We start from the raw sequence: 56,103 nt of genomic DNA on the forward strand, positions 1-56,103 counted from the left end.
GAGAGCCTCCATCAGACCCGGGGCGATTCAGTGCTGCTCGACGCCGTAGCACAGGCAGCTTCTCTGGTTCAATACCGTGACACGGCGGTCAGCCACGCCTTCGTCACCGGTTACCAATGCGCCCTCGCGGCACGATTGGAGGAAAGGGGCTTCGCCTCCGATGTTGGCCTCATGAAGCTTGTCGACCGTCTTCCATCGCCCGACCTGCTCGTGTTCTTGCGAATCCCAACCGAGGTTGCGCTGTCCCGGATCCACCAGCGGACCAAGGGTGACGGCCTGCTGGCGACGGCCGATCCGCTGGCGGCGGTGACGTTGCGGCAGTGTGCCCTCCAACTGTCGAGCGAACGTTTCGGCGCGGTGGAGCTCGACGCAACGGCGCCCGCTGCGGTCCTCGTGGACCATGTCGTTGGTCTCATCGAACAACAGCCGTCGGAGGGCCGTCCGCCCGGGTGACGCCACCGGAATCGAGGCTTTCCGTGCCTGGGGGGCCTCCCGAGTATCCCCGTGCGCGGAGGCCGGCCTCGGGCGGAGGCCGCTCGTTCCTCAACACGAGGGACGAGCCTCAGTCCCCCGGGTCCAGATGCACGCGAGCACGGTGGTCCTCGGCGCGACCGTGCAGCGGACAGGGTTGCCGGGGATCGCGGGGCACAGGACCCATACGTCCGTCGCTCGGGCCCGGTAGAAGCGCCAAGGCGAGGGGTCGATAGCGTCGTCGGCGGTGACGGAGCTGCCGACGCGGGTGGTCGGGCCGGGGTAGACCTCAAGCGCGCGCCGGAGATCGGCGCCTCAGCGGCGTACAGCGCACGACCGTGGCACCGCGGGACGGTGCTGTCGAAGACGACGATGCTGAGCGCCGGGTTGTCGGCGAGATGCGTCGAGTGCAGGCTTCCGGTGCTGGACATCCGGTAGAAGTCCGTGAGCCCGTCGGCGGCGAAGTAGACGGGCGTGGTCCAGGGGCGGCCGTCGGCGCCGACGGTGCCGAGGGTCAGGTAGGCGTTGCCCTCAAGCAGCGATCGGGCGTGCTCGACGAGTGTCTGTTCCAGACCCCAGTCCTACCGGGGGATCGAGCCGTTGCCCAGGTGGGTCGCTCTACACGCGGTGGTCGCCGGCCAGTTGATCAGCGTCGTCGAGAAGCTCGCCGAGCGCGCTGATAGGCAGGGTCGGCGTTGCACCCGCGAAGGCCGTGAGCAGCGCCCGTGCGACCGCTCCCGGTTCGAGCGCGGGATTCTCCGCCGACAGCGAGCCGACCGACGCCGCGTCGAAGTCTTGGCCGAGGTGGCCGTAGACCTCGGTCAGAACCGGCCGGAGCTCCTCTTCGTCACCCACCACCACGAGGGACGCGAACAGCCACGCCTGGCGCAGGACGCGCTGCGCGGTGCCGATGAGCTTGGTCTCTCCGCGGGCATTGACGCTGTGTGCTCCGGGGCAGTACTCACCCGGCACCGCCCCGAGCCTTGCCTCCACGCCGAGGGTGCGCATCACGTCCACCAGCCGATGCCCGATCTCGACGAAGCGGGCGTCGTGCCCGCCGATCGGCTCCTCGTCGTGCCGCACGTGGTGCACGACGACGGTCTGCTCGGTGTAGGCCACGGCGCGACCGCCGGTGGCCCGGACCAACGGCTCGAAGCCCGCGGCAGTGGCCGCCCGGACCGCGGCACCGAAGCCCGGCGCCCGGGTCTCGCGTCGACCGAAGACGACGGAGCGACCCGACGGTCGATAGACGTGCAGCGCCTCGAACGAGTCCTCCCGCTCGGCTCGGCGCGCCAACAAGTGGCCGAGCGCGAGATTGGTCGCCTCGCCACCGGGTGCCGGATCGACGTAGACCTGCATGGTCGAGCATCCTTGCAGTGCTTCACCTCGCAGCCGCCCATCGGGAGATCTCTTGACTGACGCAGACGCATTCGCCGTACGCCGCGCAACGCCGGCCGACGCAGCGGCGCTCGGCAGGCTGCTGTGGGAGTTCAACACGGAGTTCGACTCGCCGACCGACAGCGCCGAGGTCCTGACCGAGCGGTTCGGCCGGATCCTCGGATACGACAACGTGGTCGCGCTTGTCGTCGGCGACGCCAAGGGGTTCGCGCTGATCACGCTGCGCCCGGCGATCTGGTTCGACGGCCCGGTCGCCCAGCTCGAGGAGCTCTACGTCGTGCCGTCCCTGCGCAACTGGGGCATCGGGACGCGGCTGATCGCCGAGGCCCGGCGGATCATCGGCGAGCTCGGCGCACCGGAGATGCACATCAACGTCGACGAGGTCGACGAGGACACCCGGCGGTTCTACGAGCGGCACGGGTTCGTAAACATCGAGGCCGGCGCGGACTACCGGATGCTCTGCTACATCGGCCAGACCGAGGTCTGACCGGGTCAGCCGGCAGCCAGCGGCTCCAGCATCACGTCCGGGTTGTCGCGGGCCGTCGCGCCGGCCCGCCACTGGTCGGTGAAGATCGCCAGGTAGGTGCCGTCGGAGCGCTGCAGCACCTCGACGCCACGGCCACCGCGCAGCGCGAGCGCGCCCTCGGCGTCGGTGCGGCGCGCGACCTTGTAGTCCAGCGAGGACAGCCGGATCGGCGAGTTGAACTCGTTGGACATCCGCTCCTGCACGACCTCGAACTGCATCGGTCCGACGGCCGCGAGCACCGGGCTCTGGTCGCCGCGCAGGTCGGAGCGCAGCACCTGGACCACGCCCTCCTGGTCGAGCTGCTCGATGCCGCGGCGGAACTGCTTGTAGCGCCCGATGTCGGCCGCGGTCGCGGTCATGAAGTGCTCGGGCGCGAAGGTCGGCACGGGCGGGAACTCGATCGGCTCGCCGGTGTAGACGGTGTCGCCGACGCGCAGCGCCTGGGCGTTGACGAAGCCGACGATGTCGCCGGGATAGGCGTGCTCGATCGAGGTGACCTCGCGGCCGAAGACGGCCTGGGCATACTTCGTCGCGAACGGCTTCCCGGTCGCCGCGTGGGTGACGACCATGCCGCGCTCGAAGTCGCCGGACACGATGCGCGCATAGGCCAGTCGGTCACGGTGCGCGGCGTTCATGCCCGACTGCACCTTGAAGACGAAGGCGCTGAAGTCGTCGTCCGTACGCCGCTGCGTGCCGTCGACGCCGGCGATGGTGCCGGGCGCCGGGGCGAGGTCGAGCAGCAGGTCGAGCAGCTGCGCGACGCCGAAGTTCTGCAACGCACTGGCGAACATGACCGGCGTCGTGACGCCGGCCAGGAAGCGCTCCTGGTCGTGGTCGGCGTCGTCGAGGGTGAGCAGCTCGTGCTCCTCCACCGCGGCCGCCCACACGTCGGCGTCCGTGGCCTCGACGTCGTCGGCCGACATCCGCAGCTCGGGGGCGCGGGTCGCGCCGCCGGCGGTGCGGGTGTACTTCACGAACTCGCCCGTACGGCGGTCGAGGACCCCACGGAAGTCACCGGCCTCACCGACGGGCCAGGTGAGAGGCGTCGGGCGCAGCTTGATCTGCTGCTCGATGAGGTCCATCAGCTCGAGGGCCGCGAGACCGGGACGGTCCCACTTGTTGATCACCGTGATGACGGGGATGCCGCGCAGCGCGCACACCTTGAAGAGCTTGAGCGTCTGCGGCTCGAGCCCCTTGCCCGCGTCGACGAGCATCACGGCGGAGTCGACGGCCGAGAGCACGCGGTAGGTGTCCTCGGAGAAGTCGGAGTGGCCGGGGGTGTCGACGAGGTTGATGACGTGGTCGCGGTAGACGAACTGGAGCGCGGCCGACGTGATCGAGATCCCGCGCGCCTTCTCCATGTCCATCCAGTCGGAGACGGTCGCGCGGCGACCACCCTTGCCGTGCACGGCACCGGCCTCGGTGATCACCCGCGCGTGCAGCGCCAGCGCTTCGGTGAGCGTGGACTTTCCGGCGTCAGGGTGGCTGATGACGGCGAAGGTACGGCGGGGGCGCTTGTCGGACACGTCCGGAAGTTACCCCGCCGCCAGCGACGCGCGGAATTTCGGAGCCACTGATCAGTGGCTGTGGCCCTCGTCGTGATGCCCGTCACCAGCGCCGGTGGGCGCCTGCTCGGTGGGTGCCTGGTCGGTGGGCGCCTGGTCCGCGGGCGCCTGGTCGGTCGAGGTCTCGGAGGTGCCGTGGTCGTGCTCGGCCGGCTCCATCGTGGAGGCGAGGGCGTCCATGCCGAACCAGGTCAGGGCCGCGACGACGAGCAGGCCGGCACCGAACGGGCTCACCAGGTCGCGCCAGCGGCCTTCCTGGTCCTTGGCCACGAACGCGGCGTACGACATGAGCAGGCCGATGGGCGTCATCGCTGCCGAGCGCCCCGGGAACTGCTCGAAGTGCTGGATGCCACCGCCCAGGAGACCGACGCCGAACGACAGGAGCAAGGAGAAGGCGACCAGCGAGATCGCGCGCGTGAGCGTCGGGCGCTCGGCGGCGAAGACGAACTCGTTGACCACGGTGCCGAGCAGGAACACGAGGGCGCCGACGGCGCAGATGACGGTGTAGACCGGCGGGTCGATCGGGTAGTGCACCACGGCTCCGGCGATGAGCGCGGCGCCCACGAAGTAGAGCATCGCGCCGACGTAGCGGGCGTGCACCGAGGGAGTGCCACCGGCCGTCGGGCCTGAGGGCGGCTCCGGCGTGGTGCTCTCGTGGGACGGGGCGGTGATCGTGGACATGCGGTTCCTTTCGGTGCCTGGGTGCCTGCTGACCCGGCGAGGGTCATGGTCGCGGGCGACGTCGGCTGGGCGGCGCGACGCTAGACGGGCGACGCCGCCATTTCCAATCGCCGGTCGCGACGTGGCAGGGACTGCTACTCGAGCCGACGGATCCGCCGCTAGGGTCGGCGTCATGAGTGCGACCGTGCAGCGCGTGCTCGGCGTGCTGGTGCTCCTCGTCGCCGGGATGCTGAGCCTGCCCCTCGCCGCGACCTTCCTCGACGACCCCGGCTCGGAGAACTGGATCATCGCGGTCCAGCTCGTCGTCATGGCTGCGGTCGGCGCCGGGGTCACCCTCGCCCTGCCCGCCCTGGCGCGGTCCGGCTCCGCGACCGGGCGACGCGCCCTGACCGGGGTGTGGTGGGGACTGCTCGCGGCGTTCGTCGGCGTGGTCGTGTACTGGCTCCTGATCAGCGGGCTGCGCGGCGCCTGAGCGGCTCACCCTCCGGCTGCGCGGGCGCAGCCGATGCACAGGCGTGCCGTCGGCCTGGCCTCGAGCCGCCCGGCACCGATCGCCTGCCCGCAGGTCTCGCAGGCGCCGTACGCTCCCTCGTCCCAGCGGGCCAGGGCCGCCTCGACCTCCGCGAGCTGCCCCTGTGCCTGCCGGACGAGCGCGCTCAGCTGTGACCGCTCGAAGGCGATCGTCGCGCCCTCCGGGTCGTGCTCGTCGTCGGCATTGGTGTCGCGCGAGGCCGCGACCACCCCGTCGAAGTCGTCGGTGAGGAGGGCCAGGCGGGCGCGGACGTGGGCCAGCTCCGCCTCCAGGAGCTGACGAACGTCCGGCGTGCTCGGGCCATTCATGTCAGCAGTCTGGCCGCTGTCGCGGCGGGTGACACGCAGCTCGACGAGAATCGCGTGCCCATCGCGCACAATGTCCGCGGGCTACTCCTGCCCGCAGCGAGGACCGGACGGGCGAGAGAGGTGCAGGTGCATGCGGGCAATCCTGTTCAGCAGCGGCTTGGCGGTGGTCTTCTCGCTGCTCGGGACCCGGTGGGCGATCCGGTGGTTCACGAAGCAGGGCTTCGGCCAGCCGATCAGGGACGACGGCCCGACCACGCACCACGTCAAGCGGGGCACGCCGACCATGGGCGGCCTGGTGATCCTGGTGAGCGCCACGGCGGCCTACCTCGTGTCCACGCTGGTCACCGGCGGGCTGCCGAGCGCGAGCGCGTGGCTGCTCCTGCTGCTGTTCCTCGGCTGCGGGGTCGTGGGGTTCCTCGACGACTTCATCAAGGTCTACACCCAGCACAACCAGGGGCTCTCCAGCCGCGCCAAGATGGCCGGACAGACGGCGGTCGCGCTCGCCTTCGGGGTCCTGGCCACCCAGTTCTTCGCCGATGAGCGAGGTGTCCGGCCCGCCTCGCACTACATCTCCACCACGCACGACTGGGGGATCAAGCTGCCCCTGGTCGTGGTCCTGCTGGTGATCTGGTTCATCGTGACCGGGACGTCCAACGGGGCCAACCTCGCGGACGGCGCCGACGGACTGCTCGCCGGCACCTCGGCGATGATCTTCGGCGCCTACACGATGGTGAACATCTGGCAGAACAACCAGCTGTGCGGCTCCGCCCGCCCCACCGTGGTGGAGTCCCAGTGCTACCAGGTGCGCGACCCACTCGACCTCGCGGTCTTCTCCGCGGCCATCGCGGCAGCCTGCATCGGGTTCCTGTGGTGGAACGCCAAGCCCGCCCAGATCATCATGGGCGACGTCGGCTCGCTCGCCATCGGAGGTGCGCTCGCAGGGCTGGCGATCATGTCGCGCACCGAGCTCCTGATGGTGGTCATCGCCGGGCTGTTCGTCATCGAGACCTTGTCGGTGCTGCTCCAGATGAGCTACTTCAAGCTCACCCGGCGCCTCACCGGCACCGGGCGGCGCATCTTTCGGATCGCCCCGATCCACCACCACTTCGAGCACCTGGGCTGGGACGAGGTGACGGTCGTGATCCGCTTCTGGATCGTCGCCGGCGTGTGCGTGGCGAGCGGGCTCGGGATCTTCTACGCCGCCTGGCTCGGCTGAGCGCGACCGGCACTCGCGCCCAGCCGTCGAGCCTGACCGGTCAGGACCCCGCGTCGACGTCGCCGCGCCAGGCACCGGACTCGTTGCCCCGGCTCTCGATGAGCTGCTTGAAGCTCTCGAGGTCCTTCTCGACCTGGCGGTCGTCCACGTTGATCGCCGAGGCGACCTTCTCGGCGGCGCCGGACGGCTGCCAGTCGATCTGGACCATCACGCGCGTGGTGGCCTCGTCGAGGCGGTGGAAGGTGACCACGCCGCCGTGCTGCACCTCGCCGCCCACGCTGCGCCACGCGACTCGTTCATCGGGGTGCTGCTCGGTGATCTCGGCATCGAACTCGCGCTCGACGCCGGCGATGTTGGTGACCCAGTGCGTGTGGGTGTCGTCGGACTGCGTGATCGACTCGACCCCACCCATGAACTCCGGGAAGGACTCGAACTGGGTCCACTGGTTGTAGGCGGTGCTGACGGGTACGTCGACATCGATCGACTTCTGGACCTGGCCCATGATGAGTGACCTCTTTCTCGTTGGCGAAGTGTGTGTCGTTGCACCTCGCCGTACCCACCGCGCGCCGACCCATACGGACCAACCAGGTGGACCTGGCCAGGGCAGAGCTGGTGGTCGGGGTGGCAGGCTGGGGGCGTGACCACGATCAAGATCAACGCCATCACCGTCCCCGCGGGCTCCGGCGACGAGCTGGCCCACCGCTTCGCGGCACGCGCCGGCGCGGTCGACGGGGCCGAAGGCTTCGAGGGGTTCGAGCTGCTCCGACCCACCGATGAGCGCGAGCAGTGGCTCGTCATCACCCGCTGGCGCGACGAGGCGTCGTTCCAGGCATGGGTGAGCTCGCCCGGCTTCGCAGAGGGACACCGCTCCGCGGCCGAGCGAGCCGGCGGCGACGCGCCCCGGCCGGTCTCGACCCACAGCGAGGTGTGGAGCTACGAGGTAGCAGGCGGTTCGGACCCGAATCCCGCCTGACCGGCTCGACCGGGCCCGGCCCGGGGTGGTTGGGCACCAGCGTGAGGTCCCCGCGGGCCGGAATCGCGAGCCCCCCGCCCAGGGGGCTGGGGGCAGTCGGATGTCTCAGTCGTCGAGGACCCGGACCCGGGCGCATGCGATGAGCGATCGCAGGTCGAGACCATAGGTCGGACCGGCAGCGTCTTCGTAGGCCGCCAAACGACCCGATGCGCGTTCGACGAGGCGAGACGCCCCGACCTTGTTGCCGCGCGCATGATGCGTCAACCCCACGCACAACTGTGCCAAGCCTTGCCACAGCTCGCGTTCCTCTTCCGGGCACGACTTCCACCGGACCTCCAGTGCCTCGTGTGCCGCGAAAGGACGTCCTTCGTCCAACAGACGGCGGGCGTACGCCAAGGTCTCCGCGGGCGCAAGAGGTTCCTCGGAGATCGGCTCGACGCCCTCCGCGCCATAGGGCAAGGGGCGCCCGAGAGCGTCGCGTGGTCGAGCCTGCTGGGCACGCCCGTGTTCGTTCCGATCCCGATCGCCGAGCACGTCAAGCCCGCTTCGCGACCGCATGAAGCACGACGGCGCGGAGGCTGCGGCCATGTGTGGCTGACAACGCTGTCTCCCGGTGGTGGCGCACGAAGGCCACCCGTGACTCCGTCAACATCGTTCTCCTCCGTGCTAGGGACGTCGAGTGCTCCATCGGCGCGCTTGACACCCCCGAGGCGCCGTCTGTCCTCACCATACGGACCCCACCGGGACTGCGTCGCGAGCCACCCGAGTAGCCAAGGCCTGTACGCACGACTGGCCGGACACGCACCTGGCCCCGGATCCGAGGACCCAGGGCCAGGTGGTGTGTGGTGACTCAGGGCTGGCGCGTCCCCTTGGGGCCGCCCTTGACCTTCGTCGTCGTGGCCACCGGTCCGAAGACCTGCAGCTCGGCGATGCGGACCATGTTCTCCGGCGGGTCGAGCACCGCCCGGTCCGGCGTCGACGCGGTGCTGTCGCAGTCGGGGTTGCTGAACACCGGGTCGTTGGACGGGTTGGTCTCGTTCTGGTACTCCGGGCCACCGGTGCACTGGTTGTCCCGCACCCGGATCCGGACGTGCGTGGCCCGGACGGCGGTGAGCCCGAAGCTGCGCAGGGTCAGGTCCGGCGCCGCCGGCCGCGGCCGGACGCCCGGGAAGGCGTCGGCGGAACTGCGGTAGACGATGTCGAACTCCGCCTCGTCCGTGGTGCAGGTGTTGCCCGCAACGGTGGCGTCGCAGACGAGGATGTCGAACGAGCGCAGGGCCGAGAAGCGGCTCTGGCTACCGGAGTCGGGGTCGCTGGCATCGGTGGGCCGGAGCGCGGCACTGACCTGCACGTCGGTGATGTCCACCGGCGTGCTGCCGAGTTCGACCGTGACCTGACGACCCTCGACCTGACGGCCCTCGCCCTTGCCCTGGCTGGCGGTCCCCTCGGCCGTCAGCGACGCCCAGTTGGTCTCCTCGGTGTCGTCGATCAGGCTGCCGAGGTTGATGCCGTCACCCGTCGCGGTCGCACCGTTCGCGGCCGAGGCGAGGTTGCGGCGCATGGGCACCGACAGGGTCACCGTCTCGCCCGGGGCGAACGTGCGGGTGAACCGCTGGGCGCCGTACCCCGGGGCCTGGGCGATGAACTCGTACGTGCCCGGCACGAACTGCACGGTGTCGGAGGTCGCGGTGCTCGGGTCGTTGTCGGCCGTCGGGCTGATGCGGGCCTCGTAGACGCCGGTGTAGACGGTCATCTTCTGAGCCACTCCGCTACCGGTGTCACCAGCCGCGAACGTCACGGTGGCCTCGTCGGTGGCCAGCGGCGAGGACCAGCCCGGCACGGGCTCGCGGTCGCTCGCGCTGGTCGAGGAGGCAGTCTCACCCATGCCGCGCTTGGCGAAGGCCCGCCAGAGCACGGCTTGGTTGGCACCGTCGAAGCGCAACCGGTCCGCGGCGAGCATCGCGTCGCGCGAGTCGAGCATGGTCGAGCCGGCCGGGTTCAGGAGCAGGCCGTCGAACATGATCTGCGCCCAGCGCCGGTTGCCCGGGCACTGGTCGGCGGGGAGCACGCCCTCGGCGCAGCGCAGCTGCAGCGCCTTGTCCGAGGACGGGAACTGCGCGTCGTACTTCGCATTGAGCGCTTCGGCAAGGTCGTAGTTCGTCGCGCTCCAGATCTCACTGTCGGCGTGCGCCGTGGTGGTGCCGTTGCCGTCGTACTCGAGGTCGGAGTAGTTCAGCGGGCTGACATTCATCCCGTAGTTGCGGATGCCGCGCTGCTTGTTGCCGCTGACGTACGGCGCGAGGGCGAACGGGTTGGCGCCCTCCCCAGTGCTGATCCCGTAGCCGCGGAAGTACTCGGCGAAGATCAGGTCCGACCACGACTCGGTCTGGCCCTGCGTGCTGCCGGTGCCGGTGTCGGGACCGGCCACCATCCGGTTGCTGATCGCGTGACCGTACTCGTGCGCGACCACCGCCATGTCGTAGGCACCGTCGGTGCAGGCGGCGTAGAACGCACCCGCGAGCGGCTGCCAGAGGTACTGGTTGGTGATCGGCGCGATGCCGTCCTGCAGGGTGATCTGGTTGGCGTTGTCCCGACCGTTGAAGGTGCGGCGGCCGGCCTGGGCGTTCCCGACCTCGGGGTCGTTCTCGCGGTGAGGGGCGGTGTTGCCGAAGTTGGGCACCTGCAGGTTGGAGTTGAGCTCGGTGAAGCCGAGGTAGTAGCTCCAGTCGTGCATGCGGTTGTGCATCGCGAACAGGTTGGCGGTCGCGGCGTCGTCGTCGTTGCCGCCGACCTGGTCGAAGGTCCGGGGATCACAGCTGGAGGTGAACCAGGTGTTCTTCCACGGGTAGTCGTAGCGACGGTCGGGCGAGTAGGGCCGCTGCACCACGGTGTCGGGCGTGAGGAAGCTGACCTCGGAGATCGAGGTCGTCGCGTTGTTGCCCATGGTGGTGAACGTCGCCAGGCTGGGCGCCAGGACGTCCCACGGGACGCGGGAGGCGATGTTCTGCTGCTCCTCCTGGCACGCAGAGCTGTCGGAGATCCAGCACCACAGCTGCCGGGTGTCGGCATCGGGAGCGTTGGAGTCGACGAAGTTCGGGTTGGCCGGGAAGACCCGCCACCGCGGCATCTGCACCTCGGCGCTCGCTGTCGGGCCGGCGCTGAACGACCCGGCGTACCCGATCGAGCCCGCGCCGGGCGTGAACTCGCAGATCTCGACGAAGTAGTCGCCCGCAGGCACGCCGCCGCCCGGGGCGTAGGTGAGAACTTCGGGGCTGGTCAGCAGGTCCTGGGACGCGACCGCCGCGTCCTGGCCGCTGCGATAGAGGTTGATCTTGACGTCGTCGTCGAGGCCGTTGGGCATCGTCGTGGCGACCGAGACGGTCAGCTGGCCCTGACCGGAGTCGACGGCGTAGGGGCCGTGCCGCTGGTCCGCGGGAGTGCAGCTGCCCGCGTCGTCGGTCGACCCGGAGAAGGTTGCCGCGGTGGGCGCAGCCGCCGCTGTCATCTTGAGGCCGTTGGCCAGGTGGTCCACGCGGTTGTCGCGCACCCACACCTTGCCCGTCTCGGCGTCGACGAAGCTGATGTACGCCGCGGGGTCGCCGTGCTCGTCGTCGCTGTGGTCGGCCTTGAGCAGCGTGGTCTCCCACACCCGGCGCACGCCGTCGGTCGGCGTCGGCAGCGCCATCAGACGCGCTCGCTGGACATCCCGCGAGGCGGAGCTGGAGAAGGTCGTCCACACCCCCTCGACCCCGGTCTCGGTCAGCGTGCCGAGCTCCATGCCGGCGTCGGCAGCGGCGGCCTTCAGGGCCGCGACCGCACCGAGCGACTGCGTGCCGCTGACCGCGTCATCGCCGGTGACGGAGGAGGACACCCAGGCGACCCGACCGTCGCGCTGGACGCCGACGGTCAGCAGACCCTCCCAGGCGGCGACGAGGTCGTCGAAGGTCTGCCGGAAGGTGACGACGTGCGCCACGTCGAGATTGCGGATCTCTTGGCCGTCGCGCTGGCGCGCGAGGTCGGGAGCGTCGAGCAGTGGCGCGTCGCCGACCACCTTGAGCGAGGCGACCCCGCTGGCGGAGAGCCGGAACAGGTCGCGGTTCTGATCCACGAAGGAGCGGGCGACGTCCACCGCCGCGCCGGCCTTCGGCCCCGACAGGTAGCCGGTGGTGCTCATCAGCACGTGCGGGGTGCCGAAGTGGTTCCAGCGAGCCGTGTCGGCGCCGAGTGTCTGCGCCGCAGCACGCTGGGAGGCAAGGGGGGCGATCTCCCCGGGGCGGGCGTCGAGGTTGGAGACCTTGTCCTCCTCCCCCTGGAAGGAGAACTTCGCGTTCTCCAGCTGTGGCTGGGCAACGGACTGGCCCGAGGCGGGCAGGCCGCTCGCCAGCAAGGCCAGGCCGATCGCGGATGCACCGAGGAGGGTTGCCCTCCGGCGCCGTGACTTCGCAGGGACGTGGTGCACGTGTGATCTCCTCCGCGCCGGCCGCAACAGCTGGCGCTGATGGGCGACCCGGTGGGGCCGCGGGGGTAGTTGTCGACGTACGTGACGCGACCCGTGGCATCGGTGTCTCCTCCGCAACGAGTGCGTCAGGCCCTCAACGAGCCAGTGTGAGCCAGGTCACGCCGATGTTCTCGACCACTCCGCCGAGCGAGGCGCACTGTCACCGGACAGGCGTCTGGACGTCTCTCGCCACTCGCGCAGCCCTGTCTCGGTCTTGTAGCTCGGAACTCAGCCGCGGTAGCTCCGCATCGCATCCACCACTGCCGCGCGCACGAGTTGGTGGGCCGGAGCAGGCAGCTCGTCGAGACCGAACCACCCGATGTCGTCGTGTTCCTCTGGAGCGACGTTCTCCGGCGTTCCCTGCCAGTCGCGCACCAGCCAGGCGCTCAGGAGCGCCGGCTCTTCCGCAGGCCCTGCAGTCACGCGACACAGATGGGATGTCGAGTCGGTCGCGATCCGTACGCCGAGCTCCTCGTGCAGCTCTCGTGTCAGCGCGCCAAGCTCTGACTCGTCAGCCTCGATGACCCCACCGGGCAGGTCCCAGACGTCCGGGTAGGCACGCTTGTCCGGCCTCCGGTGCACGAGAAGCACCCGGCCTTCACGGATCAGCGCTCCAACGACGACCTTGTGCATCCGTCTAGCGAAGCACGGGCCCCCGACAACGGGCGTGGGCCCCTGCCGGGGTGCGTGCTCCACTCGGCAGTGCCCAGCCCGTCAGTGCGCCATGTCCACGAAGCGCGAGTAGTGCCCCTGGAAGGCGACGGTGATGTCGCGGGTCGGGCCGTTGCGGTGCTTGGCCACGATCAGGTCGGCCTCGCCGGGGCGGGTCGACTCCTTCTCGTAGACGTCCTCGCGGTGCAGCAGGATCACCATGTCGGCGTCCTGCTCGAGCGAACCGGACTCGCGAAGGTCGCTCATCATCGGCTTCTTGTCGGAGCGCTGCTCCGGGCCACGGTTGAGCTGGGAGAGCGCGATGATCGGCAGCTCGAGCTCCTTGGCCAGCAGCTTGATCTGCCGGGAGAACTCCGAGACCTCGAGCTGGCGCGACTCGACCTTCTTGCCCGAGCTCATCAGCTGCATGTAGTCGATGACGATCAGCTTGAGGTCGTGGCGCTGCTTGAGCCGGCGGGCCTTGGCGCGGATCTCCATCATCGTCATGTTGGGCGAGTCGTCGATGAACATCGGCGCCCCGGAGACCTGGCCCATCTTGCGGGCGAGGTGGTCCCAGTCCTGGTCGGTCATCTGCCCGTTGCGGATGTGGTTGAGCGGCACCTTTGCCTCGGCGGAGAGCAGCCGCATCATGATCTCGGTGCGCGTCATCTCGAGGCTGAAGAAGACGCTGGTCAGGTTGTTGTGGATCGACGCGGCCCGGCAGAAGTCGAGGGCCAGGGTCGACTTTCCCATGGCAGGACGCGCCGCGACGATGATCATCTGACCCGAGTGCAGACCGTTGGTCAGCTCGTCGAGGTCGGCGAAGCCCGTGGGCACGCCGTAGAGCCCGGCCTCCCGGTTGCCGATCGCCTCGATCTCGTCGAGCGTCGGGTTCATGATGTCGCTCAGCGGCGCGTAGTCCTCGGTCGCGCGGCGGTCGGTGATCTTGTAGACCTCCGCCTGCGCCTGGTCGACGACGTCGTCGACCTGGCCCTCACCGGCGTAGCCGATCTGCACGATCTTGGTGCCGGCGTCGACGAGCCGGCGCAGGATCGCCTTCTCGCGGACGATCTCGGCGTAGTAGCCCGCATTGGCGGCGATCGGCACGTTGGCCGAGAGCGTGTGGAGGTATGGCGCTCCGCCGACCCGCTCCAGCTCGCCCTTGCGGCTCAGCTCGGCCGCGACGGTGACCGGGTCAGCAGGCTCGCCTCGGCTGTAGAGGTCGATGATCGCGTCGTGGATGACCTCGTGGGCGGGGCGGTAGAAGTCGGGGCCGCGCAGCGTCTCGGTGACGTTGGCGATCTCGTCCTTGGAGATGAGCATCGCGCCCAGCACGCTCTGCTCGGCCGCGTTGTCCTGCGGGGGCGTGCGGTCGCCCGGGCGGCGCGGTGCCTGGCCGGGCTCGAAGGCCGCGGGACCGTCGCCCCACTCGAAGTCGGCGTCGCTGCGACCCTGCTCGGTGATGCTCACCGTTGTCCCCTCACTGGCGATCGCCCACCTGGCGACCACCCATCGACACTCGCACCACGACCCCGAAACCGACCGTAGACAGCGCCACCGACATCGTCGGAGACCCCGATCGGCGCCGGCGAGCACCCTGCGCGTTCGCGCGACCGTACGTCCTCGCCGAGGCCGTGTGCCAGTCGTCGGAACGGAGTTATCCACAGGCCTTGTTGATAACTGGGGAGAGCAGGTGGACGACACGCCACCCGATGTGCAACGACTGGGGACCCAGCTGTGGACAGACGGGAGCGCTCGCCAGCGATTATCGCTCTGACCTGCACAAACGGCGTCGTGGGCCTGTGGAGGAAAATTGGGGTCGAAAGAGTTTGCCCAGCTTCTCGGCATGTGGGAGCTGCCGGTCGGTTTGTCGACATGGCGCCGGATTGTCATGTCTTCGACGAGTTGTGCACCGTTATGCACAGGTAGTCCGAAAGGACTATCGACATCATCGGATCGCCCTGTTCGTCATGACCAGAGTGGGCGCCTGACCGTTACACTCGGCTCGTGACGTCCACCGATCGCGAGATCCTGCGCCTGGCCGTGCCGGCGTTCCTCGCCCTCGTCGCCGAGCCGCTCTTCCTGCTCTCCGACGCCGCGATCATCGGTCACCTCGGCACCACCGAGCTCGCGGGACTCGGGATCGCCGGCGCCGTGCTCCAGACGCTGGTCGGCCTGTGCGTCTTCCTCGCCTACGGCACGACGGCGAGCGTGGCGCGACACCTGGGCGCCGGCGACACCCGGGGTGCGCTCACCCAAGGCATCGACGGCTGCTGGCTCGCGGTGCTGATCGGCACGCTCGTCACCGTCGTCGGCGCCGTCCTCGCGCGGCCGCTCGTCGAGCTCTTCGGTGCCGGGGCGGCCGTCAGCGACCAGGCGACGGCCTACCTCCAGGTCGCGATCTTCGGGGTGACGCCACTGCTGCTGATGCTCGCCACGACCGGCGTGCTCCGCGGCCTGCAGGACACCCGGACCCCCCTGTGGGTCGCCGTCGGCGGCAACATCGCCAACATCGTCCTCAACGTGGTCTTCGTCTACGGCCTCGACCTCGGCATCGCCGGGTCCGCCCTCGGGTCCGTGCTCGCGCAGCTCGCCAGCGCTGGCGTCCTCGTCACGGTCGTCGTGCGCGCAGCACGACGCGAGGGAGCGCCGCTCACCCCCGACCGCAGCGGCATCGTCACCGCCGCGCGCACCGGCGTACCCCTCGTCCTGCGCACCCTCACGCTGCGAGCCTGCCTGCTCGTCGGCACCTATGCCGTCACCCTCGCCGGGCGCGACACCGCGCTCGACCTCGCGACCCACCAGATCGCCATCACGCTGTGGACCTTCCTCGCCTTCGCCCTCGACGCGCTCGCGATCGCTGCCCAGGCCATCACCGGACGTGCCCTGGGCGCGGGTGACGTCGACGGCACCCGCGCCCTGACCCGGCGGATGGTGCAGTGGGGCTGGGGGGCAGGCATCGTGAGCGGTCTGCTGCTCGCCGCCAGCGCCCCGTTCCTCGGACCGCTCTTCTCCCCGGACACCGGCGTCCACCACCTGCTCGTCCCGGTGCTGCTCGTCGCGGCCCTCGGCCAGCCGATCGCCGGTGTGGTCTTCGTCCTCGACGGCGTGCTGATCGGCGCGGGCGACGGCGCCTATCTCGCGTGGGCCGGCCTCGGCGTGCTCGCCCTCTACGCTCCCGCCGCCGTCCTCGCGGCCCTCGGCCCCGGCGGACTGGTCCCGGTCTGGCTCGCGATGGTCGTCGTCTTCATGGGCGCGCGCTTCGTCCTGCTCACCCGACGCGCACGCACTGACACGTGGCTGGTCACGGGGTCGCTAGCCTCACGCCCATGAAACCGCTCCAGTCCGTCGCGATGGGACTGGTGATCGTGGTGCTGGTCGCCCGGTTCGGCGGCTACGACGCGCTCGCCGATCCGGTGGGCTGGCTGCTCGTGCTCTGGGGCGTACGGCGCCTGCCTGACCCCACCACCCTGCTGGTGCTCGCCGCGGCGGCCCTGGTGGTCGCGTGCGCCGTCTGGTTCCCCGCGACCCAGCAGCTGCTCGACGACGGCGACCCGTCGTTGCGGTGGGCGGTCAACCTCCCGCAGGTCCTCTTCGCACTGGTCCTGTGCCGGCACCTCGCCGGCATCGCCGGTGCCGCCGGCGACCAGCGCGCCCGGGCCTGGCTGCGCACGGCCGTCGTCCTCAACGCGGTGCTGGCCGTCGCGCCCGTGCTCGTCTTCGCCTCCTCGGCCGACGAGCTGATCGCCTCGGTCTATGCAGCGGCGGCCGGCGTCGCGCTGCTCCTCATCGTCTTGCTGTTCGCCTACGCAAGCCGGCCGTGGGCACCGGGCTCGTAACCTAGGCAACGACCGGCGGCTGCTCGGAAGGCCCCCACACCCTCAGGAGACCGCATGCGCACGCGCCGCCTCGGCGTCACCACCGCCCTCTCGCTCGCCGGCGCCCTGCTCGTGGGGGTCCCCCTGGGCACCGGGCCGGCCACCGCGGCGGCCGACTGCCTCTCCGAACCGCCGACCGGGCTCCTGGGCGCGTCGTGCGACGACACGGTGCCGCCCGAGACCACGCTGACCGCCGTGTCGACCCCACCCAACGCCGGGGGCTGGGTCGCCACCGCCACGATGGGGTTCACCTTCGCCGGCTCTCACACCGACGCCGACACCGGGACGCTCGCCTTCGAGTGCCGGCTGGGCGGCCCGGTCCAGGCCCACGACTGGGTGCCGTGCACCTCCCCGCGCTCCTACACCGGGCTGGTCGACTCCGACGCGGCGCCGTACACGTTCCAGGTCCGCGCCGTCGACACCGCCGACCGCAACCACCGCGTCGGCGGCGGCTTCTCCCCGCCTGAGGTCGAGGACCTCGACGCCACGCCGGCCCAGCTCAGCTGGGGCCAGGACACCGTCGCGCCCGTCGCCTTCGTCAACCCCGACCTCTACGACGAGGAGACGCCCCAGCAGCCGGTCGTGGTCGGTCGCAGCCTCGCCGTCCGTCTCAACAGCAACGAGCCCGGTGCCACCTTCGACTGCGAGATCGACGGCGAGGCGACTCCGTGCACGCCCGGCCGGTGGACCTACACCGGCGCCACCTCGGGCCGGCACTTCCTCCGAGCGCGCAGCGTCGACAAGGCCGGCACGCCCAGCGCCTGGTCGGAGACCTCCGAGTTCTTCGTGTCCCGCGACCTGCGGGGCCGGCGCGGCTGGAAGACGGTCAAGAAGTCCGGCGCCTTCGACCGCACCCTGGCCAGGTCGAAGCGCAAGGGCGCCCGGATCGTGCTGCCCAAGCAGCGGGTCGGCGAGCTTCGCCTCTATGCGCCGACCGCCCCGTCGTACGGCAAGGTGCGGGTCAAGATCGGTGCGACCAACTGGCGCGTGGTCGACCTGTCCGCGCCGCGCTCGGCGCAGCGGGAGTTCGTCGTCATCGACCGCTACCAGGGCGCCCGCACCGGGAAGGTCGTGATCGAGGTGCTGACCCGCAACAAGCCGGTCCTCCTCGACGCGATCGTCGCGCGGACCAACGTCTTCCAGGGCTGAGCCCCCCGCCCCGCAAATGACGAACGGCCCGCCCGCTCCGAGGAGCAGACGGGCCGTGCGTGTGGAGCAGCGTCAGGCCGGAACGACGTTGAGCGAGACCTTGGCGGCCACCTCGTCGTGCAGCTTGACCGACACCTCGTGCGCGCCGAGCGACTTGATGGGCTGGGCGACCACGATGGTGCGGCGGTCGACCTTCTCACCGGAGAGCTCGGTGATGGCGTCGGCGATCTCGGCGGTGGTGACGGCGCCGAAGAGGCGACCACCCTCACCGGAACGGACCTTGACGTTCACCGGAGCCTGCTCGAGCTTGTTCTTGATCTCGACCGCGTGGCCGGCATCGCGAGCGGCACGCGAAGCGCGGGCAGCCTTGATGGACTCGATGGTCTTCTCGCCACCACGGGTCCAGCGGAGGCCGAGGCCCCGCGGGATGAGGTAGTTGCGGCCGTAGCCGTCCTTGACCTCGACCACGTCGCCGGGGGCGCCGAGGCCGTCAACTTCCTGCGTCAGGATGAGCTTCATGTCTCGTGCTCCTCTCAGCGACCGGTGGACGTGTAGGGCAGCAGAGCGACCTCGCGGGCGTTCTTGACCGCGATGGCCACGTCACGCTGGTGCTGGACGCAGTTGCCGGTCACGCGACGCGCGCGGATCTTGCCTCGGTCGGAAATGAACTTGCGGAGGAGCGTGGCGTCCTTGTAGTCGACACCGGTCGCCTTCTCCTTGCAGAACTGGCAAACCTTCTTCTTGGGCTTGCGAATCACTGCCTTGGCCATTGTGGTGCTTCCTTTCTAGAAGCCCGGCCCTGCCGAACAGACAGGGGCGGAATGGTTGAGGTGATTACGGACGGGTTGTGCTGATCAGAAGGGCGGTTCTTGCGAGCCGCCGACGCCGGGGGCACCCCACGGGTCGTTGGCGGGGGCAGGGTTGCCACCGCCGTACCCGCCCTGGTTGCCGCCCTGGGCCGGCTGGCCGCCGCCCTGCGGAGCGCCGTAACCGGCACCCTGCGAGGGAGCAGGCGTGGCCCACGGGTCGTCGGCCGGGGCGTTGCCGCCCTGTCCGCCGCCCTGGCCACCGCCACCGAAGCCGCCACCGCCACTGGAGCGGTTGGCGCGGGTGACCTTGGCCGTGGCGTACTTCAGCGAGGGACCGACTTCTTCGACCTCGATCTCGAAGACGGTGCGCTTCTCACCCTCGCGGGTCTCGTACTGGCGAGACTTGAGTCGGCCCTGCACGACGACGCGCATGCCGCGCTGCAGCGACTCGGCGACGTTTTCCGCCGCCTGGCGCCACACCGAGCAGGAGAGGAACAGCGCATCGCCGTCCTTCCACTCGTTGCTCTGCTTGTCGAACGTGCGGGGCGTCGACGCGATCCGGAAGTTCGCCACGGCCGCACCCGAGGGGGTGAAGCGCAGCTCCGGGTCGTCGACGAGGTTGCCGACGACGGTGATGATCGTCTCGCCTGCCATGTCAGGTCTCCCTAGAAGTCAACTGATCAGTGATGTTGGTGGCCACCATGACGGAGCCCACCGACAGTGGTCCAGAGGTCAGCCCGAGGGCCGGACCTCACTTGGCGTCGGGACGCAGGACCTTGGTACGCAGGATGGACTCGTTGAGCGTGAGCTGGCGGTCGAACTCCTTGACCGTGGCCGGCTCGCAGGTCAGCGAGATGACGGCGTAGATGCCCTCGGCGTTCTTCTTGACCTCGTAGGCCAGACGACGACGACCCCACACGTCGACCTTGTCGACACTGCCGCCGTCCTTGCGGATGACGTTGAGGTACTTGTCGAGGGACGGCTCGATGGTGCGCTCCTCGAGACTGGGGTCGAGGATCACCATCACTTCGTAGACACGCGACATGCGTGGCTACCTCCTTCGGACTAAAGGCGGCCACGGACGTTCCGTGGCAGGAGGATGTGCCCCCACTGGACGGGGGCGACAGGCAAGGTTAACAGCGAGCCGGGCCGGACGGGCAAATGCTGGCCTGTGGATGAGCGGACGCACGGATCTCGCTGTGCGGCTAGCGTCGTGACCATGCGTACGGCGCCGCTCCACCACACCGTCATCGCCGGCCGCTACGCCATGATCGACCAGATCGGTGCGGGCGGCATGGGTCGGTCTGGCGGGCTCGCGACGAGCGCTCCGGCGAGGTGGTCGCGGTCAAGGTGCTGGGCCAGCACAACGCCGCGCTGCTGATCCGCTTCGTCCGCGAGCAGGCCGTGCGCGTGCGCCACCCCCACGTCGTCGCGCCCATCAGCTGGGGCGCCGACGACGACCTGGTCGTGCTCGCGATGGACCTCGTCGCGGGCGGCTCGGTCCAGGACCTGCTCGACGAGCACGGCATCCTCCCGGTGGGCTATGCCGCGGTGCTGCTCGAGCAGCTCCTCCAGGCGCTCGCCGCGGTGCACGCGGCCGGACTGGTGCACCGCGACGTGAAGCCGGCCAACCTGCTGCTCGACCCCTCCGAGCCCGGCAGCGACCGGCCCCACCTGCGGCTCGGCGACTTCGGCGTCGCGGCCCCGATCGCGGACGCCCGCTACACGACGGTCCCCGGCGCGATCGGCACCCAGGGCTACATGGCGCCCGAGCAGGCCCGCGGCGCACCGCCGGACCCGGCCCAGGACCTCTATGCCGTCGGTCGCGTGGGGCTCCAGCTCGTCAGCGGCCTGCCACCGGAGCGGCAGGGAGAGATCGGGTCGGGGCCGCTGCGGCCCCTGCTCGAGCGGCTGCTCGTCGTCGACCCCGAGCAGCGGCTCGCCTCCGCGGAGGCTGCCCTGCGGCTGCTGCGCCGCCTCGACATCGCCTTCGAGGCCGGGCCCCGGGTCGTGGATCGCCTCGGCCGGCAGCCCACCGACCAGACCGACTGGACTGCCTGGGCCCTCCTCGGTGCCTGCGTCGCCGTGCTCGCCCTCTGTGTCGTGGTCATGGTCGGCACACTTCGCTGACCTCCCGGTCCACCCGAGGGCGGTCACGGCTCCAGAGGGACCGAGACGACTCCGATCGAGCGGCCGAAATCGAAGCTGACGGACCGGGGGGCGTCTCCCGAGACCACGAAGGCGGCCCTGACGACGGAGGGAGCGGCGCTGTCCAGGACGGTGCCGGGATCGTCGCCCAGCAGCATCGTGGCCTTCCCCTCGATCCGGGCGTCGACCACGAGCCAGCTGCGGGAGTCCGGCGCCCAGCCGAGCCCCGCCACGTAGGGCAGGCGGTGGATCGCCGCCACCTGGCACCCGTTGTCGAGTGTCGCCGCCACCGGGAAGTCGCGCGCGTCGCAGAGCCTGTCGACGCTCGTCGTCGCGGTGGCGAGCTCGAGCAGGCTCTCGGCAGGTCCGGCGCCCACCGCACCCGTGCCGGGATCGACCGTCTGGGTGAAGCCGTCGTAGGTCACCTCGATGCCCAGAGGGTCACTGACCCCCACGACCGTCGCGCCCGACCGGCCTGCCTGCGCGGTGATCGGCACGGGCACCTCGGCGCCGCCGTCCACGACCGTGAGCGTCGGCTGCGGGAGATCCTGTGGCTGGCGCCCGTCGAGGAGCACGCTGCGCGCGTCGCTGCTCGGATGGGCCTCGAAGGACCATTCCAGGCCCAGCAGTGTGACTCCCTCGTCGACCGGTTCCAGGCTCCCCTTCCCGCTGGGGACCGAGCCCAGGTCCTGGGCGACCTCCAGGGTCAGCACACCCGAGGGCAGGCCCACGGCGGCGGTCGCGGTGTCCTCGATCGCGGTCGCGTCGACCTGCTCGACCTGGCCGGCCTCGACCTCTACCGGTTCGTCCCCGTCATCGGACGTGCAGCCGGTCGACGACGTCACGATCACCACGAGAACCACCGCTGCTCGTCCCAGCCACGTCTGGCGCCTCATCGGTCGGTGGTTCCCCAGTTGTCGTCGTTCGCATATTGGTTGGCCGCGAGTCCGTCCGGCACCGGCCACTTCGCGTTCTCGAGGGCGCTGTCGCCGCCGGTGAGCTCGGACCAGGCCATGAATCCGGAGTTGCGTCCCTGGATGCTCACCTCGCGCATGGCCGTGACCACGGCGTTGAGGAAGTTGGCCCCGTCCACGATGATGCCTACGGGCGCTGTCACGGTCGCCGTGGGCAGCTTCGTGATCTCGATGTCTCCCAGCAGGGTGTCGACGATGTCGGCCACCAGCGCCACCAGCGCCTGGATGACGTCCGACCAGCACTTCTGGATCATCTCCGCCGCGTCGGCCATCAGGTGACTGGCCGAGCCCATCTTGGCGGCCATCACCGTCATGGCGCCCTTCTGCTGGCCCGCAGCGCCGGAGTAGGCCTCGAAGCCGCGCCCGTCCCAGAAGATCTTGACCGTGTCGGTCGACTTACCCACCGCAAAGGCGGCGTCACCCAGGGAGGACTGGGCGGTCTGGTAGCCGGCGCCGAGGCCGTTGAGCTTCTCGGGGTTTCCGAAGATGCCGTCGATGCAGGCCTGCATGGCGTCCACGGCCTTCTTGTGCGCGTCCCACAGGTCAGACAGGAGGTCGCCCAGCTTGCCGTTGAGCCAGTCCTTGACCTCGCCGATCAGGACGGCTCCGGAGATCGCACCCACCAGCGAGCCCAGCGGACCCCCGACGATGCCGATCGCACCACCGATGATGGCCGCATCGACCTCGCTGAGGCCGTTGATCTTGTGCTGGATCTTCTCCCCCCACTTCTCGATCTCCTCGACCAGCTCGTCGTTGAGCTCGATGATGCGGTTGAACCACATGTCGGGGGTGCCGAACAGGATCAGGTCGGTGAGCTGCCCCTGGAGGGGAGGAGCGTCGTAGTCCGGCAACCCGGGAAGTCGATCGCCCATCAGAGACCCGCCTCCTGCTTGGTCATCAGCGTCGAGATGTTGGCGTCGGTCGCTTCGTAGTCCTTGGCGACCTGCTCGAGGGCGTCGCCCATGTCGGTCGACGTCTCACTGCCCGTCCCGAGGACTCCGGCGGCTGCCGTCGCGAAGTCGTCGTGCGGCTGCTGCAGGGAGGCCAGCAGGACGCCGAACAGATAGCCCTGTCCCTCACCGTTCGTTGCCTTGGTCTTTGCCGTGGCCAGCTTGGGACTCGCCTCGCTGCGCCACGTGAAGGCGCAGTTGTAGAGCGCCTGGGTCTCGACGTAGATCGACTGAGTTGGTTTGGTCATTGCTCCACCGCTTCCTTGAGTGCGTTGTTGAGGCGCTCCAGGCTGGTGGCCCACAGCCACTCCTGGTCGACGTCGACTGCCGTCAGCTGACCCCGATCGTTGCGGGCCAGCGAGACATATCCGTTGAGCGATGTCGTCCGCCGCATCCCCGGCGCCTGGATCGGTTCGAGGCCGCCGCCGTTGATGTAGCGCGCCAGGTGGTTCATCTGCTCCTCGTGCGTCCGCACGACCAGCCGGGGGGCGGTGGGACCCGGGAGGGGGGCCAACGGCCGGTCGGGGTCGGAGGGACGGTCGGGATCGAACGCCCCCAGGAGGGCGAGCTCGTTCAGCACCCGTGCCGCCTCCGCGCGGTTGGCCGCCTCGAGGACGGCGTCGCGCAACCCCGTGTCGGACGTGGTGACCGATGTGAGCTCGAGGACCTGGACGGCCATGACCTCCCCCTGGCAATCGAGGGAGACCTTCACCAGCCGGGCCGGATCGGTCGCGTCGGCCTCGATGGTGCCGACGTAGTCGGGGCTGAGCACCCGACGTACTGCTTCCTGGTTCGACATGCCCAGCATCTACCCGCCGCCCCGACGAGCAAACACTCGAACTGACGTCGGATCCCGGCGACGAGGTTTCCGCGTCGGTGCCAGCGCATAGCCTTGCCGTCATGGACATCAAGATCGGCGCGCACGTGGACCAGACCGACCCCATCGCGCAGGCACAGGCGCGGGAGATGCCGCTCGTGCAGTTCTTCCTCGGCGACCCGCAGGGCTACAAGGGTCCCGAGGTGCAGTACGCCGACGGCGCAGCCGCGCTGAAGGCCGCGGCCGAGGCCGCCGGCGTCGACCTCTACGTCCACGCGCCCTACATCGTCAACGTCGCGACGACGAACAACCGGATCCGGATCCCCAGCCGCAAGCTGCTGCAGCAGCACGTCGACGCGGCCGCCGAGATCGGTGCCAAGGGCCTGATCGTGCACGGCGGCCACGTCAACAAGGACGACGACCCCGGTGTCGGTTTCGACAACTGGCGCAAGGCGATCGATGCGACCGACCTGAAGATCCCGCTGCTGATCGAGAACACCGCCGGCGGTGGCAACGCGATGACGCGCTACCTCGACCGGATCGCGGGTGTCTGGGACGCGATCAGCGGCTGCGAGCAGGCCGACATGGTGGGCTTCTGCCTCGACACCTGCCACGCGCACGCCGGCGGCAACCCACTCGAGACCGTGGTCGCCGACGTGCGGGCGATCACCGGGCGCATCGACCTGGTCCACTGCAACGACAGCCGCGACGAGTTCGACTCCGGCGCCGACCGGCACGCCAATCTCGGCGCCGGCAAGATCGACGCCGACCTCCTGGCCTCCGTCATCCGCGACGCCGGCGCCCCGGTCATGCTCGAGACTCCCGGCGCGGCCGCCCAGCACATCGAGGACGCGGCCTGGCTGCGCGAGCGCCTCTGAGCCTCCCCGAGCGGTCGAGAACGGCTCCGGGCCGGTCGGCCTGTCTGCGCGCAGAAAATTGTTTGCCTTCTGCATGCAACCAGATGGGGCAGTACTGCGTCTGGGTATGTAGAGAGCTGGCTGGACACGCACGGGGGTCGTGTCCGGCCGTCTTTCATTTTGTGACCGGCTTCGGGCCTGTGTGGGTCTGGCCGCCCAGCCGATACCGTGGCCCGGTGACTCCTCCGACCACGATGCCGCTCTCCGTCCGGACCATCACGACGGCCGAGCACGCGGCGTTCATCGCCGCCCGCCCCAGCGCGAGCTTCCTGCAGACCCCCGGCTGGGCCAAGGTCAAGCCCGAGTGGCGCGCCGAGAGCATCGGCTGGTTCCGCGACGGCACGCTCGTCGGCACCGCGCTGGTCCTCTACCGCCAGCTCCCCAAGCTGAAGCGGTTCCTCGCCTACCTGCCCGAGGGTCCGGTCATCGACTGGCTCGACGACGACCTCTCGGCCTGGCTCGACCCGATGGCCGCGCACGCGAAGAAGCAGGGTGCCTTCGGCGTACGCATGGGGCCGCCCGTCATCACCCGCCGCTGGAGCGCCGCGCAGATCAAGGACGGCATCGCCGACGAGACCGTACGGCGCCTGACCGACGTCGCCCCGCTCGAGCGCTCCCGCGAGGGCGCGGCCGTGGTCTCCCAGCTCCACGAGGGCGGTTGGCGACCGCAGGCCGTCGAGGGCGGGTTCGCCGCCGGGCAGCCGCAGTTCAACTTCGTCATCCCGCTCGCCGGTCGCACCGAGGAGGACGTGCTCAAGGGCATGAACCAGCTCTGGCGCCGCAACATCAAGAAGGCCGCCAAGGAGGGCGTCGTCGTCGAGCAGGGCTCGCGCGCCGACCTCAAGGCCTTCCACGACCTCTACGTCCACACCGCCGAGCGCGACCACTTCACGCCACGCGGCCTGGCCTACTTCGAGACGATGTTCGACGCGCTGTCGGCCGAGGCACCGGGCCGGATCACGCTGTGGCTGGCGCGCCACGACGGCGACCTCGTCGCCAGCACGATCGCGATCCGCGTCGGCACCCACGCCTGGTACTCCTACGGCGCCAGCTCGACCGAGAAGCGCGACGTCCGCGGTTCCAACGCCGTGCAGTGGGAGATGATCCGCGACGCGCTGGCCAACGGCGCCGAGGTCTACGACCTGCGCGGCATCACCGACACCCTCGACTCCTCCGACTCCCACGTCGGCCTGATCCAGTTCAAGGTCGGCACCGGCGGCGAGGCCGTCGAGTACGTCGGCGAGTGGGACCTGCCGCTGAACAAGCCGCTCTACAAGGCCTTCGACCTCTACATGAAGCGACGTTCGTCGTGATCCGGGGCAGCTTGTCGCGTCAGGTGGACGGTTACCGACCCGAATGCCGTTGCCTGAGCGGCCATACGGACGCTCAAGCAGGGGAACAGTCGCCATGAGCCTCGTCCTCTGCGTCGACGGCGAGCGCTGGCGCCAACACCTCCTGGAGACGGTCACGGCGCTGCCGGGTGTCGTGCCGGTGGCCAAGGGCAACGGCTACGGCTTCGGCATCGGCCGGCTCGCCCGCCGCTGCGGCTGGCTCGACGAGCAGGCGTCCGTCACGGGCAGCCGCATCGACATGATGGCGGTGGGCACCTACCTCGAGCTGCACGAGGCAGCCCCGCGCTTCGACGGCGACCTGCTGGTCCTCACGCCGTGGCGACCCCTGGGAGCTGCCCTCGACGTCCCCGAGACCCTCAACCCGCGCGTCATCCACACCGTCAGCCGGCTCGCCGACGTGGGCGACCTGCTCGGGCGGGCTCCGGACGCTCGCTTCGTGCTCGAGCAGCTCACCTCGATGCGCCGCCACGGGATGACACGGCGCGAGCTGCTCGCGGCCGCCGAGGTGCTCGCCGAGAGCGGGCTCTCCGGCCTCGCGGGGGTGGCGATGCACCTGCCCCTCAACACCGCGAGCCACCTCGGTGAGGTCACCCGGCTGATCAACGACGTGGTCGCGACCGGCCTGCCGACGCGCACGATCTTCGTCAGCCACCTGACTCCCGTGGAGCTGGCCGGGCTGCGCACCGCCTACCCCGACTTCACCATCCGCCCCCGCATCGGCACCGACCTGTGGCTGGGCCAGCGCGCGGCGCTCAAGGTCACCGCGACGGTGCTCGACGTGCACGCCATCGAGCGCGGCGAGACCTTCGGCTACCGCGGCCGATCGATGCCGAAGGGCGGCCACATCCTGGTCGTCAGCGGCGGTACGGCGCACGGCATCGGCCTCGAGGCGCCGACCGGCGACCAGTCGCTGCGCAGCCGGGCCGCCACGATCGCGCGCAGCGGCATGGACGTAGCCGGCTTCGTGCGCTCGCCGTTCTCGATCGACGGCAAGCAGCGGCTGTTCGCCGAGCCCCCGCACATGCAGGCCTCGATGCTGTTCGTGCCGTCAGGTGCGCGGGTGCCCGACGTCGGTGAGGACATCGAGGTCCGGGTCCGCTTCACGGCCACGACCTTCGACCGCGTCGACATCCGCTGAGCCCGGGCCCTCCGGCTCGCGCTCGGCGGCGGCCATCGCCGTGACCCCGATCAGCCAGACCAGGCCGGCGAGGCGCAGCACCACGCCCAGCCAGTAGGCGCGTGCGTCACCGCCCCCGGACGGCGCAAGGATCCCGCCGAGGTAGAACCCGAGCATCGCCCAGTGCCCGATCTCGCAGGCCTGCCAGACCAGCAGGTGGCTCCACTGCCGCACGGCCACGACGGCGAGCGGCAGCAGCACCAGCGCGAACGACGGGGCCGCCGCAGGACTCACGATCAACGCCTCGGCCACCAGCAGCGTGCCCAGGCTGGCGAACGACCACTGCGTGCGCCAGGCCAGCACGACCACGACGACGCAGACGACGAGCAGCAGGACCGCGGTGCCACCGAGGATCATCCGCAGGGACGGGTCCAGGCCGGTCACCTGCGAGGCGAGCAACCAGGCCGAGCCGATGTCGGCGCCGTGGAAGTAGGCCTTCCACGAGGTCAGCCACGCGCTGGGCGAGCTCGCCACGGCCGGCAGCATCAGCGCCGTCCACGCCGCCACCGCTCCGGCGCCGAGGATCCCCGCCTCGGGCCACCGGCGATCGCGTGCCAGCAGGGCGATCCCGGGCACGAGCAGCAGCGCGGCGAAGGGCGACGCAGCAGCGGCCACACCGATCGCCACCCCCGTCACGCCGAGGCGCCGGCGCGACCAGCCCCACAGTGCGGCGGTGACGCCGGCAGCGGCCAGCAGGTCCCAGCCGATCGGGAAGAACAGCACGAGCACGGGAGCCAGCGCGAACGCAGCGGCGTCCCAGGGTCGGTGCCGCCGGACGCCCGTCAGCAGCCCGGCAGCGAGCAGCCCGACGCCTGCCAGCAGGACGATGTTGACGAGGGTGAAGATGCGCGCCTCGCGCAGCACCCCGGGCTGCTCGGCCACCTCGGGGACCGGCACCAGGGCGCGGGCCTCGAGGTCCGGCGAGCCGCTGAGCAGCGCGGTCACCCGCTGGCTGGCGAAGGCGACATAGGCGGGCAGCGGCGGCTGCCAGGCCGGTGCATATCGGGCCCGCGCCTGCGCGTCGTCGGTGAAGGGCCAGGTGCCCTCGGCGAGGCCGTTGGCGACGTACGCCGTCGAGATGTCCGACCAGCACAGGTTGGTGTAGCGGCCGGTGTTGCCGGCCTCGCCCGCGATGTCCAGGCAGGGCGCCTTCGCGACGATGCCGAGCGACAGGGCGACGGCCGCGAGCAGGAGCACGACGCGCAGCGGCGTCCACCACGGGTGCTGGCCCGCGTGGTCGCCAAGCGGCCCACCCACCGCCTCGCTGACCGAGCGGACGAGCGCGTCCTCCCGGCTCGGCGAGACCCGGTCGCGAGCCGGATCGCTCACCGGACTGCGGTGCGGCTCGGTGTTGCGCTCGGCGACGTCGTCTCCGACGGCGGCGGCAGCGGCAGCGGCGACGTCGGGCTCGGCGTCGGGGTCGGGGTGGGCGTCGGGGTGGGCGTCGGCGTCGGCGTGGGCGTCGGGGTGGGGGTCTCCGTCGGCTTGGGCTTCTGGGTCTTGATGGTCGCCGACTTGGTGGGCTTGCGCGTGGGCTTGGGCTGCGGCGGCTGCGTGGTGGTGGTCGGCGGCGGGACGTAGGGCTCGTGGCCCTCGTCGGGCGCGTCGCCGTCGACGTAGGCCGGCTCCGGGAAGTACTCGACCTCGAGACCCTCCATCACGCGCTGCATGATCGCGGTCCAGGTGTCGGCCGGATAGCCACCACCGAAGTAGGACGGCAACCAGCCCTCGAGCTGTTCGTTGCCCTTGCCACGGACGTACATCACGGCTGTGGCCATCTGCGGCGTGTAGCCGGCGAACCACGCCGAGGACACCTCGCCGTCACCGTTGGTGGCGGTGCCCGTCTTGCCGGCGGCGGGCCTGCCGAGGTTGAGCGCCGAGGTGCCGGAGCCCGACTGCACGACCTGCTCCAGCGCGTAGGAGACGTCGGCCGCAATGTCCTCGTCGATGGTGCGCGTGGCGTCGTTCTTCCAGGTGTAGCGCTCCTCGCCGGAGGCGTCGACGACCTTCTCGATGACGTGCACGCCGGCGCGCTCACCGCCGCCCGCGATGGTGGCGTAGGCGTTGGCCATGTTGATCGGGCTGACCGTCGCGTTGCCCAGCGCGACCCCGGTGATGGGCTCCAGGCCCGGCGAGGAGTTGGGGATGCCCTTGGTCTTGCGGGTGCCCTTGCCCGGCGGGATGCCGAGATCCCCGGCGGCCTCGATGATCTTCTCCGGGCCGTCGTCCATCCCGAGGGTCATGTCGATGAAGGCGGTGTTGACGGAGTTCTCGGTCGCGGTGAGCATCGAGATGGCCGAGCCGAAGTCCTCGTCGCCCTGGTTCTCGACATCCGTGCCGTCGGGCAGGAGGTAGGGCGAGTTGCCGTCGAAGCTGTCGGTGAGCTCGTAGCCGTCCTTGATCGCCGCGACGAGCGCCGCGACCTTCATCGTGGACCCGCCCTGGCCACCGGCCGACGCCCAGTTGATCTGGGAGTCGAGGTAGTCCTGGCCGCCGAAGAAGCCGCGGAGCGCACCGGTGCCGACCTCGACCGTGGCTGCTCCGATGTGCAGCTCCTTGTCGCCGAAGCCCTCGGGCTTCTGCTCGAGCACACCCTCCTCCACGGCCGCCATCGCCTCGGGCGTGAAGGTCGTGGTGACGCGCAGGCCACCGCCGTCGATCTCCTGCTCGTCGAAGCCGAGGCGCAGCAGCTCCTTCTTCACCAGCGTCAGCATGTGTCCGCGCTGACCGCCGAACTGGCTCTGGCTGGCGATCTCGGGGAACTTCGGCAGCCGCTTGGCTGCCTTCTCCGCCTGGCCGGCCGAGATGGTGCCCATGTCGGCCATCGAGGACAAGACGTAGCCGTAGCGCTCCTTGAGCGCGCGCCTGGACTCGCGACCGTTGTCGGGGTCGTAGCGCGAGGGGTTGTTCAGCGTGGTGGCGAGGACCGCGCTCTCGCGGAGGCTGAGGTCCTTGGCCTCCTTGTCGAAGAAGGCGCCTGCGGCGGCCTGGATCCCGTACGCGCCGCGGCCGAAGTAGATCGTGTTGAGGTAGCCCTCGAGGATCTCCTCCTTGCTCAGCTGGTTCTGGATCTTGAGCGAGACGATCGCTTCCTTGATCTTGCGCTGATAGCTGCGCTCGCTCGTGAGGTAGAGGATCTTGACGTACTGCTGGGTGATCGTGGACGCACCCTGCTGGGCGTTGCCCTGGGCGTTGGAGAACGCCGCGCGCAGGATGCCCTTGGGGTCGAGGCCCTTGTCGGTCCAGAACGTGCGGTTCTCCGCGGCCACGACCGCGTTCTGCATCGTCTGCGGCATCTCCGAGAGCGGGATCGACTGCCGGTTCTGGTCGTCGTAGTAGGTCCCGAGCTCGGTCTTGCCCCCGCTGTAGTAGACGAAGGTCGTCTGCGCCTTGAACGCCTCGTTGGGCTCTGGGATGGCGATCGCCTTGTAGAGGACGAAGAACAGTCCCACCGCGATCAACAGGCCGACCAGCCCGAAGACGGTCAGCGTCTTGAGCAGGCCACGAACGCGGTCGCCAGCCGACTTCTTGGGCTTGATGGGACGTCGGGTCATGGGGGGACCGTCAACTCTGCGCTTGCTCACGCGCAAAGGGTACGTGGCAGGGCTGGTCGACTTCGATTAGCGGCGCGTGGATATATCGCTACGATAGGTCGCATGGCACGTCGCGCAGAGACCATCGAGCTGGCAGTCCTCGGACTGCTGCACGAGGGACCCATGCACGGCTACGAGCTGCGCAAGCGGCTCAACCTGATGCTCGGCTGGGGTCGGGTGCTGTCCTACGGCTCCCTCTACCCCGCGCTGAAGAAGATGCTCCGGGCCAACCTCATCGAGGAGGCGACGGCCACCACCCCGGTGTCGCGCCGCCCCCGGATCGTCTACGAGGTCACCGAGGCCGGGCACGCCGAGTTCGAGCGCCTGATGTCGGAGGTCGGTCCCACGGCGTGGGAGGACGACAACTTCGACATCCGGTTCGCGTTCTTCGGACGAACCGACATGGAGATCCGGTTGCGGGTGCTCGAAGGGCGCCGTACCCGACTCCAGGAACGACTGGCCAAGGTCCAGTCGGATCTCGAGCGCACCCAGGCCGAGGTCAACAGGTATGCCGCAGAGCTGCAGCGGCACGGGGTCGAGTCGGTCGAGCGCGAAGTGCGCTGGCTCTCCGACCTCATCTCCGCCGAGCGGGGCGAACCCCTCTCACCGCACGGGGCGCGGACGGTCCACACCCCGAGCACCGACCACTGACCATGCACGCCACCAAGAAGTCCCACGACACAAGGAGAGTCCCCATGGGGTCCGTACGAGTAGCAATCGTGGGGGTCGGCAACTGCGCCACCTCCCTCATCCAGGGCGTCGAGTACTACAAGGACGCCGACCCGACCGCAGTCGTTCCGGGCCTCATGCACGTGAAGTTCGGCGACTACCACGTCTCTGACGTGAAGTTCGTCGCCGCTTTCGACGTCGACGACAAGAAGGTCGGCAAGGACCTCTCGGAGGCGATCAACGCCTCGGAGAACAACACGATCAAGATCTGCGACGTCCCCACCATCGGTGTGGAGGTGCTGCGCGGCCCGACCCTGGACGGCCTCGGCAAGTACTACCGCATGACGATCGACGAGTCGCCCGCCGAGGCGGTCGACGTCGTGGCCGCCCTCAAGGCCGCCCAGGTCGACGTCGTCGTGTCCTACCTCCCGGTCGGTTCCGAGGAGGCGGACAAGTTCTACGCCCAGTGCGCCATCGACGCCGGCTGCGGCTTCGTCAACGCGCTGCCCGTCTTCATCGCCTCCGACCCCGAGTGGGCCAAGAAGTTCGAGGACGCCGGTGTCCCGATCGTCGGTGACGACATCAAGTCGCAGGTCGGCGCGACCATCACGCACCGCGTGATGGCCAAGCTGTTCGAGGACCGCGGTGTCGCGCTGGATCGCACCTACCAGCTCAACGTCGGCGGCAACATGGACTTCAAGAACATGCTCGAGCGGGAGCGCCTGGAGTCCAAGAAGGTCTCCAAGACCCAGGCCGTGACGTCCAACCTGACCGGCTCGCTGGCCGGCCTCACGGACAGCAAGAACGTCCACATCGGCCCGTCCGACTACGTCGCCTGGCTCGATGACCGCAAGTGGGCCTACGTCCGCCTCGAGGGTCGCGCCTTCGGTGACGTCCCGCTCAACCTGGAGTACAAGCTCGAGGTCTGGGACTCGCCCAACTCGGCCGGCATCATCATCGACGCCGTGCGCGCCGCGAAGATCGCCCTCGACCGCGGCGTCGGCGGCCCGATCATCGCCGCCTCGACCTACCTCATGAAGAGCCCGCCGGTGCAGATGCCCGACGACCTCGGTCGCGAGGAGCTCGAGAAGTTCATCAAGGGCGAGTGATCTCACCGCTGGTGAGCTGAAGCGCCGAAACCCCCGAGAGGCAACCTCTCGGGGGTTTCGTCACGTTCTGGGGTGTTGCAACACCCCGGAACCCTCGATTCCCCCGCCTATGCGGGTTTTCGTGGGGCGCCAGGGGTTGGTGCCACACCAGCACCACGCCGTACGGCGAAGCGTCAGCGCTCCGCGGCGACCTTGATCTTCGCCAGGGTCTCGCGCATGCCCTCGCCGAGCTCGACCTGGAAGTCGGCGACGCCGCCGAGCACCCGCTCGGTCAGGGCGCGGGAGATGTTCGAGATGCCGTCGGGCGCCTCGCGGCGCTGGGTCAGGCGCGTGCCGCCGGCACCGTCGGCCTCGAGGGTGAACGACCAGATCGTGAAGTTGTCCTTGACCCGGAACGCGACCTCGCGCTGCGGCTCGAACCGGACGACCTTGGACTGGGTGGGCCACACGAGCAGGCCACGCCGGTTGATGTTGATCATCTTGGTGCCGAGCTGGATCGGGCGGCCGCGCACGATCGTCTTGACGACCTGTGGGCTCCACTCGGACATCCGGCCGAGGTCGGAGACAAGGGTCCACACCTTCTCGGGCGCGGCATCGATGGTGGTGGACTCTTCGAGCAGGGGTGCGACGAGATCGGTCATGGGCGGTTACGTTACCCAGCCTCAGTCGACCGGGTTGGCCTCGGCCCACGCCAGCAGGGCGGCGCGCGCGTCGTCCTCGCTCATCGGCCCGTTGTCCATCCGCAGCTCGAGCAGGTGCTTGTAGGCGTCACCGACGCGGCGCCCCGGCTCGATGCCGAGGATCTCCATGATCTGCGCGCCGTCGAGGTCGGGCCGGATGGAGGCGAGCTCCTCCTGCTCGGCGAGCCGGTCGATCCGCTCCTCGAGCGAGTCGTAGGTCCGGCGCAAGCGGTCGGCCTTGCGCTGGTTGCGGGTCGTGCAGTCGGCGCGGGTGAGGATGTGCAGCCGCTCGAGCTGGTCGCCGGCGTCGCGGACGTAGCGGCGCACGGCCGCGTCGGTCCACTCACCGGAGCCGTAGCCGTGGAAGCGCAGGTGCAGCTCCACCAGCTTGGACACGGCGTCGATCTCGGCGTTGGAGAAGCGCAGCGCCTGCATCCGCTTGCGGGTGATCTTGGCGCCCACGACGTCGTGGTGGTGGAAGGTGACGAGGCCGCCGGACTCGAAGCGGCGCGTCCGCGGCTTGCCGACGTCGTGCATCAGCGCAGCGAAGCGGGAGACGAAGTCAGGACCGCCCCCCAGGCGCGCCTCGAGGTCGATCGACTGCTCCAGCACTGTCAGCGTGTGCTCGTAGACGTCCTTGTGGCGGTGGTGCTCGTCGCGCTCGAGGGCCAGCGCCGGCAGCTCGGGCAGGACGTACGCCGCCAGGCCGGTGTCCACCAGCAGGGTGAGCCCGAGCCGGGGGAACGGCGCGCACACGAGCTTGACCAGCTCGTCGCGGACCCGCTCGGCGGAGATGATCTCGATCCGCCCGGCCATCTCGGTCATGGCCGCGACCACCTCGGGCGCGACGGCGAAGCCGAGCTGCGCGGCGAAGCGGGCGGCGCGCATCATCCGCAGCGGGTCGTCGGAGAAGGAGTCCTCGGGACGGCCGGGGGTGCGCAGGGTCCGGTTGGCGAGGTCGACGAGTCCGCCGTACGGGTCCTCGAACTCGCGACCGGGGACGCTGACCGCCATCGCGTTGACCGTGAAGTCGCGCCGCCCGAGGTCGCCGGCCAGGTTGTCGCCGTACGCCACGTCGGGCTTGCGTGAGAGCGGGTCGTAGGTCTCGGAGCGGTAGGTCGTGATCTCCACCTGCCACTCGCCGATGCGTGCGCCGATGGTGCCGAAGGCGCGGCCCATGTCCCAGATCGCGTCGACCCAGCCGGCGAGCAGCTTCTCGGTCTTCTCGGGCCGGGCGGAGGTGGTGAAGTCGAGGTCGTTCTGCAGGCGCCCGAGCATCGCGTCGCGCACCGGGCCGCCGACCAGCGCCAGCTCCTCGCCGGCCGCGGCGAAGCGCGCCCCGAGCTGGTCGATCACCGGCCCGATCCGGGTCAGCTCCGCGCTGACGCGGCGCTCGACCTCGACGATGGTCAATGGAGGCAGGGCGGCGTCGGACACGAGGGTCAACTCTAGGGGATCGGAGAGGGATCGCCGTGGTCGCGAGCGTCGTGCTCGAAGGGGTGGTCTGCGCGGCTACAGTCGTGCCGTGCAGCACCTGTCCCCCTCCCTCCCCGCCCGGAGGAGTCGGGGACGGATCCCGGCGGTGCCGACGACGGCGCGGGCTCTCGTCCTCGCCACGCTCTCCCTCGTCCTGGCCCTGCTCGGGCCCGCGTCGGCGAGCCTCGCGACCGCCTCCGCAGAACCCCGCAAGGGCGCCCCGGCCCGGGCAGCCGCCGACCCGTTGAAGATCCACCTCGACTCGATCAAGCCCTCGGCCCTGAGCGACGACGAGCGCCCGGTCAGGATCACCGGCACGCTCACCAACCAGAGCGACGAGCAGTGGACCGACATCAATCTCTATGCGTTGGTCTCCGCGTCCCCGATCGTTGACGCGCCCTCGCTGGCCGCGTCCTCGGCGATCGACGCGGACGAGTTCGTCGGCGAACGGATCGTGACGCCCGGCACCGAGGACACCGTCGAGGTGCTCGAACCCGGCGAGACGACGGAGTTCCGGCTCAAGGTGCCGCGCAGCGAGATCCTCGTCGAGGCCACCGGCGTCTACTGGCTCGGGGTGCACGCCCTCGGCAGCTCCTCGGTGGAGCGTGACATCGTCGCCGACGGGCGCGCCCGCACCTTCATCCCGCTGGTGCCGCGCAGCGGGAAGAACCCGGACAGCGTCGATGCGGCGATCGTCGTGCCCATCCGCGAGACCGTGTGGCTCACTCCTTCAGGTCGCGTGGACCGGGTCGGCAGGTGGGCCAGGTCGCTCGCCGAGGGCGGCCGGCTGCACTCGATCCTGGCGGCGGACGACGCCGACGTCCCCCTCACCTGGCTGGTCGACCCGGCCGTGCTCGCGGCGGTGGCCCGGCTCGAGGAGGGCAACCCCGACCGCAGCCTGGCCCCCGATCCTGCGGTGACGCCCGAGCCCACCGAGGAGCCCTCCGACGAGCCTGCCTCCCCGACGGACGGCGCGCCGGCCGGGCCCGATCCCTTCTCGGCACCCTCCGACCCGATCCCCCCGGTCGACCCCGACGACGAGCTCACCGAGGAGGAGCAGCGGGTCGCCGGCCTGGCCGGCGCCTGGCTCGACCGCTTCAGGCAGGTCACGGCCGACCAGCCCGTCCTCGCCCTGCCGTACGGCGACCTCGACGTGTCCGCAGCGGCGGTGCACGGTCCCGGCTACTACCAGCAGGCCGTGACGCGCAGCGCCCAGGTGATGGCCTGGCTGGAGGTCGCCGCCACGCCGGCGATCGCCCCGCGCGACGGCATCCTGAGCCCGGCCGCCATCGAGGCAGCCACGCCGGACACCACGATCATGGTGGCCGACACGTCCTTCGCGTCCGTGCCCCCCAACGCGCCGCAGTCGATGGTGCGCCTGCTCGAGCACAAGGTGGTCGTCACCTCCAGCGGGGCCGCGGCGGGCGGCCCGAGCCCGACCGCCTCCGCCGACCCGTTGGCCCTGCGGCAGCGGCTGCTGAGCGAGGTGGCCCTGCGCCTGCAGTCCGGCTCCCGCTCACCCGTCGTGATGATGCTGCCGGCCCACTGGCGACCCGTCGACCCGAGCCCCCTGTTCACCGGCCTCGAGGTGCCGTGGCTGGAGCCGATCAGCGTCGCCGACCTCACCCTGCGCCCCGCGGCCTCGATGAACGCGGTCGGACTGGTCTACACCGACGAGGACGCGGAGGCGGCGCTCGACGTCCTCAACTTCAGCGCTGCCGACCAGTTCACCACCCGCGCCAACCTGCTCGCAGGGACCCTCAGCCTCCCCAACCTCGTGCGCCAGCAGGTCGCCGACGAGGTGCTGATGAGCCTCTCCTCCGGACACCGCGTCAACGCCGCCCGGGCCGCCGAGTCGGTGCGCGAGGCAAGTGTGTTCGTCGCCGACCAGATGGCCAGCGTCACCGTCGACGCACCGGACGCGGTGACCCTGTCGAGCGAGAGCGGGCAGTTCGGCGCCGACCTCGTCAACGGCCTCGACCAGCCGGTGACGGTGCGGATCGCCGTCGAGTCCGACGGTGACCTCGAGTTCGCCGACCAGGGCCCGATCCAGATCAGCGCGGGCGCGCGGCACCGCATCCTGCCGCGCGTGACGGCCGATCGCCCCGGCATCCACCAGGTCCGTCTCGTCGTGACCGACACCCAGGGCGAGCCGCTCGGCTCGAGCACCAACCTGCAGATCCGCGCCGCCCAGGTGAGTGGCCTGATCTGGCTGCTGCTCGCCGGCGGCGCGGCCCTGCTCTTCGGCACCATCGCGGTCCGGCTCGTACGCCGCCTCCGCGACCGCGGCAAGGCCGGCGACAAGGCCGACGACAAGGCCGCCGGCGAGCAGGTCGCGTGAGCGAGCAGAAGCAGGCCCCGACCCTGCTGGCCTCCAGCGCGGTGATGGCCGCCGGCACGGCCTTCTCGCGGATCAGCGGGTTCCTGCGCGGAGCGCTGCTCGTGGCGGCCCTGGGTGCAGCGCTGCAGGCCGACCTCTTCACCCTGGCCAACACCCTGCCCAACATGATCTACATCCTGGTCGCGGGCGGCGTCTTCAACGCCGTGCTCGTCCCGCAGCTGGTGCGGGCGATGAAGGGCGACGAGGACGGCGGCGACGCCTATGCCAACCGCGTCATCACCCTGGCCGCGCTGTTCCTCGGCACCGTGACGGTGGTGCTCATCGCGGTCGCGCCCTGGGCACTGCGGCTCTTCCTGCCCGGCGAGTTCGACGCACCCGGCCGCGCCGCTCACTTCCAGTCGATCGTCGACCTGACCCGGCTGTGCCTGCCGCAGGTCTTCTTCTACGGCATGTTCGTGCTGGTCGGGCAGATCCTCAACGCCCGTGGCCGGTTCGGCCCGATGATGTGGGCGCCGATCGCCAACAACCTCGTCGCGGTTGTGATGCTGGTGCTCTACCTCGTGCTCTACGGCAAGGCCACCGAGTCCGAGTACCAGCAGGCACTGGGCGGCAACCAGGAGCTGCTGCTGGGGGTGGGCTCGACGCTGGGCATCGCCGTCCAGCTCCTGATCCTGCTGCCCTACCTCCGCGCGGCAGGCTTCTCCTACCGGCCCCGCTTCGACTTCCGTGACGAGGGCCTGGCCAAGACGCTCGCGCTGGGCGGCTGGACGGTGCTGTTCGTCGTCGTCAACCAGCTCGCCTACTTCGTGGTGATCAACCAGGCCGCCGGCGGCACCGTGACCGATCCGGAGGGCACCGGCTACACCGTCTACTCCAACGCCTTCTTGATCATGATGGTCCCCCACTCGATCATCACCGTCTCGCTGGCGACCGCGATCCTCCCGAGGATCTCCGCGTACGCCGCCGACCACCGCCTGCCCGACCTGGGCCGCGCCATCGGCTCGACGCTGCGCAGCGCACTGGCCCTCGTGCTGCCGATCGCGGCGCTGCTCCCGGTGCTGGCCGCCGACGTGTCCAACGTGCTGTTCGGCTGGGCCGAGGAGGGCACCCACGAGCGGTTCGCCCCGACCCTCGCGCTGTTCGCGCCGGGCCTGGTGTTCTTCACCGTCCACTACCTCATGCTGCGCGGGTTCTACGCCCTCGAGCAGACGCGCCGCGTCTTCTTCATCCAGTGCGCCATCTCCGCGACCAACATCGTGATGGCGCTGCTGCTGGTGAGCCGGGTGGACGACCGCCACACCGCCCCCGCCCTCGCGGTGGCCTACCTCTCGGCCTACCTCGTCGGCTCGGCGATCAGCTATGCCTCCCTGCGCCACGTGCTCGGGGGCATCGGGACACCGGGCCTCGTGCGCTTCCTGGTCCGGATGCTGCTCGTCGTCGCTCCGGCCGTCCTCGCGGCCTGGCTGGTGACCCTCGGGCTCACCGCCGCGTTCGGCTCCCTCGCCGACGAACCCGAGCCCTGGGTCTCCGCGATCCGCGGTGGCCTCGCCGGCGCGGTCGGGCTCGGCGGCGTGCTCCTGCTCGCCCGCACCTTCCGTGTCCGCGAAGTCACCTCCGTGACCGACGCCGCGTTGGCCCGCCTGCGGCGCGCGTGAGTCCTACGATGAGGGCGTCGAACGCCTGTCGGACCGGGGAGGGTGAGGAACCGCGTGCCTGACTCGCTGCATGCCGGTGACCAGCTCGCCCGCCGCTACCGCCTCGACGAGCTGCTGACCGAGAGCGCCGGTGGCCGCTTCTGGCGCGCCCACGACCTCGTCCTCGACCGGCACGTCGCCGTACACCTGATCCCGCGGTCGGACGAGCGCGCCGACGGCCTGCTCGAGGCTGCACGGCGTACGGCGCCGCACCACGACCGCCGGATGCTGCGCGTGCTCGACGCCGACCGGACCGACGATGTCTGCTACGTCGTCAACGAGTGGGGTGCGGGCACCTCCCTCGACATCATGCTCGCCGCGAGCGGCCCGCTGCAGCCCCGTCGAGCGGCCTGGATCGTCTCCGAGGTGGCCGCCAGCCTGGCGCGGGCGCACGACGCCGGCCTCGACCACGGCCGGATGGTGCCGGAGAACGTCCTGATCGACCGGCAGGGGCAGGTGCGGATCATCGGCTTCGCCGTCGACGCGGCCCTGCACGGCCTGGCGCCCGGGCGCCAGTCGGCCGACCTGGTCGACACGGTCGCCGTGCTCTATGCCGCGCTGACCGGCAAGTGGGCGGGCGTCTCCATCTCCAACCTGCCGCCCGCGCCGACGGTGCACGGCGACGTGCTGCGACCGCGACGCGTGCGGGCCGGGATCCCCCGCCCGCTCGACGCGCTCTGCGACCAGGTCATCAACCAGGTCTCCGGACACAGCCACCGCTCCGTGCACGACCTCTCGACCATGGCCGGGGTCGCGTCAGCGCTCGCCGAGTTCGTCGGCGACCCGACCGGGATGGCCGAGGGCGGCGCCTGGAGCGGGCCACCGCCGACCCAGCCCATCAGCCGGATCGGGCCCATGCCCACGCCGTCCCCACCGGTGCCACCGGCCCAGGTCCGGCCTGCCACGACGCCGACTCCCATCGAGGCACGTCCCGAGCCGAGGCCCGAGCCGCCCGAGCCCGAGCCGCCCGAGCCCGAGCCGTTCGAGCCCGACGCGTCCGAGCCTGCCCAGCCTGCTGAGCCCACCGCCATCATCGAGACCAGCCCCGTCGCCGAGGAGCTCCCGACCCAGGCCGGCATCCCGGTCTTCGACGAGAACGACGAGGTCGGCTGGATCCCGGCCCGCAGGGAGGCGCCCGCCCCGCCGCCCCCGTTCGAGGAGAAGCCCGCCAAGCCCCTGTTCGCGCCGGAGCCCCCCGAGGGCCAGCCGGTCCGTCGCCCGCGACCCGGCAGCACCGCTGCCCAGTCCCCGTCCTACTGGCCGTGGGAGTCGACCGGTCCGGCCACCAGCTCCGGCAGCGGGGTCTGGCCCTCGCAGGAGCTCGCCGACAGCGGGGACGACGTCGTCCCCGGGCGCAACTGGTTCCGGCTCGCGATGGGCATCGCCATCGGCGTGCTCGCGTTGGTGGCTGCTGCCGCGGCCTATCACCTCGGCTCAGGCGGCGCCGAGGAGGAGCCCGGGGAGACGACCACGACGACGTCGCAGGGCCCGACGCCCACGCCGCTCACGGGCATCACGGCCTTCGACCTCGACCCGCAGGGCTCGCCGCCGCAGGAGGAGTACCCCGAGCTGGTGCCGCTGGCGATCGACGGCGATCCCGAGACCTCGTGGCACACCTCGACGTACAAGCAGGACTTCGGGCCGACCGGGCTCAAGGAAGGCGTCGGCCTGGTGCTCGACCTCGGTGCCACCATCGGCGTCCGCGAGATCGACATCGCGACCCTGGGCGGCCCCACGGCGGTGTCGGTCTATGTCACCGAGACCGCCCCGACCAGCGTCTCCGACCTCACGCCCGTCGGCACGGCAGCGGGCAACGGCGGGCTAGCTGTCGCCCTCGACGAGCCGGTGTCCGGCCAGTTCGTCACGGTCTGGTTGACCTCGATCCCCCCGGTGGAGGGCGGGTTCCGGGGCACCATCGCCGACGTGGTGGTCAAGGGGTGACCCCACGACCGGCCCTGGGGCACGCCGAGCGCACGGACGCCGAGCTGCTCGCGCTGCACGTCGACGGCGACGCCGACGCGTTCGGTGAGCTCTTCGCCCGTCACCGCGACCGGCTCTGGGCGGTCGCCCTGCGCACCATGGGCAACCCCGAGGACGCCGCCGACGGACTCCAGGAGGGGATGATCGCGGCGTTCCGCCGGGCCGGCTCCTTCCGCGGGGACGCGGCCGTGACGACCTGGCTGCACCGGGTCGTCGTCAACGCCTGTCTCGACCGCCTGCGGGCGATGAAGGTCAGGCGCACCGAGGCCCTGCCCGACGACCTCGAGGACCGCGCCGACCGGGGCTCGCTCGTCAGCTCGACCGACGCGGAGCTCGACCCGGCCGAGCTCGCGGTGGCCGACGAGCGCCGGCGCACGGTGCTCACCGCGCTGGGCACGCTCACCCCCGACCAGCGCGCAGCGCTCGTGCTCGTCGACATGGAGGGCTACTCCGTGGCCGAGGCCGCGCAGATGCTCGACGTCGCCGAAGGCACGGTCAAGTCGCGCTGCTTCCGGGGCCGGGCGAGGCTGGCCCCGCTCCTCGGGGTGCTCGCACCGCCGCAGCGTGACGTGGCCGACACCAGGAACCTCCCGCCCACCGCGGACGTCCCAACCACTGGCCCTCCGCGCGCGCCGCCGCCCGCCCCGAGCTGACCAGACCGTCCGTCCCCTGCCCCGCCGAAGGAGGTGCCCCCGTTGACCGATCCCACGCCCGACCCGCTGACTCCCGGACAGGACGACGCCGTGCGCAGGCTCCTCGCGTCGGCCCGTCACAGCGACCCCACTCCCCCCGAGGTCGTCGCGCGCCTCGACGAGACGCTCGCCTCGCTCAGGTCCGAGCGCGTGCAGGCGCCGGCGCCCGTCGTGACCTTGGCGTCGCGTCGTCGCCGTACGGCCGCCACGGCCCTGCTCGCAGCCGCCGCCGTGGTGGTGCTCGGCGTCGGCATCGGCCAGGTGCTGCCGTCCGGCACGTCCACCGACGCGGGCAGCAGCGCCGGTGCCGGCGACTCGGCCGCCTCGAGCGACGAGCGACCCGCCACGGCCGAGTCCGGCCGGGCCTTCGACGCGGAGTCCGACTCCGCGGCCGACGCCGAGGAAAAGCTGAGTGACCTCAGGATGCAGAACGGGAGGACGCCGGCCGGCCCCGGTGCCCTCACGAGTGAGTCGGGGCTCCGCTCCCAGGTGCGGGCCCTGCGCCGCGCCTCTCTCACCGCCGCCTACTCCAGCAGCCCGCTCTGCACGCTCGCGGACGCCCGGAGCGGCAAGCGGGTGCCGGTGACCTTCGACGGTGTCCCCGCCGTGCTCGTCTTCCGCGCGCCGGTGGCCGACCGGCAGCGTGTCGACCTGTTCCTCTGCGGCGAGGCCTCGCCCGCCCGCTCGGTGCGGCTGCGGGCGCGCTGACGGACTGGCCCACCGGGCGGAACATCGGCCGCCTACGATCGGTTGCACACGTCGTAGAGCCATCCCCCATCTCCAGGAGCCCTGAAACCGCATGTCTGAAGTCCGCAACGTCATCATCATCGGTTCGGGTCCCTCGGGCTACACGGCCGCTGTCTACGCCGCGCGCGCGTCGCTCAACCCGCTGGTCTTCGAGGGCTCCGTCACCGCCGGTGGTGCGCTGATGAACACCACCGAGGTGGAGAACTTCCCCGGCTTCCGCGACGGCATCATGGGCCCGGCCCTGATGGACGAGATGCGCGCCCAGGCCGAGCGCTTCGGCGCCGAGCTGGTCTCCGACGACGTCGTCGAGGTCGACCTGACCGGCGACATCAAGGTCGTCAAGACCGCGGACGGCGAGTTCCACGCCCGCTCGGTGATCCTCGCGACGGGCTCCGGCTACCGCAAGCTCGGTCTACCCCGCGAGGAGGAGCTCTCCGGTCGCGGAGTCTCCTGGTGCGCGACGTGCGACGGCTTCTTCTTCCGCGAGCAGGCCATCGCGGTCATCGGCGGCGGTGACTCGGCCGTCGAGGAGGCCACCTTCCTCACCCGCTTCGGCTCGAAGGTCTACCTGATCCACCGCCGCGACGAGCTGCGCGCCTCCAAGATCATGCAGGAGCGCGCCTTCGCCGACCCCAAGCTCGAGATGGTCTGGAACTCCGAGATCGCCTCGATCAACGGCGATGACCGCCTCGAGTCGCTGACCCTGCGCGACACCGTGACCGGTGAGGAGCGCCAGCTCGACGTCACCGGCCTGTTCATCGCCATCGGCCACGACCCGCGCTCGGAGCTGCTGACCGGCCAGGTCGACCTCGACGACGACGGCTACGTCCTGGTCAAGCACCCCTCGACCGCGACCAACCTGCGCGGCGTCTTCGCCGCCGGCGACCTCGTCGACCACCACTACCGCCAGGCCATCACCGCGGCCGGCACCGGCTGCGCGGCCGCCCTCGACGCCGAGCGCTACATCGCCGATCTGGACCACGCCGCCTCGAGCGCCGGCTCGGCTGCCGCCACCGCGCGCGAGGTCGAGGAAGCCGCCCAGGTCGCCGGCTGATCGAGCGCTTCGCGTCGCCGTACCCACGCCGAACAGACGTGGGAACAGATGTCGGCGACGTGGTGTTCACTCATCTACAGACCTCATCAGACAACCGAAAGGGCAACCCCGTGGGCAACATCTCCGCCGTCACCGACGCCGAGTTCGAGGCGCAGGTCCTCAAGTCCGACAAGCCCGTCCTCGTCGACTTCTGGGCCGAGTGGTGCGGCCCGTGCCGCCAGGTCGCCCCGATCCTCGACGAGATCAACGCCGAGCACGGCGAGAAGATCACGTTCTTGAAGATGAACGTCGACGAGAACCCGGTCACCCCGGCGTCCTACCGCGTCACCGGCATCCCGACGATCAACGTCTACCAGGGCGGCGAGGTCGTGAAGTCGATCGTCGGCGCCAAGCCGAAGGCCGCGCTCCTCAAGGAGCTCGCCGACTTCATCTGAGTCGCTTCCTCGTCGGCCCGGCACATCACGTGCCGGGTCGACGTGCATTTCGGGGTCGTACGGCGCCGCCGACCCCCGCACCGGACGAGCCCGGGCTCAGACTGACGAGCGGTGCGTCGTCTTGGGTGCAGGCGCCGGCGCCGGGCGCACCACGCCCCACAGCTTCTCGAGGGTGGCCCCGACCTCGCTCTTCCAGGTCACCGTGGTGCGCAGGTCCATCCGCATCCGTGGCGTGGTCACGTGGGCGCGCTGGGTCTTGAATCCGACCCGGCCGAGGAACTCGGCCGGCATCACGCAGCCGTAGGAGCGGCCCCGGGTGTCGCCGAAGGCCTCGACCGCGGCGATGTTGCGCTTGACCAGGTCGCGCGCCATCCCCTGCACCAGGAGCCGGCCGACGCCTCCGTGGCGGGCCGACGGGTCGACGTACACCGTGGACAGCAGGACGGCGTCGGGCGAGGGCGGCGAGGTCGGGATGCCGGCAGCGCCCGGGAAGAAGACCGCGGGGGCATAGATCGCGTGCCCGACGACCTCCCCGTCGACCAGCGCGACCCGCCCGGCCGAGCCCCACTCGCGCAGGACCCACGACAGCCAGGCGTCGCGCGCCTGCGTCTCCTCACCGCTGCCCAGCCGGGCGCGACTGACCGGATCGGTCGACCAGAACAGGCAGGAGCGACACGGCTCGCGCACCTGAGCCAGGTGGTCGAGCGTGAGCGGGGCTGTCCGCCGGGCCATGACCCCATGCTAGGCGCGATGCCCTACTGCGAGGATGGGCCCATGCGCCAGATCCGCCAGAGCAAGAAGCTGCAGGGAGTCCGCTACGACGTCCGGGGCCCGATCCTCGTCGAGGCCCAGCGCCTCGAGGCCGAGGGACACCGGATCCTGAAGCTCAACATCGGCAACACCGCACCCTTCGGCTTCGAGGCACCCGAGGCGATCTTGGCCGACATCATCCACCACCTGCCGGAGTCGCAGGGCTACAGCGACTCGCAAGGCATCTACTCCGCGCGCACCGCGGTGATGAACTACTACCAGTCCCACGGGCTGCGCGAGGTCAGCGTCGAGGACGTCTTCATCGGGAACGGCGTCTCCGAGCTCATCTCGATGGTGCTGCAGGCGTTCCTCGACGACGGCAACGAGATCCTGGTGCCCGCGCCCGACTATCCGCTGTGGACCGGCGCGATCACGCTCTCGGGCGGTACGGCGGTGCACTACCGCTGCGACGAGTCGAACGGCTGGAACCCCGACCTGGCCGACATCGAGGCCAAGATCACCGAGAACACCCATGGTCTCGTGATCATCAACCCGAACAACCCCACGGGCGCGGTCTACAGCGAGGACATCGTCAAGGGCCTGGTCGACATCGCCCGGCGCCACCAGCTGGTCGTGTTCGCCGACGAGATCTACGAGAAGATCCTCTTCGAGGACGCCCAGCACCACCACGCCGCGACCTTCGCCGGCAACGACGTGCTCTGCCTGACCTTCAGCGGCCTGTCCAAGGCCTACCGCGTCTGCGGCTACCGCGCCGGCTGGCTGATGATCTCGGGGCCGAAGGAGATCGCCACGGACTTCCTCGAGGGCTTGACGCTCGTGGCCAACATGCGCATGTGCGCCAACGTGCCCGCGCAGCACGCCATCCAGACCGCGCTCGGCGGCTACCAGTCGATCGAGGAGTTCATCGGTCCCGGGGGCAGGTTCTACGAGCAGTCGATGCTCGCAGACCGGTTGCTCAACGAGATCCCGGGCGTCTCCAACGTGACGCCGAAGGGTGCGCTCTACTGCTTCCCGCGCCTGGACCCCGAGGTCTACGCCATCGACGACGACCAGCAGTTCGTGATCGACCTGCTGCGGGCCAAGAAGATCCTGGTCACCCACGGCACCGGCTTCAACTGGTTCGCGCCCGACCACTTCCGGCTCGTGACCCTGCCCGAGGCGTCCGTGCTCGAGGAGGCCATCGGGCGGATCGGCGACTTCCTCGCGACCAGGCGCTAGCCGGCCGGCGCACGCCCCGCTGATGAGAGGCGTCACGTTGCGTCGCAGGGTCCCCTGACGGGGCTTAGGCTCCCTGCCATGCGCGATCTCACCTATCCCCCCGTCATCGTCACCGCCAAGGCCGCTTTCCGGCTGCTCGGACAGCGGTTCCAGATGACCGGGACCGAGCACGTGCCGCGCTCCGGCGGCGTCCTGCTGGCCTTCAACCACATCAGCTACGTCGACTTCGTCTACGGCGGGCTGGCCGCGAACCCGTCCGGGCGCAAGGTCCGCTTCATGGCGAAGCGCGAGCTGTTCGATCACCCCGCGGTGGGCCCCTTCATGCGGTCGCTGCACCACATCGAGGTCGACCGGGCCGCCGGTGAGACGTCGCTCGCGGTCGCCCTGGACCACCTCAAGTCCGGCGAGGCGGTCGGGATCTTCCCCGAGGCGACCATCTCGCGCGCGATGGAGCTCAAGGAGTTCAAGACCGGCGCCGTGCGCATCGCGGCCGAGGCCGGGGTGCCGCTCGTGCCCGTCGTCCTCTGGGGCACGCAGCGGATGATGACGAAGGACCACCCGCGCGACTTCTCCCGGGGCAAGACCATCGCCCTCACCGTCGGTGAGCCGATGCATCCCACCACCGAGGACAACGCGGTCGCCCAGACCGCGGAGCTGCACCGGCGCATGAACGTCCTGCTGGAGCAGACGATCACCGCCTACCCGACCGCCGAGCAGCCTCCCGGTTCGTGGTGGGTGCCCGCCCGTCTCGGGGGTACGGCGCCGACGCTCGCGGAGGCCGCTGACCTCGATGTCGCGGAGAAGCGCGAGCGCGCGCGTCGCAAGGCCGCCAAGAAGGCCGCCACCAAGAAGTGATTTCTCGACCTGTCGTCAAGTCGCTTTGTTGCTGCATCGCTTTGTCGACATAGCAGCGTTCGTGCAGGTCAGAGCGTTGCGCCGGGCTGTGAACCGGGCGCCCGGACGACCCAGACCTGCCGGGTGAGCGCTGAGGATCCTCAGATCGGACGGTCGTTCCGGTTGCGCGGGTCCATGACCTCCACGATCCGGCGCAGGTCGTCGAGGGAGGCGAACTCGACCGTGATCTTGCCCTTGGCCTTGCCGAGGTCGACCTTGACCCGGGTCTCGAACCGGTCCGAGAGCCGCTCGGCGAGATCGGCCAGGCCCGGAGCCGTCGGGCGACTGCGCTGGGTGCGGGGAGTGCCGGTCTGGCCGGGCCCGAGGGAGACGATCTCCTCGAGGCCGCGCACGCTGATGCCCTCGGCGGTGACGCGGGCCGCGAGGCGGTCCTGGAGGTCCGGGTCCTCGATGGTCAGCAGGGCGCGGGCGTGGCCGGCCGACAGGACGCCGGCCCCGACGCGACGCTGGACGGCCGGGGACAGCTTGAGCAGCCGCAGCGTGTTGCTGATCTGGGGGCGCGAGCGACCGATGCGCTGCGCCAGCTCGTCGTGGGTGCAGCCGAAGTCCTCGAGCAGCTGCCCGTAGGCGGCAGCCTCCTCGAGCGGGTTGAGCTGCGACCGGTGCAGGTTCTCCAGCAGCGCGTCGCGGAGCATGTCGTTGTCGTCGGTGTGGCGGACGATGGCCGGGATCGTGTCGAGACCGGCCTCCTGGGATGCGCGCCAGCGGCGCTCCCCCATGATCAGCTCGTAGTCGGCCTCGCCAGTGCGCCGCACCACGACGGGCTGGAGCAGCCCGACCTCGGTGATCGAGTGCACGAGCTCAGCAAGGGCCTCCTCCTCGAAGACCTGGCGAGGCTGCCGGGCGTTCGGGCGCACCTGGGCGATCGGGAGCTCGGCGAAGTAGGCGCCGGAGACGGTCCCGGCGTGCACGGGATCCGTCTCGCCGGTGCTGGTCGCGGGCGCCGCAGGCGCGGGGCTGCCGTCCGCTGCGGCCGTGGGCGGGGTCGAGGGGGCGTCCACGGACCACCTGTGGGAGCCGTCCGACTCGGCGGGACCGGTCGGGATGAGGGAGCCCAGGCCCCGGCCGAGGCCGCGACGAGGCTGCTTGGGGGTGGTGCTCATCGAGGTGCTCCCTTGGTTGCGATCTCCCGGGCTGCCTCGAGATAGCTGAGCGCACCGGCCGACGCAGGATCGTAGGTCATCACGGTCTGGCCGTAGGACGGCGCCTCCGAGACTCGCACCGACCGGGGGATCGCGGTCTTGAGCACCTCGGGCCCGAAGTGCTCGCGCACCTCGGACGCCACGCCCGCCGCAAGCCTCGTCCGGGCGTCGTACATCGTCAGCAGGATCGTGCTGACGACGAGGTCCTGGTTGAGGTGCTTGCGCACCATCTCCACGGTCTCGAGGAGCTGTCCGAGCCCTTCGAGGGCGTAGTACTCCGCCTGGATCGGGATGAACATCTCCCGGCCGGCGACCAGGGCGTTCAGGGTCAACAGCCCCAGCGACGGCGGGCAGTCGATGAGGACGTAGTCGAAGCGCTCCTCCCCGGCCGTGGCGGCGGTCCCGACCCAGGGATGCCCCGCCAGGGCCGTCTGGAGCCGGGTTTCACGTGCCACCATGCTGACCAGCTCGATCTCGGCGCCCGCGAGGTCGATCGTTGCCGGCACGACCCAGAGTCCGGGGATGTCCTCGCTCTGGCTCATCACCTCGGCCAGGGGCTGCCCGTCGACGAGCATGTCGTACGTCGAGGGCACCCCGCGGTGGTGATCGATGCTGAGCGCGGTCGAGGCGTTCCCCTGGGGGTCGAGGTCGATCACCAGCACCCGCTGGCCCAGCTGGGCGAGCCCGGCGGCGACGTTGACGGTTGTGGTCGTCTTGCCGACGCCACCCTTCTGGTTGGCGACCACGAACACCCGGGTGGCGCCGGGACGCGGCGCGGGAGTGTCGCGGTGCAGGTGACCGCTGCGGGCCAGCACCGACTGCTCCGCGGCCCGGGCGAGGGGCGTGGTGTCGTCGTCGTACGCGCTCATGCCTTCGGCGACCTCAGCCGCCGTACGCACCCGCCATGCGGGGCTGGTTTCACGTGAAACCTGCTCGGGGGCGCTGGTTTCACGTGAAACAGATCCACCCTCAACCTGTGGATGAACGTGAGCCTCCTGTGGATACGCACGCTCAGCGGGTGGGGATGAGGCGGTGGATAACCCCGCATCGTCGCGCTGAGGGAGATGCTCAGGACGGTTCGAGTCCTCGGTCACAACCAGGACCTTTCGCAAAAGTATTGGCACGGTCAGAGGGGGCACGACCCGCGTCGGCCGCCAGGGATCAGCGTTGGCGACGGCGCGCGGGACGTGACGAGCGTGAGGCGGGCAAACCTACCCGCGAAGGGTCGGCCCAGGCCACCCGTAGGGCATGGGTGCTGTGGACAAGTGACTCGCCCCCGAGGGTGAGGATCTCGGGTTCGGAGCACCGCAGCTTCCTGAGCGTCGGGCGGGCCGCTTCGATCTCCTCGGCGACGGAGGAGCCCTTCATCGCGACCAGCGCTCCGTGCGGCGCGACCAGCGGCATCGACCACCGCAGGAGACGCTCGAGCGGCGCCACGGCCCGGGAGGTCACGATGTCGAAGCCATGCGGCTCCTTGACCTCCTCGGCACGACGCCGCACGACGGTGACGTTGGACAGCGCCAGCTGCTCGACGACCTCGTCGAGAAAGGTCGTACGGCGCAGCAGCGGTTCGACGAGGGTGATCCGCAGATCGGGGCGGGCGATGGCCAGCACCACGCCGGGCAGCCCGGCGCCCGACCCGATGTCGCACACCGAGACGTCCCGGGGGATCGCCTCACCCAGGACCGCACAGTTGAGGAGGTGCCGATCCCACAAGCGCGGCGCCTCACGCGGGCCGATCAGGCCGCGGAGCACCCCATCGGTGGCCAGGAGGGCGGCGTACGCCTCCGCCAGCGGCAGACGAATGGAACCAAACACCCCCCGGGCCGCCTCGGGAGTTTCCGGGGGCACGGAGGGTGGGAGGTCGCTCGTCGTGTTCACGGGCACTGTTTCACGTGAAACACGCGCTCTTAGGCCGGCAGGATGACGACGAAGCGTCGCGGCTCGGCGCCCTCGGACTCAGACGTCAGGCCGGCAGCGGACACGGCGTCGTGGACGACCTTGCGCTCGAAGGAGGTCATCGGCTCCAGGGAGACGGACTCGCCGGACTTCTGGACCTCGGCGATCTTCTCGGTGGCCAGGGCGATCAGGCGCTCGCGCTGCTGGGCGCGATAGCCGGAGACGTCGAGCATCAGCCGAGACCGCTCACCGGTCTCGCGGTAGACGGCCAGGCGGGTGAGCTCCTGCAGCGCGTCGAGGACCTCGCCCTTCGCGCCGACGAGCTGGGAGAGGTCGGCGCCCACGATCGACACCGCAGCCCGGTCACCCTCGACGTCCATGTCGAGGTCGCCGTCGAGGTCGGCGATGTCCAGCAGCTCCTCGAGGTAGTCGGCGGCGATGTCGCCCTCGTTCTCGAGCCGCTCCACCTTGGAGGGACGGCCGGACTCGACCGCGTCCTGCGTGGACTCCTCGGTCGACTCGCTCAGGTCGGTGCTGGTCTCGTCGGGTTCAACTGCGCTGGTCTCGCTCATGTGCAATCTCCTGCCATCTGCTTCGAATTCGCGGCCGGGCCGCGGGGAACTGGGGGAGGGCTAGCTGTTGCCCTGCTGCTTCTTCTTGGCCTGGCGCTGCGCCTTCGTCTGGCGCTTGGGCTGCACACGGGGGGCCGGGCGCTCCTCGACCGCGGTCTCCGTCGTGGCCGGCTCCGCACTCGTCTGCGCGTCGAGCGTCAGGCCCTTGCGGGCAGCCTTCGCCCGGTCGCGCTCCTCCTTGGCCCCGAAGGCCGGAGTGCCGGGGGCGGGGTTGTTGCGGATCACGTAGAACTGCTGGCCCATGGTCCACAGGTTGGAGGTCGTCCAGTAGAAGAGGACACCCACCGGGAAGGCGATACCACCGACGGCGAACACGATCGGCAAGACGTAGAGCAGCATCTTCTGCTGCTGGGCGTAGGGCCCGGTGAGCGCGTCAGCCGGCATGTTCTTGCTCATCAGCTGGCGCTGGGTGAGGAAGGTGGTGAGGGTCATCGCGATGACGAGGACCGCAGCCAGCAGCCGCACCATGTTGTCGTTGGTGCTCAGGAAGGTGTCGGAGATCTTGGCGCCCGCGAACACGGCGTCACGCAGCTGGTTGTTCAGCTCCGGGGTCATCAGCCCGCGCTTGTCCTGCGGGTTGCGCGCGGCCTGGTCGAGGATCCGGAACAGGGCCAGGAAGATCGGCATCTGCAGCAGGATCGGCAGGCAGGACGCGAACGGGTTGGTGCCCGAGTCCTTGTAGAGCTTCATCGTCTCCTGCGCGAGACGCTCACGGTCGTGGCCGTACTTCTTCTGCAGCTCCTTGACCTTGGGCTGGATCAGCTGCATGTTCCGGCTGGACTTGATCTGCTTGACGAACAGCGGGATCAGCGCTGCCCGCACGACCAGGGTCAGTCCGATGATCGACAGCACCCAGGCGACGCCCGAGGCGGGGCCGAACCAGTCGCCGAAGACCTTGTGGAAGCCAACGAGAACGAAGGAGATCGCGTAGTACAGCGGCGTCATGATGAAACTGCCGATGGCACCGAAGAATTCGAGCACTCAAGCTCCCTGGGTCGGGGTCGATCCCGCACTCGCGGCGCGGGGAGGACTGTGTGGATCGAGCGGAACCGGGTCATAGCCGCCGGCTGCCCACGGGTGGCAGCGGATCAGTCGTCGCCCAGCCAGCCACACGCCGCGCAGGGCACCGTGCTCGGTGACTGCCTCGAGTGCGTAGGCGGAGCAGGACGGGTGATAGCGGCACACCTGGCCGTACAGCGGGCTGATCAGCGTGCGATAGGCCTTCAGCAGCCAGATCAGCAGGAACTTCACGACGTCACCCTGCCCAGACAACGGCGCAGGTCGGCGTCGAGTTCCGTGGTCGTCGCGTCCGCGGAGGCCGGGAGCGCACGCACGACGAGCACAGCAGAACCCGGAAGCCCCGCCAGTGCAGGCAGGTGCTCCCGGGTCAGGTGTCGAAGTCGGCGCTTCACGCGGTTGCGAACCACGGCATTGCCCACGGCCTTGCTGACCACGAAACCCACGCGCGCCGGTTGCCCGGGCGCCTGGACGTCGAGGTGGACCACGAGCGTGCTGGACCCGCAGCGACGACCCGATCGAACCGTGACCCGGAAGGAGTCACTGTCGACGAGTCGGTGCGCCGCCGGCAGCACGAGCGTGGACGCCGCGGGCGCAGCCGTCAGACGGCCAGGCTGCTGCGGCCCTTGCGGCGACGTGCCGACAGGATCGAGCGGCCGGCGCGGGTGCGCATGCGCAGGCGGAAACCGTGCACCTTGTGACGGCGGCGGTTGTTCGGCTGGTAGGTACGCTTGCTCACGAGCTTCTCTCCGATGCAGTTTCTCTTGGGGTGTCCACTCCACAGGCGGGACATGGTGCGTACGGCGGGCAGAGTGATCGCCGCACTTGGCTCTTCGGCCGGCACCGCCCACCCACGCTGCATGACCCGTGTGGGGCATGCGAGTCGTGGACATGCGGCACCCGTCGACACGGAGTGACCGGCCAACGGTACGCGCGCTGGCGAATCAGGGTCAAACTCAGGACCTTGCCATACCGGGTCAGCCTGTGGATGACGGCTTGCCGGGGGCTTTCGACGGTTGTTAGGTTGCGGCCCACCGAGGTTCCTTGCCCCGGTGAGGACGACCGCTGGCAACGGGTCGCAACGGGGTGGTCACAGGACCGCTCATCTGCGGCCTGACCTGCACACTTAGGGTTCGAGCAGGACGGGCCGACTGCCCGGGGTGTGACCCAGGTCACCACGACGGCCCATGGTTCACAGACTGTGGACAACTCTGTGGACGAATCGCCGAACAACCAGATGCAGGAGAGGTAGGCCGGTGGACGACCAGGCAAACGATCTCGGGACCGTGTGGCGAGCCATCGTCCATGACCTCCAACCCAACCAGCGGGCTTGGTTGCGGGCGAGCGAGCCGGTGACCCTGCACGAGAGCACGGCCATCATCGCCGTGCCCAACGACTTCACGCGCGGCCAGCTCGAGGGCCGGCTGCGCGCCCAGCTCGAGGACGCGCTCAGCGAGTCCTTCGGCCGCGAGATCCGCATGGCCGTCAGCGTCAACCCCGCCCTGGAGGACCTGACCCCGCACACACATGTCGCCGAAGAGACAAGTCCACCTAGCGACATGTCGACAAATGCACCTGCGGACGACGGCACGCCGCACGGCCTGATCCCGACGTCCAACGCGACGACGCCGGCACCGAGCTCGGCCTCCAGCGCGGAGCAGGCCGCCGATCGGCGTACGCACTCGGCACTCGAGACGCGGCTCAACCCGAAGTACACGTTCGAGACGTTCGTCATCGGCTCCTCCAACCGGTTCCCGCACGCGGCCGCCGTCGCGGTGTCCGAGGCGCCGGGCAAGGCCTACAACCCGCTGCTGGTCTACGGCGAGTCCGGCCTCGGCAAGACCCACCTGCTGCACGCGATCGGCCACTACGTGCGCAGCCTCTACACCAACGCCAAGGTCCGCTACGTCTCCAGCGAAGAGTTCACCAACGAGTTCATCAACGCGGTCCGCGACGACCGGCAGGACCGGTTCAAGCGGCGCTACCGCGACGTCGACGTGCTGCTGATCGACGACATCCAGTTCCTGCAGGGCAAGACGCAGACGCAGGAGGAGTTCTTCCACACCTTCAACACGCTGCACAACGCCAACAAGCAGATCGTGCTCACCTCCGACCAGGCGCCCAAGAAGCTCGAGGCGCTCGAGGAGCGGCTGCGCAACCGGTTCGAGTGGGGCCTCATCACCGACGTCCAGCCCCCCGAGCTCGAGACGCGGATCGCGATCTTGCGCAAGAAGGCCGCGATGGACCGGCTCACCGCCCCGCCGGACGTGCTGGAGTTCATCGCCTCCAAGATCCAGACCAACATCCGCGAGCTCGAGGGTGCGCTGATCCGGGTCACGGCCTTCGCGAACCTCAACCGCCAGGACGTCGACATGAGCCTGGCCGAGATCGTCCTGCGCGACCTGATCCCCGAGGGCGCGGAGCCGGAGATCACGCCGGGACTGATCATCGCCCAGACGGCTGCCTACTTCGGGGTCTCGATCGAGGACCTCACCGGCCCGAGCCGCGGGCGCCACCTCGTGATGGCCCGCCAGATCGGCATGTACCTCTGCCGCGAGCTGACCGAGCTGTCGCTGCCCAAGATCGGCGCCGAGTTCGGCAACCGCGACCACACGACCGTGATGTATGCCGATCGCAAGATCCGCCAGCTGCTCGCCGAGCGGCGCGCGGTGTTCAACCAGGTGTCCGAGCTGACCAACCGGCTCAAGGTCCAGGCCCGTCAAGGGTGAGCAGAAATCTGTGGAGGACGTGTGGTTCCGACCAGCGTGTCCTCCACAGGGCCTGTGTGCGAACGGGCACGAACCACAACTTCACTCGGCTGGGTGCACAACCCGCCCCGCTGGTGAACAGCTGGGCGCACAGCCCCTGTGCACTCGCATTGCGAGGGCTCACCTGCACAAACAGAAGTTCTCCACAGTTTCCACAGACGCTATTACTCCTATGTACCTGTAACCGGATCGATTGCCAGAAATCATTGAACCGGCCCTTGGCTGGGGACAACCGCGGGACTTCCCTCCCGTCGCGCCTCTCCTCCATGGCAGGATTCACAATCCGCGCGCACCTGTGCGCTGGATCGTGTCGTTCGCGGCACCTGCTGACCCGCCGAAAAACTTTGCACTTGAGGAGCCCGCAGTGAAGTTCCGCGTCGAACGCGACGTCTTCGCCGATGCCGTTGCCTGGGCGGCCCGCAGCCTCCCGGTCCGCCCGAGCTCCCCAGTGCTCGCCGGCCTGCTCATCGAGGCCAGCGACGCCGGCCTGGTGCTGTCCACCTTCGACTACGAGACCTCGGCCCGCGCCGATCTCCACGCCGAGGTGAGCGACGAGGGCAGTGCCCTGGTCAGCGGCCGGCTGCTCGCCGACATCTGTCGTAGCCTGCCGGCGAAGCCGATCGAGATGCAGCTCGACGGTCCCCGGGTCTCGCTGACCTGCGGGTCCGCGCGCTTCAGCCTGCAGACCATGCCCGTCGAGGACTACCCCAAGCTGCCGCAGATGCCGGCCGCGACCGGCACCGTCTCCAGCAACGACTTCGCGCACGCGGTCGCCCAGGCCGTCACCGCGGCCGGTCGCGACGACATGCTCCCGGTCCTGACCGGCGTGCGGATCGAGATCGACGGCTCGACGATGTCGCTGCTCGCGACCGACCGTTTCCGGCTCTCGCACCGTGAGCTCACCTGGAACCCCCAGACCCCCGACGCGTCGGTCGCCGCGCTCGTCCCGGCAAAGGTGCTCGGTGACACCGCCAAGTCGCTGACCTCCGGCGCCGAGGTCACGATCGCGCTGAGCGCCGGCGACGGTGGCGAGGGCCTGATCGGCTTCGAGGGAAGTGCGGTCGGTGGCGTGCGCCGTACGACCACGCGACTGCTCGACGGTGAGTTCCCCAAGGTCCGCTCGCTCTTCCCGAGCGAGCACCTCACGATCGCCAAGGTCCGCAAGGACGAGCTGATCGAGACGGTCAAGCGCGTCGCGCTGGTGGCCGAGCGCAACACGGCGGTGCAGCTGAAGTTCGGCGACAACCAGCTCGTGCTGGACGCCGGCACCGGCGACGAAGCGCAGGCGACCGAGGTCATCGAGGCCGAGATCACCGGCGACGACCTGACGACGGGCTTCAACCCGCAGTTCCTGCTCGACGGGCTGACCGCGCTCGACGGTGAGTTCATCGACCTCGCCTTCACCCAGGCCAGCAAGCCGGTCGTCATCTCCAGCACCGACGGCGGCGACAAGGAGTCGTTCCGCTACCTGCTGATGCCGCGCCGCCTGCTCTCCTGACGGCAGTCATCACCCAGCCCTGTCGTCACCCGCGACGGGGTGGTTGAGTTGGGGCCGGACCACACAACGGGAGGCACTCGGATGCACATCGGACTCGTCGGGCTCGGCAAGATGGGCGGCAACATGCGCGAGCGGTTGCGCCGGGGCGGCCACACGGTGGTCGGCTACGACCGCAACCCCGACGTCAGCGACGTCGCCTCCCTCGCCGAGATGGTCGAGCAGCTCCCCGCGCCGAAGGTCGTCTGGGTGATGGTGCCCGCGGGCGACCCGACCCGGCAGACGGTGGCCGAGCTCGGTGGCCTGCTCGCCGAGGGTGACGTGATCGTCGACGGCGGCAACTCGCGCTGGACCGACGACCTCGCCAACGCCGCATCCCTCGAGGACAAGGGCATCGGCTACGTCGACTGCGGTGTCTCCGGCGGTGTCTGGGGCCTGGAGAACGGCTATGCCTTGATGTACGGCGGCGACGCGGCCGACATCGAGAAGGTGCAGCCTGCCTTCGACACCCTGAAGCCGGAGGGTGACTTCGGCGCCGTGCACGCCGGCAAGGTCGGCGCCGGGCACTTCTCCAAGATGGTCCACAACGGCATCGAGTACGCCATCATGCAGGCCTACGCCGAGGGCTGGGAGCTGCTCGAGAAGGCCGAGCTCACCGACAACGTCACCGAGGTCTTCCGCTCCTGGCGCGAGGGCACCGTCATCCGCTCGTGGCTGCTGGACCTGATGGTCGCGGCGCTCGACGAGGACCCGGGCCTGTCGCAGATCGCGGGCTACGCCGAGGACT

55 protein-coding genes and 2 pseudogenes (1 of these 57 running past the window's edge) are annotated in these 56,103 nt (G+C 70.1%); 26 read left to right on the plus strand and 31 right to left on the minus strand.

Features of this window, described 5'->3' with window-relative positions; genetic code table 11:
* Positions 1-453 (plus strand): hypothetical protein (locus tag CF8_RS23305; protein WP_036491392.1); only part of this gene is annotated, 453 nt, incomplete at its 5' end.
* Between the two features lie 392 nt (positions 454-845).
* Here CF8_RS23305 and CF8_RS23700 read toward each other — a convergent pair.
* Together CF8_RS23700 and CF8_RS18050 are read right to left on the minus strand one after the other, a co-directional pair.
* A pseudogene (locus tag CF8_RS23700) lies at positions 846-1,043 on the minus strand (pyridoxamine 5'-phosphate oxidase family protein); the annotation flags it as partial.
* 46 nt (positions 1,044-1,089) lie between these two features.
* A complete protein-coding gene (locus CF8_RS18050) occupies positions 1,090-1,830 on the minus strand; it encodes a lipoate--protein ligase family protein (RefSeq protein ID WP_010834540.1) in 741 nt (246 codons plus the stop codon).
* A gap of 52 nt (positions 1,831-1,882) precedes the next feature.
* On the opposite strand from CF8_RS18050, the gene CF8_RS18055 reads away from it, so the two are divergent.
* Positions 1,883-2,356, plus strand: coding sequence for a GNAT family N-acetyltransferase (locus CF8_RS18055; RefSeq protein WP_010834541.1), 474 nt, complete (start codon positions 1,883-1,885; stop codon positions 2,354-2,356).
* 5 nt (positions 2,357-2,361) lie between these two features.
* On the opposite strand, the gene CF8_RS18060 is transcribed toward CF8_RS18055, so the two are convergent.
* Together CF8_RS18060 and CF8_RS18065 are read right to left on the minus strand one after the other, a co-directional pair.
* Complete coding sequence (locus CF8_RS18060) at positions 2,362-3,921, minus strand: peptide chain release factor 3 (protein WP_010834542.1); 1,560 nt, start codon at positions 3,919-3,921, stop codon at positions 2,362-2,364.
* A 51-nt stretch (positions 3,922-3,972) separates the two neighbouring features.
* Positions 3,973-4,641: a hypothetical protein gene (locus tag CF8_RS18065; RefSeq protein ID WP_010834543.1), complete on the minus strand. Its 669-nt coding sequence runs from the start codon at positions 4,639-4,641 to the stop codon at positions 3,973-3,975.
* A gap of 172 nt (positions 4,642-4,813) precedes the next feature.
* On the opposite strand from CF8_RS18065, the gene CF8_RS18070 reads away from it, so the two are divergent.
* Positions 4,814-5,113 (plus strand): hypothetical protein, encoded by a 300-nt coding sequence (locus tag CF8_RS18070; protein ID WP_010834544.1) that lies wholly within the window; start codon positions 4,814-4,816, stop codon positions 5,111-5,113.
* Positions 5,114-5,118: 5 nt separating this feature from the next.
* Here CF8_RS18070 and CF8_RS18075 read toward each other — a convergent pair whose 3' ends face one another.
* Positions 5,119-5,481, minus strand: a complete 363-nt coding sequence (locus CF8_RS18075) for a TraR/DksA family transcriptional regulator (RefSeq protein WP_036493581.1) — start codon at positions 5,479-5,481, stop codon at positions 5,119-5,121.
* A 130-nt stretch (positions 5,482-5,611) separates the two neighbouring features.
* On the opposite strand from CF8_RS18075, the gene mraY reads away from it, so the two are divergent.
* Complete coding sequence (gene mraY / locus CF8_RS18080; protein WP_010834546.1) at positions 5,612-6,697, plus strand: phospho-N-acetylmuramoyl-pentapeptide-transferase; 1,086 nt, start codon at positions 5,612-5,614, stop codon at positions 6,695-6,697.
* A gap of 40 nt (positions 6,698-6,737) precedes the next feature.
* On the opposite strand, the gene CF8_RS18085 is transcribed toward mraY, so the two are convergent.
* On the minus strand, positions 6,738-7,199 hold the full coding sequence (locus CF8_RS18085) for an SRPBCC family protein (RefSeq protein WP_010834547.1): 462 nt from the start codon (positions 7,197-7,199) through the stop codon (positions 6,738-6,740).
* A 135-nt stretch (positions 7,200-7,334) separates the two neighbouring features.
* On the opposite strand from CF8_RS18085, the gene CF8_RS18090 reads away from it, so the two are divergent.
* Positions 7,335-7,670 carry an antibiotic biosynthesis monooxygenase family protein gene (locus CF8_RS18090; RefSeq protein WP_010834548.1) on the plus strand — a complete coding sequence of 112 codons (336 nt, stop codon included), beginning with the start codon at positions 7,335-7,337 and terminating at the stop codon, positions 7,668-7,670.
* A 105-nt stretch (positions 7,671-7,775) separates the two neighbouring features.
* Here CF8_RS18090 and CF8_RS21640 read toward each other — a convergent pair whose 3' ends face one another.
* From CF8_RS21640 to dnaB, 4 genes are all read right to left on the minus strand, one after another.
* Entirely contained in the window at positions 7,776-8,258 is a 483-nt protein-coding gene (locus CF8_RS21640; protein ID WP_232211529.1) for a DUF309 domain-containing protein, read from the minus strand.
* Positions 8,259-8,520: 262 nt separating this feature from the next.
* On the minus strand, positions 8,521-12,129 hold the full coding sequence (locus CF8_RS21205) for a M36 family metallopeptidase (RefSeq protein ID WP_051204263.1): 3,609 nt from the start codon (positions 12,127-12,129) through the stop codon (positions 8,521-8,523).
* A 267-nt stretch (positions 12,130-12,396) separates the two neighbouring features.
* Entirely contained in the window at positions 12,397-12,801 is a 405-nt protein-coding gene (locus tag CF8_RS18100) for an NUDIX domain-containing protein (RefSeq protein WP_010834551.1), read from the minus strand.
* Positions 12,802-12,882: 81 nt separating this feature from the next.
* On the minus strand, positions 12,883-14,289 hold the full coding sequence (dnaB, locus tag CF8_RS18105) for a replicative DNA helicase (protein WP_198016880.1): 1,407 nt from the start codon (positions 14,287-14,289) through the stop codon (positions 12,883-12,885).
* Positions 14,290-14,826: 537 nt separating this feature from the next.
* Between dnaB and CF8_RS18110 the strand changes: the two genes are divergently transcribed.
* From CF8_RS18110 to CF8_RS22660, 3 genes are read left to right on the plus strand one after another with little or no spacing between them, the layout of a single operon-like run.
* Positions 14,827-16,152, plus strand: coding sequence for an MATE family efflux transporter (locus tag CF8_RS18110; protein WP_010834553.1), 1,326 nt, complete (start codon positions 14,827-14,829; stop codon positions 16,150-16,152).
* On the plus strand, positions 16,149-16,658 hold the full coding sequence (locus CF8_RS18115) for a hypothetical protein (protein ID WP_036491398.1): 510 nt from the start codon (positions 16,149-16,151) through the stop codon (positions 16,656-16,658). Before CF8_RS18110 ends, CF8_RS18115 begins: the two co-directional genes overlap by 4 nt.
* A gap of 54 nt (positions 16,659-16,712) precedes the next feature.
* Complete coding sequence (locus CF8_RS22660) at positions 16,713-17,846, plus strand: hypothetical protein (protein ID WP_010834555.1); 1,134 nt, start codon at positions 16,713-16,715, stop codon at positions 17,844-17,846.
* A gap of 72 nt (positions 17,847-17,918) precedes the next feature.
* Here the strand turns inward: CF8_RS22660 and rplI are convergent, their stop codons facing one another.
* From rplI to rpsF, 4 genes are all read right to left on the minus strand, one after another.
* Positions 17,919-18,365: a 50S ribosomal protein L9 gene (gene rplI, locus CF8_RS18125; RefSeq protein WP_010834556.1), complete on the minus strand. Its 447-nt coding sequence runs from the start codon at positions 18,363-18,365 to the stop codon at positions 17,919-17,921.
* A 14-nt stretch (positions 18,366-18,379) separates the two neighbouring features.
* Positions 18,380-18,616 (minus strand): 30S ribosomal protein S18, encoded by a 237-nt coding sequence (gene rpsR / locus CF8_RS18130; protein WP_008355445.1) that lies wholly within the window; start codon positions 18,614-18,616, stop codon positions 18,380-18,382.
* Positions 18,617-18,700: 84 nt separating this feature from the next.
* Positions 18,701-19,309 (minus strand): single-stranded DNA-binding protein, encoded by a 609-nt coding sequence (locus CF8_RS18135; protein ID WP_010834557.1) that lies wholly within the window; start codon positions 19,307-19,309, stop codon positions 18,701-18,703.
* Between the two features lie 97 nt (positions 19,310-19,406).
* Entirely contained in the window at positions 19,407-19,700 is a 294-nt protein-coding gene (gene rpsF, locus CF8_RS18140; protein WP_010834558.1) for a 30S ribosomal protein S6, read from the minus strand.
* Positions 19,701-19,954: 254 nt separating this feature from the next.
* Here rpsF and CF8_RS18145 point away from each other — a divergent pair.
* Positions 19,955-20,785 (plus strand): annotated as a pseudogene (locus CF8_RS18145) (serine/threonine-protein kinase); the annotation flags it as partial.
* A gap of 23 nt (positions 20,786-20,808) precedes the next feature.
* On the opposite strand, the gene CF8_RS18150 reads toward CF8_RS18145, so the two are convergent.
* Genes CF8_RS18150 through CF8_RS18165 form a run of 4 tightly spaced genes read right to left on the minus strand, consistent with a single transcriptional unit; the run spans position 20,809 to position 23,526 of the window.
* Positions 20,809-21,699, minus strand: coding sequence for a hypothetical protein (locus CF8_RS18150; protein WP_156887266.1), 891 nt, complete (start codon positions 21,697-21,699; stop codon positions 20,809-20,811).
* The gene (locus tag CF8_RS18155) at positions 21,696-22,649 is read right to left on the minus strand and encodes a hypothetical protein (RefSeq protein WP_010834561.1); all 954 of its coding nucleotides are present in this window, start codon (positions 22,647-22,649) and stop codon (positions 21,696-21,698) included. Before CF8_RS18155 ends, CF8_RS18150 begins: the two co-directional genes overlap by 4 nt.
* A complete protein-coding gene (locus CF8_RS18160; protein WP_010834562.1) occupies positions 22,649-22,975 on the minus strand; it encodes a hypothetical protein in 327 nt (108 codons plus the stop codon). Before CF8_RS18160 ends, CF8_RS18155 begins: the two co-directional genes overlap by 1 nt.
* Positions 22,972-23,526 carry a hypothetical protein gene (locus tag CF8_RS18165; RefSeq protein ID WP_156887267.1) on the minus strand — a complete coding sequence of 185 codons (555 nt, stop codon included), beginning with the start codon at positions 23,524-23,526 and terminating at the stop codon, positions 22,972-22,974. The genes CF8_RS18160 and CF8_RS18165 overlap by 4 nt, the downstream gene beginning before the upstream one ends.
* Before the next feature lie 101 nt (positions 23,527-23,627).
* Here CF8_RS18165 and CF8_RS18170 point away from each other — a divergent pair, with 101 nt between their 5' ends.
* From CF8_RS18170 to CF8_RS18180, 3 genes are all read left to right on the plus strand, one after another.
* Positions 23,628-24,422 (plus strand): deoxyribonuclease IV, encoded by a 795-nt coding sequence (locus CF8_RS18170; protein ID WP_010834564.1) that lies wholly within the window; start codon positions 23,628-23,630, stop codon positions 24,420-24,422.
* 233 nt (positions 24,423-24,655) lie between these two features.
* Positions 24,656-25,774, plus strand: a complete 1,119-nt coding sequence (locus tag CF8_RS18175; protein ID WP_036491404.1) for a lipid II:glycine glycyltransferase FemX — start codon at positions 24,656-24,658, stop codon at positions 25,772-25,774.
* Between the two features lie 94 nt (positions 25,775-25,868).
* Positions 25,869-26,951 (plus strand): alanine racemase, encoded by a 1,083-nt coding sequence (locus CF8_RS18180; RefSeq protein ID WP_036491406.1) that lies wholly within the window; start codon positions 25,869-25,871, stop codon positions 26,949-26,951.
* Here the strand turns inward: CF8_RS18180 and CF8_RS18185 are convergent.
* Positions 26,862-28,319: a glycosyltransferase 87 family protein gene (locus CF8_RS18185; protein WP_010834566.1), complete on the minus strand. Its 1,458-nt coding sequence runs from the start codon at positions 28,317-28,319 to the stop codon at positions 26,862-26,864. The genes CF8_RS18180 and CF8_RS18185 overlap by 90 nt on opposite strands.
* Positions 28,316-30,544 carry a transglycosylase domain-containing protein gene (locus CF8_RS18190; RefSeq protein WP_010834567.1) on the minus strand — a complete coding sequence of 743 codons (2,229 nt, stop codon included), beginning with the start codon at positions 30,542-30,544 and terminating at the stop codon, positions 28,316-28,318. Before CF8_RS18190 ends, CF8_RS18185 begins: the two co-directional genes overlap by 4 nt.
* A gap of 102 nt (positions 30,545-30,646) precedes the next feature.
* Between CF8_RS18190 and CF8_RS18195 the strand changes: the two genes are divergently transcribed.
* Complete coding sequence (locus CF8_RS18195; RefSeq protein WP_010834568.1) at positions 30,647-31,234, plus strand: PadR family transcriptional regulator; 588 nt, start codon at positions 30,647-30,649, stop codon at positions 31,232-31,234.
* A 44-nt stretch (positions 31,235-31,278) separates the two neighbouring features.
* Complete coding sequence (locus tag CF8_RS18200) at positions 31,279-32,361, plus strand: inositol-3-phosphate synthase (RefSeq protein WP_036491410.1); 1,083 nt, start codon at positions 31,279-31,281, stop codon at positions 32,359-32,361.
* A gap of 173 nt (positions 32,362-32,534) precedes the next feature.
* Here the strand turns inward: CF8_RS18200 and CF8_RS18205 are convergent, their stop codons facing one another.
* Both CF8_RS18205 and CF8_RS18210 read right to left on the minus strand, forming a co-directional pair.
* Positions 32,535-33,002, minus strand: a complete 468-nt coding sequence (locus CF8_RS18205; protein WP_010834570.1) for an SRPBCC family protein — start codon at positions 33,000-33,002, stop codon at positions 32,535-32,537.
* A gap of 21 nt (positions 33,003-33,023) precedes the next feature.
* Positions 33,024-34,478, minus strand: a complete 1,455-nt coding sequence (locus CF8_RS18210; protein WP_051204264.1) for a CCA tRNA nucleotidyltransferase — start codon at positions 34,476-34,478, stop codon at positions 33,024-33,026.
* A gap of 88 nt (positions 34,479-34,566) precedes the next feature.
* On the opposite strand from CF8_RS18210, the gene CF8_RS18215 reads away from it, so the two are divergent.
* From CF8_RS18215 to trxA, 7 genes are all read left to right on the plus strand, one after another.
* A complete protein-coding gene (locus tag CF8_RS18215; RefSeq protein ID WP_156887268.1) occupies positions 34,567-36,858 on the plus strand; it encodes a DUF6049 family protein in 2,292 nt (763 codons plus the stop codon).
* On the plus strand, positions 36,855-38,513 hold the full coding sequence (gene murJ / locus CF8_RS18220) for a murein biosynthesis integral membrane protein MurJ (RefSeq protein WP_010834573.1): 1,659 nt from the start codon (positions 36,855-36,857) through the stop codon (positions 38,511-38,513). The genes CF8_RS18215 and murJ overlap by 4 nt, the downstream gene beginning before the upstream one ends.
* Before the next feature lie 54 nt (positions 38,514-38,567).
* Positions 38,568-40,493 (plus strand): protein kinase family protein, encoded by a 1,926-nt coding sequence (locus CF8_RS21210; RefSeq protein WP_010834574.1) that lies wholly within the window; start codon positions 38,568-38,570, stop codon positions 40,491-40,493.
* Positions 40,490-41,185 (plus strand): RNA polymerase sigma factor SigM, encoded by a 696-nt coding sequence (sigM, locus tag CF8_RS18230; protein WP_010834575.1) that lies wholly within the window; start codon positions 40,490-40,492, stop codon positions 41,183-41,185. Before CF8_RS21210 ends, sigM begins: the two co-directional genes overlap by 4 nt.
* A 42-nt stretch (positions 41,186-41,227) precedes the next feature.
* Positions 41,228-41,932 (plus strand): hypothetical protein, encoded by a 705-nt coding sequence (locus CF8_RS21215; RefSeq protein WP_010834576.1) that lies wholly within the window; start codon positions 41,228-41,230, stop codon positions 41,930-41,932.
* Between the two features lie 91 nt (positions 41,933-42,023).
* Complete coding sequence (gene trxB, locus CF8_RS18245; RefSeq protein WP_010834577.1) at positions 42,024-43,025, plus strand: thioredoxin-disulfide reductase; 1,002 nt, start codon at positions 42,024-42,026, stop codon at positions 43,023-43,025.
* Between the two features lie 110 nt (positions 43,026-43,135).
* Entirely contained in the window at positions 43,136-43,459 is a 324-nt protein-coding gene (gene trxA / locus CF8_RS18250) for a thioredoxin (protein WP_036491417.1), read from the plus strand.
* A 96-nt stretch (positions 43,460-43,555) separates the two neighbouring features.
* Here trxA and CF8_RS18255 read toward each other — a convergent pair whose 3' ends face one another.
* The gene (locus tag CF8_RS18255) at positions 43,556-44,191 is read right to left on the minus strand and encodes a GNAT family N-acetyltransferase (RefSeq protein ID WP_010834579.1); all 636 of its coding nucleotides are present in this window, start codon (positions 44,189-44,191) and stop codon (positions 43,556-43,558) included.
* Positions 44,192-44,233: 42 nt separating this feature from the next.
* Here CF8_RS18255 and CF8_RS18260 point away from each other — a divergent pair, with 42 nt between their 5' ends.
* On the plus strand, positions 44,234-45,448 hold the full coding sequence (locus tag CF8_RS18260; protein WP_010834580.1) for a pyridoxal phosphate-dependent aminotransferase: 1,215 nt from the start codon (positions 44,234-44,236) through the stop codon (positions 45,446-45,448).
* 78 nt (positions 45,449-45,526) lie between these two features.
* Entirely contained in the window at positions 45,527-46,303 is a 777-nt protein-coding gene (locus CF8_RS18265; RefSeq protein ID WP_010834581.1) for a lysophospholipid acyltransferase family protein, read from the plus strand.
* Between the two features lie 140 nt (positions 46,304-46,443).
* Here the strand turns inward: CF8_RS18265 and CF8_RS18270 are convergent, their stop codons facing one another.
* From CF8_RS18270 to rpmH, 8 genes are all read right to left on the minus strand, one after another.
* Positions 46,444-47,466 (minus strand): ParB/RepB/Spo0J family partition protein, encoded by a 1,023-nt coding sequence (locus CF8_RS18270; RefSeq protein WP_010834582.1) that lies wholly within the window; start codon positions 47,464-47,466, stop codon positions 46,444-46,446.
* A complete protein-coding gene (locus CF8_RS18275; protein WP_036491419.1) occupies positions 47,463-48,374 on the minus strand; it encodes a ParA family protein in 912 nt (303 codons plus the stop codon). Before CF8_RS18275 ends, CF8_RS18270 begins: the two co-directional genes overlap by 4 nt.
* 292 nt (positions 48,375-48,666) lie before the next feature.
* Complete coding sequence (gene rsmG / locus CF8_RS18280; protein WP_010834584.1) at positions 48,667-49,323, minus strand: 16S rRNA (guanine(527)-N(7))-methyltransferase RsmG; 657 nt, start codon at positions 49,321-49,323, stop codon at positions 48,667-48,669.
* A gap of 92 nt (positions 49,324-49,415) precedes the next feature.
* Positions 49,416-49,976 carry a Jag family protein gene (locus CF8_RS18285; RefSeq protein WP_010834585.1) on the minus strand — a complete coding sequence of 187 codons (561 nt, stop codon included), beginning with the start codon at positions 49,974-49,976 and terminating at the stop codon, positions 49,416-49,418.
* Positions 49,977-50,036: 60 nt separating this feature from the next.
* Positions 50,037-51,017: a membrane protein insertase YidC gene (yidC, locus tag CF8_RS18290; protein WP_010834586.1), complete on the minus strand. Its 981-nt coding sequence runs from the start codon at positions 51,015-51,017 to the stop codon at positions 50,037-50,039.
* Positions 51,018-51,287: a membrane protein insertion efficiency factor YidD gene (gene yidD, locus CF8_RS18295; protein WP_010834587.1), complete on the minus strand. Its 270-nt coding sequence runs from the start codon at positions 51,285-51,287 to the stop codon at positions 51,018-51,020.
* Positions 51,284-51,628, minus strand: a complete 345-nt coding sequence (gene rnpA / locus CF8_RS18300) for a ribonuclease P protein component (protein WP_010834588.1) — start codon at positions 51,626-51,628, stop codon at positions 51,284-51,286. Before rnpA ends, yidD begins: the two co-directional genes overlap by 4 nt.
* A 26-nt stretch (positions 51,629-51,654) precedes the next feature.
* Positions 51,655-51,792 (minus strand): 50S ribosomal protein L34, encoded by a 138-nt coding sequence (rpmH, locus tag CF8_RS18305; RefSeq protein ID WP_010834589.1) that lies wholly within the window; start codon positions 51,790-51,792, stop codon positions 51,655-51,657.
* 517 nt (positions 51,793-52,309) lie between these two features.
* On the opposite strand from rpmH, the gene dnaA reads away from it, so the two are divergent.
* The 3 genes from dnaA to gnd all read left to right on the plus strand — a co-directional run.
* Positions 52,310-53,782: a chromosomal replication initiator protein DnaA gene (dnaA, locus tag CF8_RS18310; RefSeq protein WP_036491422.1), complete on the plus strand. Its 1,473-nt coding sequence runs from the start codon at positions 52,310-52,312 to the stop codon at positions 53,780-53,782.
* A gap of 403 nt (positions 53,783-54,185) precedes the next feature.
* The gene (gene dnaN, locus CF8_RS18315; protein ID WP_010834591.1) at positions 54,186-55,319 is read left to right on the plus strand and encodes a DNA polymerase III subunit beta; all 1,134 of its coding nucleotides are present in this window, start codon (positions 54,186-54,188) and stop codon (positions 55,317-55,319) included.
* Between the two features lie 81 nt (positions 55,320-55,400).
* A protein-coding gene (gene gnd, locus CF8_RS18320; protein ID WP_010834592.1) for a phosphogluconate dehydrogenase (NAD(+)-dependent, decarboxylating) crosses the window boundary here: on the plus strand, positions 55,401-56,103 show its 5' portion. Its footprint extends 275 nt past the window's final position; the window shows 703 of its 978 coding nt (coding positions 1-703); its start codon is at positions 55,401-55,403; the stop codon falls past the right edge of the window.

Origin of the sequence: Nocardioides sp. CF8, assembly GCF_000389985.1 — a bacterium.
In the GTDB taxonomy this organism is placed as follows: domain Bacteria; phylum Actinomycetota; class Actinomycetes; order Propionibacteriales; family Nocardioidaceae; genus Nocardioides; species Nocardioides allogilvus.

Excerpts from the sequence above, each read along its gene's own strand:
- CF8_RS18175 (WP_036491404.1), top strand. The coding sequence starts at position 24,656 with ATGCCGCTCTCCGTCCGGACCATCACGACGGCCGAGCACGCGGCGTTC.
- CF8_RS18205 (WP_010834570.1), bottom strand. The coding sequence starts at position 33,002 with ATGACCGATCTCGTCGCACCCCTGCTCGAAGAGTCCACCACCATCGAT.
- CF8_RS18195 (WP_010834568.1), top strand. The coding sequence starts at position 30,647 with ATGGCACGTCGCGCAGAGACCATCGAGCTGGCAGTCCTCGGACTGCTG.
- CF8_RS18180 (WP_036491406.1), top strand. The coding sequence starts at position 25,869 with ATGAGCCTCGTCCTCTGCGTCGACGGCGAGCGCTGGCGCCAACACCTC.
- CF8_RS18165 (WP_156887267.1), bottom strand. The coding sequence starts at position 23,526 with ATGTCGAACCAGGAAGCAGTACGTCGGGTGCTCAGCCCCGACTACGTC.
- CF8_RS18190 (WP_010834567.1), bottom strand. The coding sequence starts at position 30,544 with ATGACCCGACGTCCCATCAAGCCCAAGAAGTCGGCTGGCGACCGCGTT.
- CF8_RS18260 (WP_010834580.1), top strand. The coding sequence starts at position 44,234 with ATGCGCCAGATCCGCCAGAGCAAGAAGCTGCAGGGAGTCCGCTACGAC.
- CF8_RS18100 (WP_010834551.1), bottom strand. The coding sequence starts at position 12,801 with ATGCACAAGGTCGTCGTTGGAGCGCTGATCCGTGAAGGCCGGGTGCTT.
- CF8_RS18170 (WP_010834564.1), top strand. The coding sequence starts at position 23,628 with ATGGACATCAAGATCGGCGCGCACGTGGACCAGACCGACCCCATCGCG.
- CF8_RS18270 (WP_010834582.1), bottom strand. The coding sequence starts at position 47,466 with ATGAGCACCACCCCCAAGCAGCCTCGTCGCGGCCTCGGCCGGGGCCTG.
- rpsR (WP_008355445.1), bottom strand. The coding sequence starts at position 18,616 with ATGGCCAAGGCAGTGATTCGCAAGCCCAAGAAGAAGGTTTGCCAGTTC.
- CF8_RS18070 (WP_010834544.1), top strand. The coding sequence starts at position 4,814 with ATGAGTGCGACCGTGCAGCGCGTGCTCGGCGTGCTGGTGCTCCTCGTC.
- CF8_RS18255 (WP_010834579.1), bottom strand. The coding sequence starts at position 44,191 with ATGGCCCGGCGGACAGCCCCGCTCACGCTCGACCACCTGGCTCAGGTG.
- CF8_RS18155 (WP_010834561.1), bottom strand. The coding sequence starts at position 22,649 with ATGGGCGATCGACTTCCCGGGTTGCCGGACTACGACGCTCCTCCCCTC.
- CF8_RS18050 (WP_010834540.1), bottom strand. The coding sequence starts at position 1,830 with ATGCAGGTCTACGTCGATCCGGCACCCGGTGGCGAGGCGACCAATCTC.
- CF8_RS18115 (WP_036491398.1), top strand. The coding sequence starts at position 16,149 with ATGAAACCGCTCCAGTCCGTCGCGATGGGACTGGTGATCGTGGTGCTG.
- CF8_RS18275 (WP_036491419.1), bottom strand. The coding sequence starts at position 48,374 with ATGAGCGCGTACGACGACGACACCACGCCCCTCGCCCGGGCCGCGGAG.
- CF8_RS21640 (WP_232211529.1), bottom strand. The coding sequence starts at position 8,258 with ATGGCCGCAGCCTCCGCGCCGTCGTGCTTCATGCGGTCGCGAAGCGGG.
- CF8_RS22660 (WP_010834555.1), top strand. The coding sequence starts at position 16,713 with ATGCGCACGCGCCGCCTCGGCGTCACCACCGCCCTCTCGCTCGCCGGC.
- CF8_RS18065 (WP_010834543.1), bottom strand. The coding sequence starts at position 4,641 with ATGTCCACGATCACCGCCCCGTCCCACGAGAGCACCACGCCGGAGCCG.
- rpsF (WP_010834558.1), bottom strand. The coding sequence starts at position 19,700 with ATGTCGCGTGTCTACGAAGTGATGGTGATCCTCGACCCCAGTCTCGAG.
- CF8_RS18285 (WP_010834585.1), bottom strand. The coding sequence starts at position 49,976 with ATGAGCGAGACCAGCGCAGTTGAACCCGACGAGACCAGCACCGACCTG.
- rplI (WP_010834556.1), bottom strand. The coding sequence starts at position 18,365 with ATGAAGCTCATCCTGACGCAGGAAGTTGACGGCCTCGGCGCCCCCGGC.
- CF8_RS18085 (WP_010834547.1), bottom strand. The coding sequence starts at position 7,199 with ATGGGCCAGGTCCAGAAGTCGATCGATGTCGACGTACCCGTCAGCACC.
- CF8_RS18150 (WP_156887266.1), bottom strand. The coding sequence starts at position 21,699 with ATGAGGCGCCAGACGTGGCTGGGACGAGCAGCGGTGGTTCTCGTGGTG.
- trxB (WP_010834577.1), top strand. The coding sequence starts at position 42,024 with ATGTCTGAAGTCCGCAACGTCATCATCATCGGTTCGGGTCCCTCGGGC.
- CF8_RS18200 (WP_036491410.1), top strand. The coding sequence starts at position 31,279 with ATGGGGTCCGTACGAGTAGCAATCGTGGGGGTCGGCAACTGCGCCACC.
- CF8_RS18160 (WP_010834562.1), bottom strand. The coding sequence starts at position 22,975 with ATGACCAAACCAACTCAGTCGATCTACGTCGAGACCCAGGCGCTCTAC.
- mraY (WP_010834546.1), top strand. The coding sequence starts at position 5,612 with ATGCGGGCAATCCTGTTCAGCAGCGGCTTGGCGGTGGTCTTCTCGCTG.
- CF8_RS18135 (WP_010834557.1), bottom strand. The coding sequence starts at position 19,309 with ATGGCAGGCGAGACGATCATCACCGTCGTCGGCAACCTCGTCGACGAC.
- CF8_RS18265 (WP_010834581.1), top strand. The coding sequence starts at position 45,527 with ATGCGCGATCTCACCTATCCCCCCGTCATCGTCACCGCCAAGGCCGCT.
- CF8_RS18075 (WP_036493581.1), bottom strand. The coding sequence starts at position 5,481 with ATGAATGGCCCGAGCACGCCGGACGTTCGTCAGCTCCTGGAGGCGGAG.